The sequence below is a fragment of the Erythrobacter sp. YT30 genome, assembly GCF_001542875.1.
Lineage (GTDB): Bacteria > Pseudomonadota > Alphaproteobacteria > Sphingomonadales > Sphingomonadaceae > Erythrobacter.
In genome coordinates this window covers 572,844-630,043 of the sequence record NZ_LMAF01000002.1, presented here as the reverse complement: position 1 = coordinate 630,043, position 57,200 = coordinate 572,844, and the positions used below count along the sequence as shown (strand labels likewise).

Below are 57,200 nucleotides of genomic sequence, written 5' to 3'. Positions count from 1 at the left end.
GAAAGTAGTCTTCGCGGTCGATCCTTTCGGCCAGCGGCGCGATTTGCTCGTCGGCGAACCGGCTCACGCTGTCGCGGATCATCTCCGCGCTTTCACCAAGCTGAAAATCGAATTCGGGGGTCGCGCGCATGATCTCTCCTAGATGTCACGGCAATATTATGTCGTGAGTGAACATCATTGCAATAGACGCTCATTTCCGGATTTGCACGTGTTCTCTTGGCGCGCGTTAGCTTAGCGGCATCGTCTCTTGATCAGGTCGTCGAGCGCTTCTGCCGAGGCGACCTGGTTCTCTCTTCGCTCGATCGCGCTCAGAGACAATCGCAGCTGGGCACAGTCAAACTCGACACCTTTCTTGTCAGCTCCAATAATCGTCGCGACATAGGTTTTGCTTGGCAGTACAAGCAGCCCCCGGCGAAGGGACGGATGATCTCGCTACATGCGGTTGATCGGCTGCTCTACGATTTCAAGTTAAACTGGATCAGCGATCTAGGATTGAGCCTCGCGGTCTTATGCTGCGCAGTGCTGTACGTACGGAAGAGGCAGCTAATCGGCCCTAGAAACTAAGCCCTGGAAACTAGCAATGCGCGGCGCAAATGATCTTGGCAATCCGCTCGCTTGCCGTCCCGTCGCCATAGGGGTTGTGTGCTTTTGACATGCTTAAATAGGCCGCCTCGTCATCAAGTAATCGATTAGTTTCGCTTACGATCGCTTCTTTATTGGCGCCTACAAGCAAAGCAGTCCCCGCCGCGATACCCTCAGGCCGCTCTGTCGTGTCGCGCATGACGAGTATCGGTTTGCCGCAAGTCGGAGCTTCCTCTTGAATGCCCCCGGAATCGGTCAGAACCAGATCGCACGCTTCCATCATTGCAACAAAATCGACGTAATCGAGCGGTTTAACAAGTGCGATGTTGTCGCGCCCTTCTAATGCAGGCTCCATGACTTTTGTCACTTGAGGGTTGGGATGCATTGGATAGATGATCGCCACATCTTCGCGTGCGGAAAGCTGAAGTAAAGCTGCCGCAATTTGCTCCATTCCACGCCCAAAATTCTCGCGCCGATGCGCTGTGACGGCGATGATTCTTTTGCCAGCAAATCGCGCGGTCAATTCGGCGATCTGAAGGGCAAGGGCAGCGTTTGAAGCGATTTGCGAACGGGCATGCAGCAAGGCGTCAATGACTGTGTTGCCCGTCGTATGGATCAGCTTTGCCGGGATGTTTTCCGCCTCCAATGCATCTGCGGCGCTTTGTGTCGGGGCAAAGTGCATGTCGGCGATGACCCCCGTAACCTTGCGGTTTACTTCTTCAGGCCAAGGCGAATAGATGTTCCCGCTGCGAAGGCCGGCTTCGACGTGACCCACCGGAATGCGTCTGAAATAGCACGCAAGCGTCGCCATCATCGTAGTCAATGTATCGCCATGCACTAGAACTCGATCTGGCTTTTCAGTGTCCAAGACCTCGCCGAAGCGCGTGATGATGCGCGCTGATAATTCATCGAGGCTTTGATCCGGCTTCATCAGATCGAGATCGATATCGGGTTTGATGTCAGCGAGCTTGAGGACCTGGTCTAGCATATCCCGGTGCTGTGCTGTCACAGCCACGCGGACATCAAAACGTTCAGTTGCGTTCAAAGCCTTCACGACGGGGAACATCTTGATCGCTTCGGGCCTTGTCCCGAATGCGACCAAAATGCTCGGTCGCCCTGCCGGATGCGTCATCTTTTAAGCATTCCGCGCGTGTCGAATACGATCCTGCCAGCAAAATCATTGGACACCAGATGTTTGAAAGCGGTGTGATCGACCAAAATGACGATCACTTCAGCTTCACTAAGCGCGGCGTCGAGCCCCACAAGTTGCACGCCAGTGCCTTGCAATTCAGCAGGCAGTGTCTGAGCAAAGGGTTCCACCACCAGCATATTCTCACCCAGGTCAGGCGCAAGACTGGCAGCGATTTCCAGCGCGGGGCTTTCACGGAAATCATCAATGTCGGGTTTGAAGGCGAGGCCTAACAAGGCGACTCTCCCTCCTGGCGCAGCGTCCAAAAGCGCCCTTATCCGTTTTTGCGTGTGCTCAGCCTTGTAGTCGTTCACTTCACGAGCTGTACTAACCAGCTTCGCCGCTTTAGGAGCGCCGGCCACAAGGAACCACGGGTCTACGGCAATGCAATGCCCGCCCACGCCAGGACCAGGCTGAAGCACATTAACGCGGGGGTGGCGATTGGCCAGCCGGATCACGTCCCACACATCCACGCCGATTTCATCGGCGATCATCGATAGCTCATTGGCAAATGCGATGTTCACGTCACGAAAGCTGTTCTCAACCAGCTTAACCGTCTCAGCGATGCGGACATTCGTTTTGAGGCAATCGCCTTTCACAAAGCTGGTGTAGAGTGCAGCGGCTCTTTCGGCACAAGCTGGAGTTATCCCGCCGATCACGCGGTCATTGGACTCTAATTCGTGCACGATTTTGCCGGGCAAAACGCGTTCAGGGCAATATGCGAGCGCGATGTCAGCCTGCGCGTCGAGGGTCTGGTCAAATGCAGGCACGGCAAGATCGCTACGCATTTCTGCGATAATCCGCGCGACCTTTTCGGTCGTTCCCACCGGCGAGGTACTCTCGACGATGATGCAAGCGCCGGGTAAGATCTTGGGTGCAATCGCACGTGCTGCCGCCTCAACATAGCTCACATCAGGCGTATTTTTTTCACAGAGCGGGGTGGGCACCGCAATCAAGTAAAAATGCGCGGCTGGAACCGCGGTCGAAGCCGTCAACTTTTTCGAGGCAATCGCATTGTGAACGAGCTGATCGAGATCACGCTCTTCAATGTGAACCCCGCCGGCATTTACTGTTCTGACGACATCTTCGCTGACATCCACGCCACACACATTCCACCCATGGTTGGCGAGCACGGCTGCGGTGGGAAGGCCGATATAGCCAAGTCCGATCACCGCAATTTGGTGATCGGGCGCGGGTTGCAATAGTGCGTTAGGCCCAGTGGCTAGGGATGTATCAAACGGCGCGTTCATTCATCAAATACTCAGCTTCAAACCCGCGTGCGTTAACCTGACTAGCTTAATATGGCGTTAGGTTTGAATGAAATCTGCCCACAGGCGGCAATTCGAAGAATGATTTTACATATTGAACGGGGTCTACAATCGCCCGCTTTCGCCGAACTTGCGCACTGCATATTGAAGACCGGTCTCCCCCTTTGGCGGGGCATTTTGAACCAGCTCATTGCTCAGAGCAAATGTTATGGTTTTCCTCAATTCCGCTTCGTCGAAAGCCATGTGGATGCCGGGTCGACCTTGCAGTTGCCGACATGTCGCCAATTGATTGTCATTGCGGTGCTCCCCCATATCTGCCCGCCGCGGGAAAAGGACAATGGGGATGCCATGGCGCGCTGCTGTCAACACCGAGCCGATCCCTGCGTGACTGACGATGAGGTCTGCACTCGATATGAGCCCCTCAAATTCATGCGGCACAATTGATGAGTGCTGCTCCATGTTCTGCGCCACATATTTGCCGTTACCTGATTGCGCGATTACTTCGTGTTCCAGCGTGGAAGCGATGTGGTCCAGCGCTTCGATCAAGCGATCAAAACCGAGCTGCATCCCAACCGTGACAAGGATCACAAAATAGCCCCGCGAAATTTGGGTTGCGGCTCTTTGCTCAAATGCTCCCATTGAGTGAGGCATTCATGGGCAAGGCGCTTTGAGAGCTTACCGCACATCAACAAGTCTTCAGCGTTAGCGATGCTGTCGATCCACAGGGTTCGCGCGCCTGTAATTCGCCCCCAAAGAATGCAAAGGAAGCCGGGCGCGGCCCCTGTCGAGATCACGATATCGAGGCGGCTTCGAAAGACTAGAAACATGGCTACAAACGAGCATTTTGCGGCACTGACAGGTGTATTTTGATTGCAGTCGGGTAGGATCGCAGCACCCTCCTTGCCGTGCCGTACTGCCATGGCCGCATCCGTGGTCGCGAAACGCACATCGCATGCATCGAGAGCTGGGGCGAGAAGCATCAACTGCTCCCAATGGCCACCGCCAGAAGCAGCCGCCAAGACGCGTTTTGGACGCTTTCTCAAAGATCCCGATCCCATGTCTGACAATCCGATCGACAAGGCTCTAAGGGCCAAATTGTGGCCTAGTCAATTGCGCAGCGGGGTAAGGCTTGTCAGCCGCTATACATCGCGTCACAAGCGAATTTAAGTCACCAAATACATTCTGAAAAAGCCCAAGGCGCACCAAAAATGACCGATCCACAAAATTCAAAATCCGGACCTCTTGTAGGACTTCGCGTGTTGGAATTCAGCGGTATTGGACCCGGCCCGCATGTAGGAATGCTGCTTGCCGATCTTGGCGCCGAAGTTGTTCGCATCGAACGACCCGGAGCCCCGTCAAACAATCCTATTGTGGAACGCGCCCGCCACCGCGCTGGCATTGATCTCAAATCCGAAGAGGGCAAAACTTTCTGCCTCGATGCGGCGAGCAAAGCCGATGTCCTGCTCGAAGGGTTTCGCCCCGGCGTTATGGAGCGGCTGGGCCTAGGCCCTGATGAGCTGCTCAAACTCAACCCTCGGCTCATCTATGCTCGGATGACAGGCTGGGGACAGGATGGCCCGCTTGCCCATGCGGCTGGGCACGACATCAATTATATTGCGCTCACCGGAGCGCTCTCAGCCGTTGGCACAAAAGGCGAGTTGCCAATCCCGCCGCAAAACCTTGTCGGCGATTTCGGCGGCGGATCCATGTATTGCGCTTTCGGCATCATGGCCGCGCTTTATGAGCGTGAGCGCTCGGGCAAAGGCCAGATCGTTGATGCCGCGATTGTCGATGGCGCGACCAGCCTGATGAGCTTTTTCTTCGGCGTCCGCAATCGACCCTTCCTCACCACTGACCGGGGCGAGGGGATGCTGGGCGGGGCAGCGCATTTCTACCGCTGCTTTGAATGCGCAGACGGCAAAGAAATCTCGCTCGGCGCGATTGAGCCCCAATTCTACGCCGAATTTCTAGCCAAAGCCGGCGCGCCGGAAGAGCTTGCCGAGGGTCAAATGAACCCCGCCAGTTGGGACGATTACGCGGAGAAACTCACCGACCTGTTCAAGACAAAACCGCGCGATGAGTGGGTGGAATTGCTCGAAGGATCAGACGCATGCTTTGCCCCAGTCCTCGACTTGGAGGAAGCCCGCGACCACCCCCATATGAAAGCACGCGAGCTGTTCGTTGAACACGACGGCGAATGGCACACCGCCCCTGCACCAAGGTTTAGCCGAACACCGGGAACCGTCAGATCAAGCGACGAGGACGGCGCATCAGTGGTCGCGTCCTGGGCAAAGCAGGGGTAACGCACATGGCAGGAAAATATTTCAATGAGTGGACACTCGGTGACACGCTAGAGCACGACATCCGCCGCACGGTTACCGAGACGGATAATCTCCTGTTCTCCACCATGACGCACAATCCGCAGCCGCTGCATCTCGATGTTGAGGCAGCCAAGGAGAGCGGGTTTGGGCAGATCCTTGTGAATTCAACATTCACGTTTTCGCTGCTCGTCGGGTTATCCGTGGGCGACACGACGCTAGGCACGCTGGTGGCCAATCTGGGCTTTGATAGGGTTGTGACGCCCAAGCCCGTCTTTATCGGTGATACTTTGCGAGCGCGATCTGAAGTCACTGGACTTCGCGAAAGCAAATCTCGCCCGGAAGCGGGGATTGTGACCTTCACACACGAATTGCTCAATCAGCGTGATGAAGTGGTTTGCCGATGCGAGAGATCGGCGTTGCTCAAAAGGTCGAGTTAGGCCGTTTCCTCGGGACGCGCATCGCCGCCCAGCGCTTGCCACAACAGGATCCGGGCTCGCATCGCTCTGCCGAGAGCTGCGGCTGCGCGTTCTCCGCTGGCGTCAGCTGCGCGGCGAGCTTCCAGCACGTCGAGAAAGTTGGCTAGTCCAGCGCGATATCGCGTGTCGGCCAAAGCGGCAGCGCGTTGCAATTCATCGCGTTCCTTGACCGACAATTCAGCTTCGCGATCGCTCGCTGCGACAAGGCCATAGGCGGCCTCCGCATCGCCCAATGCCTGAAACACGGTCCCGCGATAGCTTGCGAAAGCGAGTTTCTTGTTGGCAGCTGCTCCATCGATTTCTGCCTCAATCCGTCCGAAATCGAGAATTGGCCCGGCAAGGCCGGCTGCAAGCGTACCAACTATGGAGTCTTCGCTGAAAAAGTCGCCGGCACTGAATGCCAGTAGCCCAACCACAGCAGAAAGGGTAAGCTGCGGAAAGCGCGAGCGTGCAGCAGCGGCGAGATCAGCGTCGGTTGCGGCTAACTCGCTTGCTGCGGAGACGACATCCGGACGATTGGCCAGCAATTCTGAAGGCAGCGAAGCGGGCGCTGGCATCGGATCAAGCGCCGGACCATTGGTGTTAAGAGCTTGGGTGATGACAGCAGCCGATTGCCCCGTCAGCGTCACGAGCCTCCCGACAATGCGCACGCGCTCGCTATCAAGCACGCTAAGCCGAACGCGCGATCCGCTGGCGGCAGCTTCGGCTCGCACGCGGTCAAATCCAGGCGCAAGTCCGGCATCTTCGCGCGTTTTGGCAAGTGCTGCGAGAGCCTCGGCGGCCTTGACGTCGTCTTCCAATGCGGCGGCTCTTTCGGAAAGAGTACGCCAGTCGACAACGCTTCCGGCTATTTCGGAAAGCAGCGCCAATCGCACAGCCTGCGCCGATGCTTCAGCCGCAGTGACGCGCGCCAGTGCCGCGCGTTCGCGAGCCTTCAGCCGCCCAAACAAGTCAGCGTCCCAGCTTGCAACTATGTTCGCTCCATACTGGACTTGCTCGGTATCGATCTGGCTCGCGAAGGGATTGTCGCTGCCGAATTGGTTGGGGTTGATCCGCGTACCTGTGACGGAGCCATCCGCAGTCACGTTGGGCAAACGCGCTGCGCCTGCTCCTTTTGCACCTGCCCTTGCAGCTTCGATCCGTGCGGCTGCTTCGGCAAGAGTGGGGGCCTCGGCGAGGGCGATCTGCGACAAGGCTGCGTAAGCAGGATCATTGTTCGGCATCAGGCTGGCAAGCGATGCGCTGGTTCGTACTTCGGGTTGGTATAGAAATTCAGGCCCAAGTTCGGGCGCAGGCGTCGCGATTTCCGGAGCAGGGCCTGCGACGCAGGCGCTGAGGCTGACGGTCAGCAAAAGAAGAGGGAGCGCGCGCATGGCCTATTCGCCTCCCTCTTGTGCATTCCCGTCTTGCGCGGTGGTTTCCGCTTCGCGAGCGGGGATGAAAGCATCGACCTGCTGGCCTACGCGGAACAGATCACTCTGCGGCAATTCATAGATAATCTGCAGAACGCGCACATCGACGCGCTCAGCTGCACTATTGGTCAGCTGGCGTTTGGGAACGACGAGCGGTTCGGCACGGACGAATTTCGCTTCGACCTGACGATCAGCGGCGCCGCGCGGGGAGACAATGGCGGGCGCTTCCATTTTTACGCGCACCGCCTCGTTTTCATCAATATCGACACGGATATGAAGCGGGTTCGTTTCGCCCATCTGGATAAAGGGACTGGAACCGCCACCACCTTGCGTGGCCACATATTCGCCTGGGCGGATATTCACGGCGAGGATCTCGCCCGTGATCGGCGCGCGTACGGTCAGCCTTCCCAGATCGGTTTGGGCGCTGCCCGCTCTTGCTTGCGCCGCCTTAAGCCGGGCGCGAGCTGTCGCAAGACGGCTTGTGGCGGCGTTTTCTTCGCCCTCTGCGCGGATCACCTCGGAACGGCTCACAGCGGCTGGATCATCAAGATCGCGATAGAGCGCCAGTTGTTCGCGTGCAGTGGTCCGGGCAGCTTGCGCTTCCTGAATGGCTGCGCGCGCTTCGGCGATAGCGGCGTTCGCTTCCGCCAATTGCGCTCTTACGGCGCGATCATCGACCTGAAACAGCGGCTGACCTTTTTCTACACGGTCACCGGGTCGGACGCGAAGATCAGTGACGAGGCCGGAAAGCGCGCTGCCGATATCGATGATTTCGCTCGCAGGCTCAACCAGGCCAACCCCTGCGACGCGTGCGGAATTGGCAAGCGCGCCGGTCGCCTTGGGTGGCTCTTGCGCGGGTTCAGTGGTCGAACGATCAGGCTTGATCGCAAAGATATAGATAACGGCGATCACCAGCCCGATAATGGCAATGATCGGCAGAACCTTGCGCGAAAAGCTGAAATTGGAAGGCAGAACAGCCATAGTTTCCTCTGTCGTTATGCGGGCCTAGTGGCCTTCGGGCATTTCTTTGCCGTCGTGGGTGACGCGTCCGTCCTCGAGCACGAGGATACGGTCGGCGAGATCAAAGATGCGGTTGTCGTGGGTAACGATGATGCAGGCGCGGTCTTCTGACACAGCGACATCGCGCAGCAGATCCATTACGCGGCGACCTGAGCTGGCATCAAGCGCAGCGGTCGGTTCGTCGCAAACGACAAGGCGCGGTTCGTGCACCAGAGCGCGGGCGATCGCGACGCGTTGTTGCTGTCCGCCGGAAAGCTGGCTCGGCAATTTTTCGGCCTGGTCGCCGATGTTGAGGGCGTCGAGCAATTGCTTCGATTTTTCGCGCGCAGGCTCGATATCCATTCCCTTTGCGATCAGCGGAACTGCTGCATTGGCCGCTGCATCTATCGAGGGGATGAGATTGTACTGCTGAAAGATGAAACCGATATTCTCGAGCCGGAAGTTTACGAGCTCGGTATCAGTGAGCGAGTAGATATCGGTGCCAAACACCTTAACCTCGCCCTCGGTCGGCCAAAGGATACCGCACATGATGGAAATGAGCGTCGTCTTGCCCGAACCGCTTTCGCCAACGACATATGTCATCTCACCAGACCGGATATCGGCGTCGATCCCATGAAGCACGCGAATGGTCGATTGGCCCGTCTCAAAATCGCGGATGATGCCGCGCGCGCTTATTGCGGCTTCAGCCTCGATCGAAGCGTCGATGTTCTCAGGCGTTTCCATTTCGGCTTGCTCGTTCATCTGAACACCGCCGCAGGTTCGGTTTTCATCACGCTGCGCAGCGAGACCCAGCCCGTAAGCGCGAGAATGACAATCACGGCGACGAGGCTGACCAGTGGGATCTGCCACGGAATGTAGAAGCCCTTGAATGTGGGATTTTCAGAGAAGCCAAGGATGAACAGAACTGTTCCAATGACGCCGAGCGCATAGCCGATGGAACCGACCATGGTTGCCTGAACCATGACCATGCCGGCGATTTTGCGATTGGTGACTCCAATCGCCTTCAAAGCGCCGAATTGCTTGATATTGTCGCGGATGAAGAGGCTGAAAGTTAGCCCGACAATCGCGACGCCTACCACGAAGCCGAGAAATACGGTGATCCCGAAATTCAATGGGATACCGGTATTCTCAATGATGAAGTTGATGCCTGCATCAGCAAGCTCTCCGCGGGTTTCGGCCTTGTAGCCTGTCTGATCTTCAATTCTCTGTGCAACAGCCTCAGCCGTTTCGCCCTCTGCTACGCCTGCGAGCACGAAGGAAAGCCGGTTCCGCGTATCGGGGACATAGTTGAGCGCGGACGAATACTTCGTGAAGAGGACCACCTGGCTGGTGAAGCTTGGGATGGAATCAGCCACACCGCGAATGACGGCGCGTTGATCGTTCAATTCCAGTTGCTGGCCAACAGGGTCCTCTCCATCGGCAAACATATTGGTGACGCCGACATCGTCGATGAACACCGTGTCGGGCCGGGAAAGGAGCTCTTTTGATCCTTCGATCAGGTTTTCAGGCAGTCCGATGAGAGTCGCATCATCGACGCCGATAATCTCAACAAATTCAAGATCGCCAGTCCGTGTTCTCACTGCAGCTGAGGCGCGCAGGTGAGGGACCGCCCATTCAACACCTTGTACTGAGCGCACTTCGTCGAGCGCGGTCGAAGGCATTTCATACTTCACATCTGTCGTCCGGCTCACTGGGTCCATCACCCAGATTTCTGCTTCGGGCGCGTTATAAACGCCGCTCGCACCGCGTTCGATCAGGTTGACGAAGATCGTCAATTGCTGGGTGATCAGCAGCGTTGAAAAGGCAATGCCGAACAGCAAACCGTAGAATTTCTGCCGGTCTCCTGTAAGCATTCGAATGGCAATCCAGAGCACGGGGGGAACCTTTGTGATGGCAGCGGGGTTGAAAGCGAGAGGGGAAAGCGATATTTTTGTACGGTAGCGTTCAATTGAACGGCACCGTTCACTTTGTCAACTGTCATGTCGAAAATGAGTTCCGAGACACAAACTAAAGAGCCCGAAAAAAAACTGGGGCGCCCAACAGATGATGCCAAACGCAAGGCCATCATCGATGCCGCCGCTCACCATTTTTTCGAGCATGGCTTTGCATCGACAGCAATCGAGCATGTCGCGGCTGACGCAGGCGTTTCGAAAGTCACTGTCTACAATCACTTCGGCAACAAACGCGCTTTGTTCGATGAAGCCGTCGAGGTCGAATGCGAGAAAATGCGGGGCTATTTCTCGTTGGAGGCCATGCCGAACGGCACAATAAGCGAACGTCTCAACACGATCGGGGAGGCAATGTTTGATTTCCTCATGCGGCCGGAAATGATGCGATTTGAACACCGGATCGCGGCAGAAACCCAGGATGACCCAGAAATCGGCCTTGCATTTTTAAAGGCTGGCCCATGGCGGATGAAAGCCGCATTCGCCGATTTCCTCGCTCACGCAGATGAGACAGGCGAGCTCAAAATCGCTGATCCCGCCCTTGCCGCGGAACAATTCGTCTCAATGTGCAAAGGCATGGGAGACCTCGAAAGGCGGTTCGGATCGCCCGTATCTGCAGAAATGCGAAAGCGCCGAATTTCGGGAGCGGTGGAGGTTTTCGTGGCGGCTTACGGGGTGCGTTGAACGATTTTTCGCATCACCCTGTTCGAAAATTAGCATGGATCGCCCCATCGCGCATTATCTTGCCATTCACGCGGGCAATCCTACATTGTTTCCTCGAGAAAGGAATCACCTCAGATGAGTGAACAAAACGATCCCAACCAGCAACCTCCCGAGGGACAGAACCCTTGGGTCAAACAGCTGATGATCTGGGGCGGCATTTTCCTCGCCCTGTTGCTGGCTGTGTCGCTGTTCAGCAATTCGGGCCAATCTTCCGGCACCGAAATCCGTTATTCGGAATTCCGCGATGCTGTCGCTGAAGGTCGGGTGAAGGATGTGCAGTTGGGCGAGGATCGCATCACGGGCACGCTCACCAATGACGAGCCGTTCCAGACGATCCCGGTTCCAACAGATACGGAACTGACGGGCCTGCTTGAGGAAAACAACGTCGAGTTCACGGGGCGTCCGCGTGAGCAGATGAGCATGCTCGCCTATATTCTCATCAATTCGCTGCCATTCATTCTGATCCTGGGCATCGCCTTCTTTGCGCTGCGCCAGGTTCAAAAAGGCGGTGGTGGCGGCGCCATGGGCTTTGGCAAGTCGAAAGCCAAGATGCTCACTGAGCGGCAGGGCCGCGTCACATTTGAAGATGTCGCCGGCATTGATGAAGCGCGCGAAGAGCTTCAGGAGATCGTTGAATTTCTGAAAGATCCGCAGCGTTTCTCCAAACTCGGTGGTCAGATTCCGAAAGGCGCGTTGCTTGTCGGTTCGCCCGGTACGGGTAAGACTCTTTTGGCTCGCGCCATCGCCGGTGAGGCGGGCGTTCCATTCTTTACCATCTCCGGTTCCGACTTCGTTGAAATGTTCGTGGGCGTCGGCGCAAGCCGCGTGCGCGACATGTTTGAGCAAGCCAAGAAAAACGCGCCGTGCATCGTCTTCATCGACGAGATTGACGCTGTAGGCCGCTCACGTGGTCACGGCCTTGGTAACTCGAACGATGAACGCGAGCAGACATTGAACCAGCTTCTGGTTGAGATGGACGGTTTTGAAGCCAACGAAGGCATCATCATCATCGCGGCGACCAACCGTCCTGACGTTCTTGATCCAGCGCTGCTTCGTCCAGGCCGGTTTGACCGTCAGGTTGTTGTTCCGATCCCAGATATCGATGGGCGCGAAAAGATTCTTGGCGTCCACATGAAGAAAGTGCCACTGGCACCCGATGTGAAACCGCGTACGATTGCGCGCGGCACGCCGGGCTTCTCTGGCGCCGATCTTGCTAACCTCGTCAACGAAGCGGCGCTCTTGGCCGCACGCCGTAACAAACGGCTTGTTGCCATGCAGGAATTCGAAGATGCCAAGGACAAGGTCATGATGGGCGCTGAGCGCAAATCAATGGTCATGACTGAGGACGAGAAGAAGATGACCGCCTATCATGAGGCTGGCCATGCAATTGTCTCCGTTCACGAAGAAGCATCCGATCCTATTCACAAGGCGACGATCATCCCGCGCGGCCGCGCTTTGGGTATGGTTATGCGTTTGCCTGAGCGGGACAGCTATTCTTACCATCGCGATAAAATGCATGCGAACCTTTCGGTCAGCATGGGTGGCCGCGTCGCTGAAGAGCTGATCTTCGGCCACGATAAAGTCAGCTCCGGCGCTTCGTCAGACATCCAGTACGCGACTGATCTTGCTCGCAATATGGTCACCAAATGGGGCATGTCGGACAAGCTTGGTCCGCTACAGTACGAGCAAAGCCAGGAAGGCTATCTTGGCATGGGCCAGACTGCGCGCACCATGGGTGGGGCGGAAACCAACAAGCTGATCGATGCCGAAATCAAGGGTCTTGTCGAAGGCGCGCATAAGCGTGCGACAGATCTTTTGAAGAAGTATGGTGACGAGCTGGAATTGCTTGCACAGGCGCTGCTCGAATATGAGACGCTGACGGGCGATGAGATCAAAACACTGCTCGAAACCGGCAAGCTTGATCGTCCCGATCAGCCTGTCGGCCCGATAGCAAGCCGTCCATCGCACGGTTCTGCCATTCCCAAGGCAGGCAAACGCTTTGGCGGAAAGGGCGATGAAGCACCGCAGGGCGCCTAATCCACTCTCTATGATTACCAAAAGGGCGTCGGAGTGATCCGGCGCCCTTTTTCTTTGGCGTCAGAAAGCGCCCAAAAGTAGCAGCGCCTGCATGAAGAGCAAGACCACGATCAGCACAAAGAAATTGAGCAGCACAAAGCGCCAAAGCGTCGACAAACGAGAGAGACCATATGAATGGCGCAAATGCTTATAGAGGTGGATCGGTGCGGCGATCGCGAGGATCGCAAAGGCCCATCCAATCCCCACGGGACTGACCCCGATCAACGACACCATAATGAACAACAGAGACATAAAGCTGAGCGAATAGGTGACGAAGACCGCGTGGTCATAGGCTTTGAATTCGCGTCTCCATGCAAACAGCAGCCAGACAAAGGGAATGGAAAGAGGGATCAAAAGCCAGCTAAATTTGTATCCGTTGGCCTGCAATTTGTAGAGCATGAGGCCAGGGTTTTCGCGCCATTTCTTCAAGAATCCCTGATCGAAGGTCTTATTGCCGGTAAGGCTGAAGCTTTCTTCCAAATCGCGCAGATCAAATTCTGCTTGTGCTGCCGCGCTCTCATCAAAGCCGGATTTATCTGCAGGCGTTTCCTCTTCACCGGATTGGAGAAAGCCTTCCAATAATTGCAGCTGCTGTTCTGCTTTCTGCCGCTCCGGATCGCCTTGCGGCATCGCTTCAATTCTGGCTCGTAGCTCTTCTGCCTCCCGAGCTCCTTGGGCACGAATTTCCTCTGACGCCGCATCGAAATTCACAGTTTCTCGCAGGTCCCAAGGCACTGAAAGGCCAACCATCTGGAACACGGCGAACATCGCAAAAACGCTAAACAGGAACATCGCCATAGGGGAGACGAACTTGGCACGCTCCCCTTCGATATAGCGCCGGGTCAGCTTGCCCGGTTTGAATGCAAGCAGCGGGAGCGTCTTGAACAGCTTGCCGTCGAGGTGAAGCACACCGTGCATAAGATCGTGCCCAATGGCGGATAGAGTGCGGTGAACATGGAGTTTTTGCCCGCAATTTGAGCAATAGGTGCCGCTGGCGATTGCTCCGCAGTTGGAGCAGGTTTCGCTTGGCGCCGCTGCATCCTCGCTATTGGCACCGCGGTTAGGTTCTACGGCGCGGCCGACAAGCGCGCCCTCGGCAATACCTCCAGCTCCTTCGACAATCTCGCTCATCGCGTGCCCCAATTCCGCGCTCATTCGTACTCATGGGGAGTGTAAAGGCGCGGCGACTGTTATTCCAGACCGTATGCGCTTCTGGCTGAGGGCGGTTTACCCGTTTGCGAGTTTGCGTTCGATCGCGGTCCACAATTGAGCAAAGCCGCGCGCGGCAACTGAGCCTGGATCGAAAGCGCCAACGGGTTTGCGCTCCACAGCGCACCGCTCAATCGCGCTTGCTGCTGGGATAACCGGCCATGTCGGATTGGCCTCACGCGCCTCACGATGGAGGCTGCGGCGCATGTCGATCATCGAGAGAACCGGCAGGATGGGCGGGTGTTTCTTGCCGCTGCCGCGTACTTCCGCAACGACGGTATCGAATACGCGGGTCGATAGCGGCGAGGGGGGAAGCGGCACGATCACAAGGTCCGCTGCGCGCATGACCTGCGTGCTGATTTCATTGAGCACTGGCGGGCAGTCAAAGATGATGCGGTCGTAGTCTTTCGAGAGGCTGGCGGTAAGTTTGGCGAGCCGCTTTTTCTTGCCCAGCCTATCCAATTGTCGATCAAGGGCCCTGATACTCTCATCAGCTGGAAGTAGTGACAGATTGTCGTAATCGGTTGCTTGCACCAATTTCGAAACGCTGCGATCGCCCGAAAATACCGACAGCGCTTGCCGCTTCTTCTTGGGATCAACTCCAAGCAAAAATCCAGCGCCATTGGTTGCGTCAAGATCCCAGAGCAGTGTCTTACGCCGAGAAATGGTTGCCGCGCACCAGGCGAGATTGACGGCAAAGGTCGTTTTGCCGACGCCCCCTTTGACACTGTAAATGGCAATTGCAGCCATGGCTAAACGGTCCAATACCTGTTTGATCGACTTTGGATGCAAATGCCATGTGTCACGCGATTTTGGCCAAGGCAAGCGGTGCGCGGTGATGCGGCGCGCCTGTCCCGTTGCGCGACACTTGGATGATGCCCAAACGCAAACAGGCTGCCCGATAAAGGCGGCCTGTCAAAGCGGATCATTCACCGCAATTGTCGAAAGACGTTTAGCCTTCGTAGTCGGCGCCGATAGATGTCGAACGAGTAGGCGCAGAGGCGGTGATCCGCAGCGCTTCTGCAGACTGGCTCAGCGAACCGATTTCATCTGCATCATCTTCATCATCGGGAAGGATTTTCTGAAGACCCGTAACAAGCGATTCCTGCAAATCCTTGGGACGAATGGTCTGATCCGCGATTTCGCGCAGAGCGACAACGGGGTTCTTGTCCCGGTCGCGTTCGATCGTAAGCTCGCTGCCGCCCGAGATTTCGCGTGCTCGCTGAGCGGCAAGCAGGACAAGGTCAAAACGGTTGGGAACCTTATCGACGCAATCTTCAACGGTAACGCGTGCCATGGGCGAGCCTTCTTAAATTGGTTTTTGGAAGAGTGGCGCCAATATGCATCGGCTTGCGCAGAGTCAAGATAAACCCCGGTCTTAAAGCCAACTGAGCGCGCCTATTCAAAGCCCCAATCGGAATAATCCTTGAGATTGGGCGAGGTGAACTTGGTGAATTCGCTTTGGAAGTGCAGCGGGACCTGCCCGGTGGAGCCGTGACGCTGTTTCGCGACATTGACTGATGCTCGGTTCTTGATCGCCTCGTATTTCTCTTCCCAGTCGCGGTATTTCTCAATCGCTTCGGGGGTGCTGTTCTCGGTAGGAAAATCAGGTTTGACGGATTCGAGGTAATAATCTTCACGATAAACGAACCAGACCATGTCGGCGTCCTGCTCAATCGAGCCGGATTCCCTCAGATCTGACAGCATTGGACGCTTATCTTCACGCTGCTCAACCGCACGACTAAGCTGAGACAGCGCGATCACCGGCACGCTCAGTTCCTTGGCGAGCGTCTTGAGTCCGCGACTGATTTCCGAGATTTCGTTGACGCGGTTGTCATTCGCGCGGCCAGACCCTTGCAGCAATTGAAGGTAGTCGACCACGATGAGGCCGATATCGTGTCGTCGCTTGAGCCTTCGCGCACGAGTGCGAAGCGCTGCAATCGTCAGGGCAGGGGTGTCATCAATGTAAAGCGGAAGTTCGGCCAGTTTTTGGCTTGCAAAGGACAGCCTTTGAAAATCATCCCGGCTCATCTTACCGCTGCGTAACGCTTCTGAACTGATCTCGGCCTGTTCCGCCAGAATACGAGTAGCGAGTTGGTCTGCGCTCATTTCCAGACTGAAGAAGGCCGCGGGCGCTCCATAATTGTGTTCGCCGCCATCCTGCTGCCACTGCAGATGCGCTTCCGCGCAATTGAAAGCGATGTTGGTAGCAAGCGATGTCTTGCCCATACCGGGACGACCAGCGAGGATGATCAAATCCGAATTGTGGAGCCCCGACGTTTTGCGATCCATCGAATCGAGCCCGGTCGTTTTGCCTGACAGCCCGCCGCCTGAATTCATAGCGGACTCGACCATTTTGATCGCTTCAAGCGCGGCTTCGCGGAAACTGGATGCCTCTTTGCCTGTTGCCGCACCTTCCGCGACCTTAAAAAGATCTGCCTCAGCAGCTGCAATCCGGTCCATCGGGTCGACCTCTTCCGAGGTGTCCAGCGCTCCTTCTACAAGACCACGACCCACGCTCACCAACTCTCGCAAAAGCGCCAGGTCGTAGATTTGCTGCGCCAGTTCGCGCGGTGCCAATAGGCCTGAGCCATTGGCCGTTAGCTTTGCCAGATAGCTTGGCCCACCAAGTTCCTTGAGTGCCTCGTCAGCTTCGAAATAAGGCCGCAGAGTAACTGGAGACGCCGTCGCATTGCGATCAAGTAGAGTGAGCGTGCGTTCGTAGATGCGTTGGTGCAGCGGCTCAAAGAAATGATCCGGCCGGATGGGCGTCTGCAATTCTTCCAGCACCCGGTTATCGATCAAGATCGCGCCGAGAAACGCAGCTTCCGCCTCGAGGTTGGCAGGAAGCTTGCGCGCCTCGTCGGTTCCGGATTGAACCAGAGAAAGAACTTCGGTTTCGGCCATGGAGCCCTGATGCGTACAGGCTCTGATTCACGCAAGGGTTCAGGACCAAAATAAATTTTTTAGCGTCAAGGCAGATTGTGGATTGCGGGGATGGTTTTGCGAAATGCTTGAAGTGTGGCCACTCGATCTGCGAAGGCGCGTCTCATGGCTGACATGTCGCCCGATTCCTCTGCGCCAAACGCAGCTTCGACGCACCGCATTTCGCACATCGCTCTCGATGAAGAGACGATCCTGTGGCGCAATGCCGATGTCGAACAGGAACGACGCGTGGCAATCTATGATCTGATCGAGGAAAACAAATTCAAACCCGTTCGTAGCGCAGAGCGTGGGGCCAATGGCCCCTATCGCCTTTTTTTGGGAGTGCGCGATGGCCGGCTGGCCATGGATGTGAGCAATGAAGCTGAAGAATTGCTCGAAACGCTGCTTATCGGCCTTGCCCGGTTCCGCCGTCCTATCCGCGAATACTTTGCAATCTGCGACAGCTATTATCAGGCCATCCGCAAGGCGACACCATCAGAGATTGAGACGATCGATATGGCCCGGCGCGGCATTCACAACAATGCTGCAGAGCTTCTGCTCGAGCGGTTGGAAGGCAAGGTTGTAACCGATTTTGCCACTTCGCGCCGTCTTTTCACGCTGATTTGTGTGCTGCATATCAAGGGATAGGGCGAGGAATGGCGGCTCGACCACGTGCGCGTTCGACGCGCAAATCCCAAACGGGCGGCATTGTGCGCTTTATGTGGCTGGCCTTTGCCGCTCTAGTGCTGGCCACCATCATTTTTTCGGCTTGGCTTTGGATAGATATGCGCGATTGGCGCCCGGATGCTGATCTCTATCCCGAACAAGGAGCTGTCATTCCCGCAGAGCCTGAGCAAATGCGTTACAAAGCGCTTCCCGCGATTGGCGCGCAGTTCGCTTATCTGCGGCTGGAGCAAAACCCGCGCGCGCTCGATGATGATTTCGCAAGCAGATTTGCGCTGGCATCGGAAACGGATCTGAAGATCGGTGTGCTTTTGCCTTTCAATCCGTGCATCCCCGCCGATCCGCAAAGCACCTATTTCACGCAGATGGTACCGCGCAATGACAGCCTTTTGCCACCTGCGATAGAAGTGCAGCAATTGGCCTTGCAATGCCCAACTCCGGTCAGCGATGCCAAGGTTGAAAGCGAGTTGATGACTTTGGTCAATCAGGTTGAGATGCACGCGGGTAAACCTGTCATTCTGAAAGTCGGCGAAGCATTTGAAATGCGTCACCGGATCGCGCGATCGCTGGAGAGGGACTTGTGGCTGGTGCGTGACCGCGCGCGGCCTGATTACGCGGGGCGGCCATGGCTGCTATGGAGCGCGAACAGTCAGTTCCACAGCGCGGCTGCAGAAGAACCGTTGGAATGGGTGGTGGTGCAAAAATGAGCGTGAGCGATGACAAGCGCGATGCCCTCATCGCAGCGGCGCGAGAGGCCTCGCAGAACGCTTATGCGCCCTATTCCGATTATCAGGTGGGCGCGGCCCTCTTGTTCGACGATGGAGCGGTCGTAACCGGGGCCAATGTCGAGAATGCAAGCTATGGCCTAGCTTTGTGTGCTGAAACCAATGCGGTTTCCAAAGCGATGACTGACGGCAGGCGGGGCGGTTTGATTGCAGTGGCCGTTGTCGGCCCCGATGACAAAGGGGATGGCGCACCGATCACACCGTGCGGGCGCTGTCGTCAGGTCTTGCATGAACTTGCAGCGCTTGGTGGAACCGACCCGGCCATATTCTGCGTCGGGGCGGACGAGGTGCGCAGAGTTACTTTGTCGCAGTTGCTTCCCCACGCCTTCGGGCCTGACAGCCTTGTCTGACTAGCTCCCCAGAATGCTTCCCAGGCCCCGCAATGGGTTCTTGCGAAACGCAATTTCCTCCTTGCCGATATAGCTGAAAATCCCGTCGAGACCTTGATCGGTGACGGTTTTGTTGACGCTTTGCCGATCAAGTCCGGCATCGCGCAAAAGGCTCGATTGTTCGGCAAGCTTGTCGATCTGGCCATGAATGCCAAGATCGCCCAGAGCGGTGTCGACTAGCGGGGTCAGCTTTTCATGCAGGCTGTCGTTGGATGAACGGCGAAGATATTGGGTGCCGCCATCGTTCTCTTTAATGATGCCCGGCGCATCGCTGAACGAAAGGCCGTCAATCGCTTCGCGGAAAATGGGCTTTGCCTCGCCAGCCGCCACTCCTGCCGCGTCATTGATCCCGCGAATGATATCATCAACGCTGGGAAGTCCTGCCATTTTCGAACCAGCGCCAAGGATGGTGCCCAGAACGCCGCTTTTCTTACCTCCGCCCAGAGTGCCCAGAACGGGAAGCCCGATCCGGATCGCGTCGTCGTTGAAGAACGCTCCCGGCTGCGCGAGTTCATCCAGCGCATTGTCGGTTGCCTTGCCAAGAATGGAGGAGAGGCCAAGACCGCCGCCGTCTTCGTCATCGCCACCAAGAATATCGCCGATACCCTGAGCGCGGGCAGCCGCGGGTAACAATAACGAAGCGCCTGATAGGCCAAGTCCTGTCAGTATTGCGCGGCGGCGTAGCATATTGGTTGGCATGGCGACTCTCCCCAGATCTCATGTCTCAAGAAAGTGTTACCACGAAAAAGGCCGTTCGACATGCACCGCACCTGCCAATCCTGAAAAATCGTGTTGCACGAGCCGTGAGGTGTCTATTCTACGCCTTCAAGCCACTCAACCAGAGCCGCCAAACAATCGCGCGCCAAAACCTTGCAGCGCTCCGGCGACCAGCCCTGCTCGGGCTCAGGGAAGTCAGCGAGATCCTTGTACGGCATCTCCAGTGTCATCGCGCATGCGCCATACCGCTCAGCCACCTGATTGGTGCTGATGCTGAGATTTGCTTTGCCCGGCTGTGACTTGGGATAGCCGAGCTTCGTCTGAAAATCGGGCGTGCGACGGTCGAGGATGCGCTGGTAGCGATAGAAGTGCTCGCCTTGGTCATCATTCCATGACGGGATGCCTTCAAATCCAGCCAAGAAGTTTGCAGGTATCGCTTCATCGCCGTGGACGTCCATCGCAAAATCCACTCCCGTCTCGTCCATGGCATTGCGGATCGCGAGCACTTCGGGCGATTTCTCAGCCGACGGGCTTGCCCATTCGCGATTGAGATTGGTGCCCACAGCATTGGTGCGCAAATGTCCGCGCGCTGACCCATCTGGATTGCAATTTGGCACGATATACAGCCGACATTTCTGCCGTAGCGTTCGCGCGACTGGGTCGGTCGGATCAGTGAGGCATTCCAGTGCCCCTTCCATCCACCATTCGGCCTGCGTTTCACCGGGATGCTGACGCGCATAAAGCCAGACCTTGGTATCGCCTTCGCCCATAGTCAGCATATCAAGCGGAAGGCCATCGATAGTTGTTGTCAGTCGGGTCAATTCGACACCTTCGCTGGCAGCAGCTTCGGCAACCAGATCGTGATGCCGCTCCATCGAATAGGGCGCGAAATAGGCGAAATAGGCGATGTTCGATGCGGGCGCATATCGGATAGTTAGCGTTCCATCCTCTTCGTCTTTGTCAAAAGAGCTCCCCGCGCGAGCCCAATACTCGCGGTCTTCCGACACGCAGGCATCGTATCCTGGCCAACCGCCAGTGTAGGCCGACTTATTGAGACCAGTGATTTTTAGTTCAAGCTCTTCACCCTGGCCGCCCGTCACCCGAAAGTGAAACCATTGCGCAAAGTCGGACATATGGTCCTTTTTGATCGCGAGCTTGGAGGTGTTTCCCTCGATCGAGAGCACCTCAATATTGCCGCTGTCGAAAGCGGCATCAATGGCGATTGCGGTCATTTGTGTCCTTTGGCCTGGCTCTTACAGATCGGTGACGTCAACGCTGACGGTTTCGCCATTGCCACCGGGAAAATCGCGAAACAAGGCCTTGGCCAAAGCCTGCGCGCTTGCGTTCACTTCGGCGTAGTCGGAATTGACCGAAATGGCCTGTTCCGCGCGGCCTTCCCATAGAGTTTCGCCAGCAGCCGAAGTGATCCGGACTGATAGCTCTGTCACGGCATTGGGGCCGCGCGGGCCGCCGCCCAGATTGATACCAACGCCCACCCCAACGCCGCTGCCAAAGCTGCCCGTGCCGCCACCAACACCTACGCTGACGGGGCCGCGGGAGTTGTCAGCCGATGCGACCGGGTTGCGCGCGGTGACAATGCTGGCGATCTGCACGGCGCCATCATTCTCAGGGCCAGAGACGATTTGAACTTCGTATCCCTGTTCAGACAATTCCTGCGCGATTGCAGCAGCAAAGGCTTGGCGTGTTTCTTGTTTCAGCTCTTCGTTGGGGAATTGCAGCCGAATGGGCCCTTGCCCCAATCCAGCGGGATTTTCAGCGACGAACCGGGTGACTTCAACGGGCCCAGTGTAAGCGCTGGTGCATCCTGTCAATGCGGTGGCCGCCAAAGCTGTGATGATCGTCGTCGATTTTTTGAAAGTGAAAGGCATCGCGCCCGCTCCCGAAATTATGTCTCAAATGGGTGATAGCACACAGGCGTGCCAAAAGCGTAAAGCGCTTCTAACTCCTCATATCTTTCTCAATGGCTTCACCAATTTGAAGTCGCACTCTATTAGGCGGGCTGGCATGACGACACATTCTGAAACTCAATCTGCAAAACCCTGCGTCCTTGTAACAGGCGGTGCGGGCTATATTGGCAGCCATGCCGTTCTTGCGCTGAGCGATGCCGATTGGCCGGTCGTCGTGATTGACAACTTGACAACGGGTTTTCGCTTCGCCGTGCCCGATCACGTCCCACTTTACGAAGGCGATATCGAAGACGGCGCGCTCGTAGCGGAGATTTTCGCCAAGCATGATTGTAAGGCCGTGATGCACTTTGCAGGCTCGATTATCGTGCCAGAAAGCGTCGAAAACCCGCTCAAATACTATCACAACAACACGGTGAAGAGCCGCGCTCTGATCGAGGCGGCGGTGAAAGCGGGCGTGCCGCATTTTATCTTCTCATCGACGGCGGCGACTTATGGTGAGCCAGAAAGCTCGCCGATCACCGAGGACAGTCACAAGGCCCCTATCAACCCATATGGCTGGTCAAAGCTGATGACCGAACAGATGTTGGGCGACACGGCGAAAGCGCACGCGATGAATTTCTGCGCGCTTCGCTATTTCAATGTCGCAGGTGCCGATCCGCGTGCTCGCAGTGGCCAATCTACCGCTGGCGCGACGCATCTTATAAAGGTCGCGGTCGAGGCGGCCCTGGGCAAAAGATCGCATGTCAGCGTTTTTGGCACCGACTACGACACGCCCGACGGCACAGGCGTCCGCGATTACATCCATGTCAGTGATCTTGCGGCTGCGCATGTCCTCGCATTGGAGGCGCTTATCGAACAGCCCGAACGCTCGCTCACCATGAATTGCGGCTATGGACGAGGCTTTTCAGTGCTCGAAGTGCTAGATGCTGTTGACCGTGTCACCAACATGCAGATCGATCGTCACATCGAAGGGCGCCGTGCAGGCGATCCCGATTCGCTTGTGTCTGACCCATCTCGCATTCGCGCTGCGCTTCCATGGGAGCCCAAACACGCCGATCTCGACACGATTATTGCGCATGCCCTCGCCTGGGAGCGCAAATTGACCGAGATTCGCGAGAATACTTGACCAATCCGGGCGTCATGCGTAAGGGCGGCGCTTGAAATTGAAGTGCGCCGAGCTGTGCCTTGGCGCTTTTTTATTTGAACGAGTTTAGAAGGGTAAGCCCCGTGAAAATCCGCAACAGCCTTAAGTCGCTGAAGAACCGCCACCGCGATTGCCGCGTAATCCGTCGTCGCGGTCGTACTTACGTCATCAACAAAACCAATCGTCGCTTCAAAGCCCGCCAGGGTTAAGCGATGCGATAGTCCTCGCGAGCAATTGAAGCGCGCGGGATTGGTTACAGCGGCCCGCCTCCGACAAGGAGAGCGGGCCGTAGCTGTTTATGGAAGTAGGGTATGCAGAAAGCGGTGGTCTTCGATGTTGGGCGAGTGCTGTTCCACTGGGAACTGCGCGCGCTTTTTGAACAGCTGATCAGCGATAAAGAGGAGCTAGACTGGTTCCTCGCCAACGTCGTCACCGAAGAATGGCATTTCGAGCATGACCGGGGCAGACCGCTCGATGACATGGTGCCAGAGCGTATTGCCAAGTTTCCAACGTACAAAGCGCACATCAATGCCTATGCGACGCGCTTCAACGAAACAGTCCCAGGCCCGGTGCAAGGCAGCCACGATATTGTGAGGCGTCTCGATAAAGCTAATGTTCCGCTCTTCTGCCTCACAAACTTCGGGCACGAATTCTGGCATCTGTTCCGTCCCACTCAGCCGATCTTTGACCTGTTCGAAGACATCATTGTTTCTGGCACCGAAGAGGTCGCAAAGCCAGATCCGCGTATCTATGCAATTGTCGAAGAACGCAGCCGGCGCAGCGGCGGCGATCTGTTTTTCACCGATGACAATCCGGCAAATATCGAAGCCGCCAAAAAACGCGGCTGGGATGCACATCTGTTCACCGATGCAACAGCGCTTGAATCTCAGCTGACACAGTCAGGCTTTCTCTGATTAAAGCACGAGGGGGCAGTCAGGTCACAAAAAACCCCGGCGCAGCTCTGGGGAAACGCTGCGCCGGGGGCTCAATGAACCGTCCGGAGTGGAGAGTGTCGGACGGTGGGGGTTAGGGGGCAGACTGGCTTACTTTCCGTTGCACTTTGCGAGTTTGCCAGCTTCGAGCTCTTTGCCTTTGGCTGTGAAGCTTGCCACTTCGCCAAGCTCTTTTGACAGCCCGCGGCACATGCGGATCGGGCGTGAAGTGCCCTTGTTCGCTACGCATGTAGTGCCTTTGCAGGCCCACGCAACGCCGCCAGCAACAGCGCGGTTTTCATCAGTCGGCTGCGCCAGAACGGCGGTGTAATAAGGGCCATCAGCGGCAATGGCTGGGGTTGAGCTGGTTGCGACTGCGAAAGTGGCCGCAGTGTAAACCAGTGCCGATGCAAAGATGGAGATGCGTTCTGCGCGGGGGAGGGAGAGGGTCATATGTCGTTCCTTTCGGATGCAGGGATCATTTGCATTTTGCGACAAAAGGTTTCATTCCGAAACCAGTTGCGAATCACTACCTATGCGATTAGGTTTTAAGTTGCAACTAGAAACTAAATATATTTTTTGCGGTTCCTGTAAATCAGGTTAAGCTGACGCCAGGGAAAGGATATCTATGGGCGAAATGAGAGAACCCTTGCGGGAGTTGCGCGATTGTGGATTGCCGCAAGCACTTGAAGTTATGGGCGAACGTTGGTCGTTCATGATCCTGAGGGCAAGCTTTAACGGGCTGAAGCACTTCGAAGAATTTCTCACTGAACTCGGCATTGCTCGCAATATCCTGTCCAACAGACTGGCAAAACTGGTCGATCACGGCATTCTCAAACGTGAGCCATGCGAGGATGATCGCCGTAAAGTCGAATACCGATTGACGCCAAAAGGGTTTGACTTGCTTCCTGCGATGATTGCTCTGCGACTTTGGGGTCAGAAACACGGCAGCGAGTTCGTCGCCGAAGATCCGGTGCTAGTGGATGAGCAGGATCGCTTGCCGATCTCCTCTGTTTCGGTGCTGTCGCATGATGGACGTATTCTCGATCACACCGATCTCAACCTGATTGCCAAGGCTGATTTGGGCAAGCGTACTGACGGCACAATCGCAACCCCGCACAAAAGCGGCGGCGATGCGGCGGTGGTTGATCTGGGCAAAGCAAAAAAAGCAGCGGGATAACTGCCATTTCATCGTGCCGCGCGGCTGTAAGCGTCGCGTGGATGCTCTATTGCAGTCGGCATGAGCGTCGCGGCCCTACCTGACATTCACGAAATCTTACGCGAGACTTTCGGATTTGCCGGGTTTCGCGGCCAGCAAGAGGCTGTGATCGAGCGGATCCTTCGCGGCAAGCCAACGCTTGCGCTGATGCCGACAGGCGCGGGAAAGTCGCTGTGCTATCAGATACCGGCGCTCGCACTGCCCGGAACCGCTGTGGTGGTATCTCCGCTCATTGCCTTGATGCATGATCAGATCCGCGCAGCGGAAGCAGTAGGCATCCGCGCTGCTTCGTTGACATCGGCAGATCAAAATCGCGCTGAAACGCTAGACCGCCTTCGCGCTGGCGATTTGGACTTGCTCTATGTCGCGCCGGAACGGGCGACGACATCCGGGTTTCGATCGCTGCTGGATGGGATTCCGATCTCGCTCTTCGCGATTGATGAAGCCCATTGCGTGTCGGAATGGGGCCATGATTTCCGCCCCGACTATCGCGAACTCCGCCCTTTTCTCGACGCTCACCCGAACGTTCCTCGCCTCGCACTCACCGCTACAGCGGACGAGGTAACGCGTGCCGACATTCTCAAACAATTGGGCATCCCGCAGAAAGGCATGTTGGTTGCTGGATTTGACCGGCCCAACATCCAATATCGCATTACGCCGCGGGAAAACACGGCACGCCAGATTGCCGACTTCATCACTCACACTCCCGGCGCGGGCATTGTCTATGCGCATAGCCGCAAGGCGACCGAGGACCTCTCTGAAAAACTCGCCTCTACGGGCCGTCCAACTGGCGCCTACCATGCAGGCCTCCCACCCGAAGAGCGCGCACGAGTGCAAGCCGAATTCGTGCGATCAGAAGATATGGTGATGGTCGCCACCATCGCCTTCGGCATGGGGATCGACAAACCCGACGTGCGCTTTGTTGTCCATGCGGGTCTGCCCAAATCGATCGAGGCTTATTACCAGGAAACAGGCCGTGCGGGACGCGATGGCGATCCTGCGATTGCGCAATTGTTCTGGGGCGCGAGCGATTTTTCCAAGGCGCGCCAGTGGCTAGGCGAAGTCAGTGAAGATCGCCTCCCCGGCGAACGCGCGCGGCTCAATGCCCTTGCGGGCCTAGTCGAGGCGGCCACCTGCCGACGGGCAATCCTATTGCGCCATTTCGGCGAGCAACCGACGGACGCCTGCGGGAATTGCGACATCTGCCTCGATCCACCCAATGTCCTCGATGTGACCGAGATCGCGCAAAAGTTACTCTCCGCCGTATATCGCACCGGGCAAAGTTTTGGCATTGGGCATGTCGAAAAAGTGCTGCTGGGCCGCGAAGATGATCGGGTTGTGCAACGCGGCCATCATGCGCTTTCCGTGTTCGGCATTCTCGATGCCGATGAAGCACCCCTACTGCGTCCGGTGATGCGCGCGTTGATGGCGCATGAAATGCTGGTGCCAACCGATCATGGCGGCATGGCCCTGGGCGATGAAGCGCGCGCCATCCTCAAAGGCGAACGGGCTGTCACAATCGCTGAGCCACCGAAACGCAAACGCAGGCGGCGAGGGGAAAGCGATACGAACGGGTCTAATCCCGTGGGCGACCCGCTCTTCGATGCCTTGCGCGAACGCCGCAAGGCGCTCGCCGAGGAACACAACGTGCCCGCTTACGTGATCTTCCATGATAGTGTCTTGCGCGCGATGGCATCTGACAAACCCGAAACCTTACGGGAAATGGGTCAGATATCAGGCGTCGGAGCGAAAAAGCTCGACAATTGGGGCGGCGCTTTCGTCGAAGTGGTGCGCGAACACGTCGCCTAGCGCTCTATTCGGCTGCTTCGAGCAATTCCACGCTTTCGGGCGTTGCTGGCATAGCGTCTTCCGGGCGGTAACTGGTCTTCAATTTCTTCGCCAAATCGCGTGTGAGCATCGCATTCAAGGCATTGCCGAGATTGGGATACTTGTCGCTTAGGCTGCGAAGGGCTGAGGCGTCCCATTCGATATAGCGCACACCTTGAGGCGCAACCGAAGTTGTTGTTGTCGGCCGATTTAGGACATAGCCAACTTCTCCCACGAAATTGTCCGCTGGCAGTCGAAATTGACGACCATGCTTTTCAACCGAGATAATGCCATCGAAGATATAGAAAAGCGCTGTCGAAGGCTCATCTTCGCGTGTCAGTACAGTACCATCCGGATCATCGGCGCGGCGCCATTGGGCGAGCTTTAGTACGCGTCGGAATTGGCCAGGCGAAAGCGTCTCAAACGCGTCGAACAGCGTTTTCTCGTCTTCGCTGAGGCGCAATGTGGTTCGCTCAAACATGATCTGGCCCAGCACCCAGAAATTGACACCCACCATCAGCAGGCTGGTGATGATCGCGTCCCACAGTGGGGGCGAAGGCACGATGAAATAGTAGACGATGTAAATGAAAGTCGAGATGACGATGAGCAGGCGCAGTTTCAGCTCGTCTCGCACCGCGTAGGCGACGAGAAGCAAGGCAGCGCCGACATAGATGAGCCACCAAAGATCCATGATTTGGCGCGTGGCGATAATTTGCGGGGAAGACAAGCCTGCCTTGATCCGCGATTGACAGGTTACCGCTGCGTGCGCGTGTAATCGATCCGGATGCGCACCCACGATCCCACTTGCGATCGGCCTCCGACAATCGCGGGGCGTACACGGAATTGCCAGGCTGCGGCGAGCACGGCCCGGCCCATTTGTGAGCCGCGCGGGCTTTCTCCAAGCAGCTCGCAATCCTCGACATAGAAATCGGGCACTGTCCTGCACACAATCAACGCGCTGCCCGGCCCAGTAGCGGTAGATAGATAGCCGGCAAGTTCCTGCCGCGTGGGTTCACGATACCAGCGCGCCGCATACATGGGTTCGCCATTGGGAGCGGTGCCCACACGCTGGCTATCGAATGACCCACCCGGTGGACCGGTGTCGGGCGGTCCATAAACGCGCGCAGGCGGATCAGCTGGTTGCCGAGGCGCTGGTGAGGGTGTTGGACGTGGCGGGCTGGGCGGAGAATCTTGCCTTGGCTGGATGATCACTGGTGGGTCGAGCGGCGTGGGAACCGGTTCCTCTGGCGGCTCAAAAGGTTGGAGGTCAGGCGGTCGAGGTGAAGGGGCTGACTGCGGCTGAGGCGGTGTTTCAGGTTGCGTTGGCTCTTCGGCAGCGGGCTCGCTTTCCGCGAAATTCTGCGCATCGAGCGTTGTCACAATTGGTGTTTCGGTCCGGTCCTCCGCAAGGTTCCAGCCCAGCGTGAGCAAAAGCGCGATGATCGCGATTTCGACAAGGATTGTCGCTCCGACACCAAGCAATCGCCGCCTAAGCGCGCCTTCTTCTTCGCCGCCCTTGGCATAGCCGGTGGCGGTCTCTTCAGCAGAGAGGGCGGCGGTATCGGACACGAGAGAGCTTTATTCGAGGCGAGGGGTCTGCCTGCTAACAGGTTCCAGCCTTGCTGCAAAATGAACTGCGCCGACTAGCGCACCATTGATTGCTGGCGATAACTGAGAGCCTCGGCAATATGGGCGCGACCTATTTGCTGAGCGCCTGAAAGATCGGCAATTGTTCGTGCTACCCGAAGCATTCGCGTGTAGCCGCGCGCTGAGAGGCGCAACTTCTCTGCGGCTCTCATGAGAAGAGCTCTACCCTCATCATCGGGCACGGCATGCTCCTCCAAAACGTCGCCTTCCAGTTCAGCATTTGATCGCACACCGCGTTTTGTCGCTCGCGATCGCGCAGCTGCAACGCGCTGCGCCACTTCATCACTCCCCTCGGCAGGCGGCGGCATTGATAGGTCTATTGCGCTGACGGCTGCGACTTCGACATGGCAGTCGATCCGGTCGAGCAATGGCCCGGAAAGCCGCCCTTGATACTCGCCGACACAGCGCGGATGGCGCGAGCATATGCGCTCAGCTTCGCCCGCATGGCCACAGCGGCATGGGTTCATCGCTGCGATCAGTTGGACCCGTGCGGGGAACGTCACATGCGCATTGGCTCGCGCAACATCGACTTGGCCGGTTTCGAGCGGCTGGCGAAGCGAGTCCAGCACAGGACGTTGAAATTCCGGCAATTCATCAAGGAACAATACACCAAGATGCGCGAGGCTTACTTCGCCGGGTCGGACTTTGAGACCGCCACCCGTAAGCGCTGCCATACTTGCAGAATGATGCGGTGCACGAAACGGGCGCGCGCGGCTGATCGTGCCTGCCTCCAATGTACCTGCAACCGATTGGACCATCGACACTTCCAATGCTTCGGTCGGAGTAAGCTCTGGCAAAATGCCCGGGAGGCAGGACGCCAGCAGGCTTTTTCCCGATCCCGGCGGTCCGGTCATCAATAGGTTGTGCCCGCCAGCAGCCGCAATTTCCAAGGCGCGCTTGGCTGTTTCCTGACCCTTCACCTGTTTAAGGTCTGCTGTCACAGCCGCATTGGCGACCTTCCCGCGTTGAGGATCGGGCAAGAATGTATCGCCTTTGAGATGCGCGAGGAGGCTGGACAGATCACGCGGCGCGAGCAACGGAACTCCGCTCGCCCATTTCGCCTCCGATCCCTGATCAAACGGGCAGATTAGCCCGCGTTCCGCTTCGCTCGCATGAAGCGCCGCGATCAAAACGCCGGGCGATGCAACCACGCGGCCATCCAAAGCCAGTTCTCCAACCGCGAGCCAATCGCCCAATTGCTCTGCATCAGTGACGCCCATCGCTCCAAGTAGCGCCAACGCAATCGGCAGATCGTAATGCGATCCATCTTTGGGCAAGTCAGCGGGAGACAGATTCACCGTGATACGCTTTGGAGGGAGTGCGAGACCCATGGCTGACAGTGCCGCCTGCACTCGCTCACGGCTTTCGCTTACCGCTTTATCCGGCAGGCCTACGATAGAGAAACGTGGCATCCCGGGCGCAACCTGGCATTGGACCTCAACCCGGCGCGCTTCCAGGCCCAGATACGCCACCGTCTCGACCAGTGCGACCACTTGCGATTAACCCCCTTTGACAGCCCCTCCGGCTCCTTAGGCGTTTGTGCCGGCAATCAGCGGTTAAGATCATGTTATCAGACGTGGCTAGGCGATCCTTGAAGGCCGCCTACGCACGATATCTCAATACAATCGCAAGCATAAAAATTCGCTCTTCCTAAAAGGGCCATTGGGCATTGGGGCCCAATGAAACGTCTTACGACTCTGCTCTTGATGATGCTGGCGCTTGCAGTGCCAAGTCTCGCATCAGCCGGATCTGGTCTAGCGGGAAGCCGCACGGTCAGCACCGAACGCTGGGTCGAGGAATGGGATCATGCCACGCAAAGCTGGGTGAGGGTCACTGATGATGATGCGGCTGCGTGGCTCGATCAGGTCGCGATGCATACCGCGCATACAACCAAGACGACACACAGCGTCAACGGGATCGTGACGACGCTTACCACCACTCTGGTGCGCGAGCCCGCGCGATATCAGACACCACTGGCAAGCCGGGACGTGTCAAAGGCGCTTGCAAGTTATGGTCCGTTCTTGGTGCTTGATGATCGGCGCGCGGCAATCGTTGGTGCCACCGATGCCGCAGCCCCTTTGCACTTTGATGCAATGCTGCGCGATTTTCCCGAACTCGGCCGGCTCGACATGATCGAAGCACCGGGAACAAGCCATGACATTGCCAATCTGGAGCTTGGCCGCCGCATTCGTGATGCCGGGCTTGCCACTCACGTCCCTGCTGGCGGATCCGTGCGTTCTGGCGCGGTAGAGTTATTCCTCGCGGGCGCAAAACGTACAATGGATGACCGCGCGGAATTTGCTGTCCATTCCTGGCGCGATATCTATGGCCGCGAGCCCCACGATTTTCCCGAGGATGCTCCGGAAAACCGCCTTTACCTCGACTACTATGAAGAGATGGGCATGAGCGAGGGCCGTGCCCGCGACTTTTACGCGATGACCAATTCGGTGCCGCATCATGGCGCGCTATGGCTTAATGGCGGTCAGATGCGAGAATGGGTTCGCGACAACAAGGAACAGCGAAAGTTGGATCGACTTGCTGGCGAGCCTATAGACATTGTCGTGCCCGACATGACAATTGAGAGGGTTGATGTGCAGTTGAGCGCGAGCCAGATTGCGGAGTTTGCTTTGCTGTGAGGCCAAGTGTCTGCTTGACTCATACGTCGCCATCCCATAACTGCGCGCGCCTGATTGAATCGTTTGGCGGCTCTGCGCCGCGCGATTATTTTTCCCGATGTTGAGACCCGGCAAGTGTTTTGGCGGCCACGACATCAGCTAGATTATTCGAGGTCGAAATGAAGCGGACTTTCCAGCCCAGCAATCTTGTGCGCAAGCGTCGCCATGGTTTCTTCGCACGCAAAGCCACTGTCGGTGGTCGTAAACTGCTGCGCGCACGTCGCCGCCGCGGTCGCAAGAAACTGACGGCTTAATTTTTTGAGCACCCTGTCAGGGGTGCGAAATTCTCGCTCTTGCTGCCTAAAGGCCGCATCGGTGTGAGCGCCCGGTAGGGCTTGCAGGCTCCCTTAGGGAGCCTGTTTGTTGTAGTGCGACTATTGATGACCCTTTCCGTTCTTACCAAGCGCTCCGATTTTCTTGCTGCCAATAAAGGCTTGCGCAACGCGCGGCCTGGCTTTGTGCTGCTGACACGGCCCAATGGTGATGAGGGCATGCGGTATGGCATCACTGTAACGAAGAAGATCGGTAATGCTATCGTGCGCAATCGCATGAAGCGGCGCTTTCGTGAGCTCTTGCGCGCAGCTCTGCCGGACAGGGGGCTCGACAATCACGATCATGTTTTGATCGGCCGGGCAGGCGGTGTGGAACGTGATTTTTCGCGCATGGCCGAGGAATTGGACGCAGCACTCACCCGAGCAGCTGAAGGGAAAGGCGATAGCGCTCGCAGACCCCGCAGAGGCAACAGAGCCGCTCGAAAATGAAGCAAGTCCTGATCTGGATCGCTCGCGGATGGCAGCTTGGGCCCTCCCGCATTCTACCACCGACTTGCCGCTTTGCTCCCTCTTGTAGCGAATATGCAATCCAAGCATTGCAAAAGCACGGTGCGATCAAGGGTGGATGGCTGGCGGCAAAGCGTATAGGGCGCTGTCACCCATGGGGGGGCAGTGGCCATGATCCGGTTCCTTGAGAGGACTGGAAATGGCAACTGTCATACTTACATAACACACTTAATCGTCACCAGATAACGAGCTTACGTCTTGGACAATCAACGCAATCTTATTCTCGCCGTCGTGCTTTCCGGCCTGCTTATTCTCGGCTGGGATCTGGGCATGCGGTTCCTTTATCCAGAGGCATCGGTGACGGCGTCTGTTACCGGCACTGGCGAAGAAGAAGCGCCTGCCACCGCGACTGCCAGCGGCGCGCCAGTAGATCTTGGCGCGGATGTCGCGCCGCACGGTCCATTGGAGCTTGGCGCAGCGCTTGGCACCGCAGATCGCGTGCGTATTGATGCACCGCGCGTCCGAGGTTCGATCAACCTTATTGGCGCGCGTATCGATGATGTGGTACTGAATGACTACAACCAGACAGTCGATAAAACGTCCGGAAACGTGCAGCTGTTCGCCCCGGCGCGCACGGGTGACCAGTACTTTGCCGAGTTCGGATTTATCGTGGAGGGCAAGCGCCTGCCGAGCAGCACCAAATGGGTCGCTGATGGCGATATCCTGTCGCCTGAAACTCCGGTGACGCTGACGCATTCCGCCGAAAACGGCATCACGTATTCGATCACCTATACAATCGATGATCAGTTCATGATCAATGCGGTGCAGAAGGTTGAGAATACCGGCGAAGGCGCGGCGATTGTTCAACCATTTGCTCTTCTTGATCGCTCAATTACCAATGCCTCGCCTGATGAATGGCTTGTCCATGCTGGGCCAATCGGCTCGTTCGACGGGACGATTGATGAAGATTATGGCTATGATGATCTGCCTACCGATGCCAGAAATCCTTATCGGCCCGAAGGCGCGGTGGATTGGATCGGCTTTACTGATCGGTATTGGCTTTCCGCTCTTATTCCAGAAACGGGCGCTGCAGAGCCTGCTTTCCGCCGCCTAAGCAATGGCCTTTACCGCGCCGATATCAGCTATGCACCGGTTACCGTTGCCGCAGGCGATACGCTGACCCAATCGACCAAGCTGTTTGCCGGTGCGAAGGAAAGCGCTGTTCTTGATGCCTATGCTGAAACAGATGGCATCGCGCAGTTTGATCTGGCGATTTCGTGGGGTTGGTTCTGGTTCCTTGAAAAGCCGATGCTCTGGCTTTTGAAAACGATATTCGGGCTGATCGGCAATTTCGGCGTCGCGATTATCGCGCTCACATTTGTTATCCGCGGCCTGCTCTTCCCCATCGCGCAAAAACAGTTTGCATCAATGGCGCAGATGAAAGCCGTCCAGCCGAAAATGAAGCAAATTCAAGAGCGATTTAAGGACGACAAACAGCAGCAACAGCAAGAGATCATGAAGCTGTATAAGGATGAAGGCGTCAATCCGCTCGCCGGATGTCTGCCGCTTCTCATTCAGATCCCGATCTTCTTTGCCCTCTATAAAGTTCTGATCCTCGCGATTGAGATGCGGCATGAAGAATTCATCCCCTTCTGGATCAAAGATCTTTCCGCGCCCGATCCGTGGACGATCCTGAACCTGTTCGGTCTGCTGCCGTTTGAGGTTCCTGGCTTCCTCGGTATCGGCGTTCTGGCGGTCTTGCTTGGTGTGACCATGTGGCTAACGTTCAAACTGAATCCATCGACGATGGATCCGATGCAGCAGCAGATTTTCAACATCATGCCGTGGGTTTTGATGTTTGTGATGGCGCCATTCGCGGCCGGTCTCCTGCTTTACTGGGTAACGTCCAACGTGCTCACCCTTGCTCAACAAACCTACCTTTATTCGCGCCATCCGCAGCTGAAAGCGGCGGCGGAAAAGGAGAAAGCGGAAAAGGCTAAGGAAAAAGCAGCCGAAGCGGACAGCAAGGCTTGAACGCGAGCTTACCCTCTATTGAAGAGCGCGAACAACAGCTGCGTGAAAAAGCTGCATCCCGACTGTTCTCAGGCCGGGTAGACTTCCTGCTGTCTGCCCCACAGCTAAAATTCCTTCCCGACCCAACGGTGCCCGAGATTGCATTCTGCGGTCGGTCGAATGTCGGTAAATCCTCGCTCCTTAATGCGCTCACTGGTCGCAAGGCAATTGCACGCGCATCTGTGACACCGGGCCGAACCCAGGAGCTAAATTTCTTCGAAGTGGGCGAACCGACACAATTCAGACTTGTCGACATGCCGGGATATGGCTTTGCCAAAGCGCCTGTCAAAATCGTTGAACGGTGGAAGAGCCTTGTCAAAAGTTACCTCCGCGGCCGGCAGGTTCTCGCGCGTAATCTGGTGCTGGTCGATAGCAGGCATGGACTGAAGGATGTCGACCGCGACATGATGAAAATGCTCGACGAGGCAGCTGTCGGATATCGCGTCGTGCTGACAAAGACCGACAAGATCAAAGCATCAGATCTTACGAAAACCGCGCAAAAAGTAGCCGATGAAATCCGCAAACGGCCCGCCGCCTATCCCGAATTACATCTCACAAGCGCAGAAAAAGGAATGGGTATCGAAGCGCTAAGAGCAGCTGTTGTCGCTGATGCTTTGGGTGAGGGTTGGTTCGCTGCGAGCTAATCGCGGCCATCCAGCCAGGTCGCCGCGCGCACCCCGAAGGTAATGAGAAATGGCACCAGTATGACACTCAGTGTCACCTTCGCCAAAACTTGCCCAATGAGCAGGTTGGTGATGTCAAATTCGCCGTAAAAAGCGAGTGTGATGAAGATGACGGAATCGAGCGCCTGGCTAAGAGCAGATGCGATGGCGCCTCGCGCCATCAGTCCAAATGTGGTTGCTTCACCGCTTCCGCGCAGCCGGTTGAAGATCCAGATGTTGAGCAGCAGCGACGTAATATAGGCTGCAGGGCCAGCCATCAAAATGCGCGGTGTCTGGCCGAGAACGCGTTCGAACGCAGATAAGTCCTCCCCTCGAAACTCAGTCATTTCCGGAGAGGGCGGGAGGCTCAGCACGAGATAGATCAGCGCGGCTGAAAGTAGCAGCGGAACAAATCCCCACCACACCAGCTTTTGCGCCATGGCCTTGCCGTAAAGCTGCGAGATGGTGCTTGAGATCACAACGAGCAGCAGGAACGGGAAAATTCCCGCTTCAACCGCCAGTTGGCTGGGCCACAATTGCACCTGTTTGAATGCGACGACGCCCGCCAGCACTGTCATCCCGCCATACAGGATCAAAAAGGCAAATAGTCCGGTTGGCATTGTGGTCCCCGCCGAATTGGCAGCGGGCGCGGTTGTAGGCTTGGCAGCAGCTTCGTTCATACCGCCATGGTTAGGCAGGGCGGTATAAAAAGAAAAGCCAGCCCGATTTGAGCTGTGGACTGACTAGGGCGCAAACCCATTGCGCTCGCGTTCGCAAAATGCCAACCGTATCGGTCACGGGATCAACTTTCGGGGGCGCCGCCGGACGAGCGGCGAAACACAACCATCTCACCCTATATCTATAGTATTGCCGGGATCATCGCGATCCTTGCCATCGCCTTTCTCTTGTCATCAGGAAAGCGCAACATCAATTTGCGTGTTGTTGGGGCGGCCTTCGCCCTTCAGGCAGTTATGGCAGTACTCGTGCTCAGGACCGATTTCGGCGTGACGGTTATCAAATTCCTGTCTGACGGGGTCATCGCTTTGCTCAGCTATTCGGTGCAGGGGATTGAGACCTTGTTTGGGCCGATGGGTCAAAACCCTTTTGCCAACACGTTCCTTATTGCGGCGCTGCCGGTGATCGTATTTTTCGCGGCGCTGGTGTCTATCCTCTACTATCTCGGCATCATGCAGCGACTGGTTCGCTGGCTGGGGGGTGCGATTGGATGGGTAACTGGCATCAGCAAGGTTGAGGCATTGGGTAGTGCAGCCAACATCTTTGTCGGCCAATCAGAAAGTCCTCTCGTAGTTCGGCCCTACCTCGCCGCCCTGCCGCCGTCGCGTTTATTTACATTGATGTGCGTCGGAATGGCGGGCGTGGCAGGGACGATCCTTGCCGCCTATGCCTCGTTCCTTGGGGATGACGCGGTGCCATACCTGCTCGCCGCTGCCTTTATGTCGGCACCGGGCGGTATCTTGATGGCCAAGATCATCATGCCGGATGACCCCGAAGAAGCCGCGGCTCACGACAAAGAGCTCTCGAATGTTACCGTCTCAGAAACATTCGAAGAGGGCGAAAAGCCCGCCAATATCATTGAAGCTGCCGCGCAAGGAACAACTACCGGCGTCAAGCTGGCCGTTGCCGTTGGCGCTATGGTGATGGTGTTTGTCGCGCTCGTCGCGTTGGCGAACGGTATGCTGAGCGGGATCGGTGGCTGGTTTGGCTATCCCGATATCTCGTTCCAGCAATTACTCGGATACGTCTTTGCCCCAGTCATGTTTCTTATCGGAATTTCGGACTGGGACCAGGCGCAGATTGCAGGTGGATTGTTCGGTACCAAGATTGTGCTCAACGAATTTGTGGCCTTCATTGAATTGGGTGCAGTTGAGGGGCTGACCGAACGTAGCCGCTCGATTGTAACCTTTGCGCTCTGCGGATTTGCGAATTTCTCATCCATCGCAATCCAGATGGCGGTGACTGGTGGCCTTGCACCCAATCAAAGGCCCGTGATCGCTCGGCTTGGGCTTAAGGCGCTAGCTGCAGGAAGTCTCGCCAATTTGATGAGCGCGGCGCTAGCGAGCCTGTTCCTGCCCCTTTGATCGCCCTTCGCGATACCGATGGAAAATCCCCGATCGACGGATTAGATAGACATCATGACACAGACCGCAGATATCAATATCGCCAGCGTATCGCTGGCGCAGCCGCTCGAAGAGATCGCCGACGAGCTGGGCCGCAGCTTTGCCGAATTCGGTTTTGCAGTGGTTCGCGATCATGGCATTTCGCAAGAGCTGATTGACCGGGCAGAGGCCAACTCGAAGAAGTTCTTTGCGCTGCCGCCGGAAGTTAAGCAATCGTACAAATTGGACGGTGGCGGCGGTGCGCGCGGGTACACTCCGTTTGGAACGGAAAAGGCGAAGGACGCGTCGGTTTTCGACCTAAAAGAATTTTGGCATGTCGGGCGCGATTTGCCGAAGGGTCACGCCCTAAGCGAGTTTATGGCGCCCAATGTGTGGCCTGACGAGATCGACACATTCGAACCAGTATTCCGCGAGCTGTACGCGGCATTTGAAAATGCAGGCCTGCGTGTTCTCGAAGCGATTGCGCTTCACCTTGATCTCCCGCGCGATTTCTTCGCGGCAACGGTAGAAGACGGCAATTCGGTCATGCGCCTCCTTCATTATCCACCGCTTGGCCCAGATGCGCCTGAAGGTGCCATCAGAGCTGCTGCGCACGGCGATATCAACACGATTACTCTATTGCTGGGTGCGGAGGAGGCAGGTCTCGAACTGCTCACCAAGGCCGGTGAATGGCATGCGGTCGACGTCCCTGAGGGCGCCCTCGTCATCAATGTCGGCGACATGTTGGAGCGGCTCACCAATGGTAGGCTTGTTTCCACCACGCATCGCGTCGTCAATCCGAAAGGACCAGCAGCGCAAAGATCGCGTTATTCAATGCCGTTTTTTCTGCATTTCAGGCCCGATTATGTAATTGAACCGCTTGCAAACTGCACTGGCGGGGATTGCTGGGAAACGCCGCCCGAGGCGATTAGTTCGCACGATTTCCTCATGCAAAGACTGCGCGAGATTAATCTCGCCTAACGACATCGAATCGCGTGAGCATTAACGGGCCGACCCTAAGAACAACTGCGCTAGAAAAGCGTCAATTTTTCGGGCAAAATCGGCCTGCCCACGATTTAGAACGCTCTATCGAGACAGGCTAAGAAATCGGGCAAAAATCGTCAGTTCGTGGCGCACTTGCAACACAAGCCCATTTCCCCACGGGAATCCTAGGCTTAGCCTGTGGATGGATTGATTTCGCTTGGCTTTGTGCCTCCGGCCCAGGCTTCATGTCACACGATTGTCACAAAACAGTCGCTTTTCCGAAGCGGAGCGCTCCTAGGGGGAGCCGCGTCAAACACACAAATTCCTTCTCCAATGTGTTCAGGGGCTAAACCATGAAACTCAAATATCTTTTGGCAGCGAGCGTCGTTTCTCTCTCTGCCGCAACCATCGTCGCGGCACCAGCTGCTGCTCAGCAGATTACATCGGGCGTCGAAGGCGAGGTTACCGACGCATCTGGTGCGCCGATCGCCAACGCGACCGCGACCGTTACCGACACGCGTACTGGCGCCACTCGCACGCAAACAACCGGCGCAGACGGCAACTTCCGTATCCAGTCTCTGCAACCTGGCGGCCCCTACACCGTCACCGTGACGGCGCCCGGATTTGAAGGTCAGACCATCGAAGAGGTCTACACCAACATCTCGGGCAACATTGGTTTCAACTTCTTGCTCGAAGAGAGCACGACTGGCAACACCATTATCGTGACCGGCGCCCGCGCTCGCGCAACACAGGTTGCAGTCGGCCCTGGTAGCGCATTCGATACGCAAACGCTTGAAGCGTTCCCGTCGATCACGCGCGACGTTCGCGACATCATCCGCATCGACCCACGCGTCAGCCTTGAGCAGAACAACGACGTTGATCGTATTTCCTGCCTCGGCGGAAACGACCGGACAAACACCTTCACGGTTGACGGCATCGTTCAGTCGGACACGTTTGGCCTTAACGGCACGCCATTCGCAGCGCGTAACTCGCTCCCGCTTCCGTTCGATGTCATTGATCAAATCTCGGTTGAGTTTGCACCGTTCGACGTTGAGTATTCGGAATTCACTGGCTGTCTCGTCAATACCGTCACCAAAGCCGGGTCGAATGAATTCCATGGCTCGGCCTTCTTCACCTATTTTGACAGCGGCCTGTTTGCCAACAATCTCGATGGGCAAGAGCTCTCGGCCAACGAAGAAAAGCGCTGGGGTGTTACCCTGAACGGTCCGATCATCCCAGATCGTCTTTTCTTCTCGTTCGGTTATGAAGAAGCTGACTTGACTCAAGGCAACAATTTCGGCCCTGCAGGCGGTGGTTTTACAAATGAATCCAACGCAATCAGCCAGGCACAGTTCGATCGGTTCGCGCAGATTGCAAATGATGTCTACGGTCAAGATGTTGGGGGATACCCAACATCGCTTCCTGAAGGAAACGTGCGTTACTTCGGCCGTCTCGACGCAGTTATCAACGAAGATCATCGTATCGAGGCAACTTATCAGCGCCTTGAAGAGACCAACGTTGAATCTGACGGTGGTGGTCTGGGACCTCTCATCACTGGCCTCAATTCATTTGAAGACGAAGGCACTGCGTCCGATTATTACTCTGTACGTCTCTATTCACAGTGGAGCGACAGCATTTCGACGGAGCTTCGTGTAAGCCGCTCCGAAGTCGGTGATATTCAAGGCCCGGTCGGTTTCGGGGAAGCACAGTCAGACAATCCGACACCGCGCCTTGTAGTTGGTGTCGCACCAGACGGCACTCCAACGTCTGACGGTGGTGTGACGAACCAAAACGGCGCTTTGTCGACCGGCCCACAAATCTTCCGTTCAGCAAACCAACTCGATCAGAAGATCGATCAGGCTCGTTTCCAGCTAAACTATGATGCGGGCGGTGGTCACTTCCTGAAGTTTGGCGCAGAGATCAATGATCTCGAAGTCTTTAACCTGTTTGCGATCAACGCAACCGGCACGATCTACTTCGATGGCCTTGATAATTTTGCAGCTGGTATCGTTGCCCCTGGTACTGAATCAGGTGTCTTCCAAGACGTAGATGATCTCGTAGGCGGAGGTGATGTCGGTGGCGCGACCATTCGATCCAGTATCGACGGTGATATTAATAACGCGGCTGCTCGTTTCAGCCGTCGCATCTACTCAGTGTACGCACAGGACGAATGGCAAGCTACCGATCAACTCGCGATCAACGCAGGTGTCCGTGTGCAGCTATATGATGGTGGTGCACCACGCGCCAACCCGAACTTTTTCGACCGATATGGTTTCACTAACAGGGTTTCATTCGGTCAGCTTGGCCCGGTTGTTTTGCCACGCCTGTCGGCTACCTATGAGTTCGACAATGATGGCTTCTTCTCGAACAGTCGTTTGACAGGCGGTGTCGGCATCTTCTCTGGTGGTGATCCGGTTGTCTATTTTTCTAACGCCTTCTCAAATGACGGATTTGCTAGCGCAGATGGCGATACCTTCGATGCGGAATGCGCTGGATTTGCCAATCCTGATGGCACTTTCGATGTCCTGCAAGGCGGTCAGTTTGCAGGCTTCCCGCAGTGTGCCGTCGAAGCAGCGGCCAATGTTGCAGGCAGCGGTGGCTTTGACGTCCAATCGACCGATCCGGATTTCGATGTCCCAACCGTGACCCGCGCAAGTCTCGCATTCCAGACCACTTTCGGTACCGAAAGTGGGTTTTTCAGTGATTGGCAGTTGCAGCTCGACTACATTTACTCGCGCTTCAACAACAACATTAACTTTGTCGATCTTAGCCAAGCTCCGGATGTTCGTACGAATGGCGGCTTCACGGTCGACGGACGTCCGATCTATCAGGCTGTCGATGCAACCGCTACTGGCTGCAACGCTGTGCTTCAGGGCACTGGCGGAACGCCTCCAGTCTACACGGGGCTTACGGCGGAATGCTTTAACACTCGCAGGGATGACAACATTCAGCTCACCAATGGTCGTAGCTCAGATTCGCATTCTGCTTCGATCATTCTGAGTAAGGATTTCCAAAGCGGACTGTTAACTAGCGGTGGTTCGACGAGGGTACAGTTTGGCTATGCCTTCACCGACTCGAACAATGCGCGCAACAATCAATCGTCTACGGCGACGTCCTCCTTCGACGTGACCGCAGCGTTTGACCGTCAAGATCCCGTTGTGTCGACAGCGACCACTGAGACCCGCCATAACTTTACCGCTGCGGTGAACTTCCGCGAGCAGTTCTTTGACGGATACGATACCAACCTTGGTATTTTCTTCCGAGCCCGTGAAGGTCGCCCTTACAGCCTCACCTTCGACGGTGGTGGTGTATTTGCCGATTCCGCATCGGGCAGTGATAACGCGCTGTTCTATATCCCGACGGGCGTCAATGATGCGAACTTGTCCGACTTTAGCGGACTAGGCTTCAGCGCGACGCAGGTTGCTGCACTGCAAGCTGCACAGGACGAGGCGGTCCAAGCGACAGTCGATTACCTGGCAAATAGTGCGGTTGGAGATGAATGTAGCTTCAATCCTGGTGAAACTATTCGTCGCAACACTTGTCGTAACGATTGGCATGTCGATATGGACTTGCGCATCAGTCAGGAAATCCCATTCATCGGCAGTTTGACTGGGATTGCTGACGATCGGATTGAAGTGTTTGCTGACTTTGCAAACTTCCTCAATCTACTTGATAGCGGAGCCAACCTCCTGCGTTCGCGTGGTGGTTTTAATGGTTTGGTCGATATCGCCGATGCGGGGATTGAAATCCTCAATCCGGATGACCTTGTCCCTGGTGACGACATTGATGACACCATTGAAGTTAACGGCGTTGATCCGCAGGGGCGCTATGTAATCGGCGGTTTTAATCCTGATGACCAAACTACCATCGCGATCAATCCGTCTGCATGGCGTATTCAGGTAGGCGTTCGCTACGAGTTCTAACTCGTCGGTTAGCTTCTGATGGAACGAGCGGCGGGGCCTTTGTGGCTCCGCCGTTTGTTTTTGTGCTGGGTATCTAGGTCGCCGGCGGCAAATCTAGAGAGGTTCAGCAAGCTAGAGTTATGGCTCGCCACCTTCCGCGCGCTGTTGGGCGGTCGACCCTTCTTCACTGCCCGCGATCGCTAAAAGCTCGGATGCCAGTGCTTGTTGGATTTTGGGATCAAGGTTCAATCTGAGCGAATTTTCAAACGACGAAGCATGGTCGCCCAGTTCGGGCTCACCGAACATCGCTGCAGTCCCGGCAAGTTTGTGGACCAGCCGTGCCAGTTCCTCGCGTGCCTCGGCAGCGGCCATGTCACCTTGCAGGAGGCCTTCGTCTATTGCACCGCGTACGGCTTCCACCGCTTCCTTGCGCCGCGTCTGCCAGCGTTTGAGTAGCGCTGGAGAATGTGTCTGCGGCTCACCTGACGATGCGCGATCTGCTTTGTTCTCAGGACGCGAGGCATGAAGCAAATCGATCACTTCTGAGTGATCGGGGCCAGACGCTTCGACTTCGACACCTCCGCCCGGTTCCACAATCTTGGTTGGCAACCAGCGCTGGAGGACGCGCGCCAGATCGGCGAAAACCATCGGCTTTGCCAAATGCGCCTGCATACCCGCCTGCTTTGCAGCGGCGACGTCTTCGGGAAACGCGTTCGCGGTCAGCGCGACGATCGGCAATTGTTCAGCGGTGATTCCCTCGGCTCGAATGGCGCGCGTTGCTTCATAGCCATCACAGCCTGGCATTTGCATGTCCATCAGGACCAAGTCATAGGGCGATCCGCGCATAATGCTGTCCATCACCATCGAGATCGCTTCATTGCCATCGTGCGCAACAGCAACGCTTTGTCCGCAACGCTCCAGCATTTCACGCGCTAGCATTCGATTCACGTCGTGATCTTCTGCAAGAAGGATGCGCGCTTCTTCAGGCATTTCGTGGAAGATATCGGGCTCTCGCGCAGGCTCAGGTTCGCCAGACGGGGCGACGGTGATGGCTGGCAGAGTAAGTGTGAACTGAGAGCCTTCGCCCTCTTTGCTCGAAACTTCAATATCTCCGCCCAGTAGCTCTGCTAGCTGGCGGCTTATCGTCAAGCCAAGGCCTGTACCGCCATATCGTCTGGCGGTATCTCCTTCGGCCTGGGTGAAGGGGTTGAAAATCGTCGCGAGACGGTCTTTCGGGATGCCAATGCCCGTATCTGCAACCATGATGGCGAATTCATTTTCGTTTTGGCTAAAGCTGACGGTGATACGCCCTGTTTCGGTGAACTTCACCGCATTTCCGATTAGGTTGAGGATGATTTGCCGCAGCCGCAAGGCATCTGTCACCACCCAAGGTGTCTTGTTTGAAGCGTGTGTAGTGCCAGCTTCGGCGGTTTGACCCGCGTGCAGATTTTCCGGTGCCTCGTATACGAGTTCGAGCCCTTTCTTCTCGGCATTGGGTTGATGCAGCATGGCGCATTCGGCGAGCGTCGCATCGAGATCTACCGGCGTGTTGTCGATTGCAATCTGGCCCGCCTCAATCCGCGATAGATCAAGGACGTCGTTCAAGAGCATCATCATGGAACGGCCCGATTGGACGATCATCTGCGCCTGACGTTTCTGATCTTCGTCCAATTCGGATTGGAGCAGCAATTCGGCAAATCCTAAAACGCCGTTCATCGGCGTGCGGATCTCGTGGCTCATATTGGCTAGAAACTCGGACTTGGCCCGCGCTCCGTTTTCGGCATGGCGCCTTGCACGGGTCAACAGCAGCTCGAGTTCAACTCGCTCCGTGACATCGCGAGCGGCGACGACAATGCCTTTCTCCGCACCACCTTCGTTGTCGACGACACTGCAACTGGCCTCGATAAAAACTGGAGTATCATCTTCGCTATCAAGGAAACGACGATATGTGATCCGCTCCCTTTCCGAAGCACCAGAGGTCAGTTGGTCGTACACCCAGAGGATTTGCTCGCGCGCGTCTTCATGAACGCCGACGGTGAAATGCGCGCCAACCACATTGGCAGGGTCCTTGCCCATCACCGACTGTACTGAAGGAGAGGCATAGATGCACACGCCGTTGAGGTCATAATGAAGAACGGCATCGGAGATGTTGTTCGCAAGAATTGCGAGCTGTTGCCTTCCATTTTTAACGACATCCATAATCCGCTTGCGACCGGCTAATGCTGCCGCAACGGGCAAACCTATAAGGAAATTGGCCGCGATAAAGGCTTGGAGCAGGTGGTTGCGAACCGCCTGCGAAGAGCTTGCTTCGAATAGCGGGCCAATACCGCTTGACGTTATCAGCGCGGCCATTGCTGAAAGGCCGGCAAGGAAGAGAGCGGTACCAAGCGATCCAAGCCGAAATGCATGCAACAAAGTTATCGGTGGGATTAAAAACAGCAATGCTGCGCTCGCTTGGGCAAAAACCAGATAGCTGGCGATTAATCCCAGCGACAGTAGAGCAAGCCACTCAGCAAAGCTCCACGCTTCGAGATTCCCTCTATCCCGACACAAATCGGCGAGCAGCAAGAGAGCGGGAACCAGCAGAGTTATCCCAAGGCCGTGCGCGAGATACCAATTGCTCACCTGTTCAACGAGCGAAGTACCCGCCAACCCCAAATCCAGCGCCATTGCATTTAGAGCAATCGCGCCGGAGACGAGCGGCGCGACAAGTGCTCCAAACAAGACGACGAATCCAAGGTGATTTATGTTCGTCATAGAGGGCTGCGGTCCGCAGTAACGGCGCACAAGCGCGACCATGACTGCAACTTCGGCCATGTTTGCAAGGCCAAAAAGCGCAGAGGTGAAGTGACTTAAGCCCGAGGCCAGATCAGCGCAATAAATCCCGAACGCCAAAGCGCCAAAAAAAGGTAACTCATTCTTGAGCGGTATTCTCAATAGGAAGGCGGCAGCGCAGGCTGGCGGCAACCACACGGTTGCGAGCGAACCGTCGCCAAATCGCGAAAGGCCTAAAGAGAGGGAAGCGAGCACGAAGCTCGCCATCGCGCAGACGAGCGAAATTAGTACGCTGCGCAGGTCAATCGGCTCGAGCCCGATAAAAAGCCGGGAAGCAATCGAGCGTGGTCCGGAGGCCGGTAATCCAACCGCTCCAGTTTCCACACCACCTCCAGTATTGCTGCCGCTCAATTCGGGCCCAGCATGCATCGCACCCGGATAGCGGCCACGAAGTTCTTGACCTTGCAGAATTTTACGCTCCTTCGATAGAGATTGGCGCTAATGATATAGAAAGACGGTCAATTCTTCGGGTGCAACAGCCCCCAAAATGGTCCGATCTGGAGAGGTGGATGTGAGTGGCTAGGAAAAACACGCGCTATGGCAGCCGGAAAAGGCGTATTCGCTGGCCGCTCGTGCTCGCCATGGTGGCTCTACATCTTGCAGCGCTATACGGTCTCGCGCGTGTTTTCGCACCGGAGATGACGGCATCGGTTCAGCAGCAGGTCGTGTCGGCGATCACTGTCACTGTTTCAGTCGCTGAGCCTGATCCTCCTCCTGCTGAAGAGCCGGAACCGGACGAGGGTGCACAAGGCGATCCGGGTAAGGAGGCGGTGCCGCAGCCTGTGACAGCGCCTCCAGCTAAGCTTCCTCCCCCCGATCCCAAACCGGCGCCCAAAGCTTCATCCACGGGAACGGCCAACCAGTCCGGCGCGCGTGAGAGCGGCGATGGAACAGGCGCAGACGGCAGCGGGCTTGGCACGGGAAGTGGGCGCAGCGGTGGTGGCCAAGGCAATGGTATTGCCTCCAAACCGGTCCATATATCGGGCGCCATCAACAATGCCCGCGACTATCCGATCCCCGAAGGTGGACGAAGCGCAAGGCGGGGCACAGAAGTGATTGTGCGCGTCATCGTTGGCGTGAATGGTCGTGCGAGCCAATGCTCCATCTATCGCGCGAGCCCCGATCCAGAAGCCGATGCAATTACCTGCCAACTTGTTGTAGAGCGGCTGCGTTTTCGCCCGGCAACCAATCGGGCTGGCATTCCTGTCCCAGCCCCCTATTACTGGCGTCAAAGATGGTTCTGATCAGAGAATACTGCAGCGAATATCAGTTCAAGCATCTGATTATAATGATGAATTGTTGGAGTCTTGCGTGAACAGTCAGGCAGATAGTGCCTTGATCCACCCGGTCATTTTATGCGGGGGAAGCGGCACGCGACTGTGGCCGGTTAGCAGCCGAGCGCATCCCAAGCCCTTCCTGCCGCTTATCGGTGAAACCACTCTGTTTGAGCAGGCGGTGGCTCGCGTGGCAGCAAGTGCTGGGTTCGCCGACCCAATTATCGTGGCAGGCGCGCAGCATTGTGATGCAATTATCGCGCAAATGCATGGTGCAGCCCACCAGATCATTGTCGAACCTGCCGCGCGAAACACCGCCCCGGCGATCGCTCTTGCGGCTGCGAGGCTACCCGAGGATGCTGTGATGTTGGTATGCCCTAGCGACCATCACGTTGCCGATACCGCCGCATTTCAAGCAGCTGCTCTGGCCGCTGCGAATTTGGCGCGGGAAGGGCGTTTGGTTTCTTTTGGGATCACACCTGAGCATCCTGAGACGGGCTACGGATATCTAAGGCGCGGTGCGGCGCTCAAGCATGGATATGAGATCGCGAAATTTGTCGAGAAGCCTGATCTGGAAACCGCAAAGACGTATGTCGCAAGCGGCGACTACAGCTGGAATGGCGGCATTTTTACGTTCCAGGCTGGCACGCTTTTGAAGGAGCTGGCGAGACATCGACCGGAGATGGCCGAACAGGTTAAAGCAGCTGTTGCAAAGGGTCGCAATGACGGTGCGCAATTTCACCCCGATCCGGAGCGTTTTTCTGCGATCGCAGGCGACTCAATTGACTATGCCGTTATGGAAAAGACGGACTGCGCGGCAATGGTGCCTGCCGATATGGGTTGGTCGGACATAGGCAATTGGGCGGCCCTGCAGGATGCTCTGCGCGCAGGTGATGAGGGCAAAACCGATGATGACGGAAATACCGCCCGAGGTGAGGCGGATTTTGACCAATGTCGTAATGTTCTCGCGTTCAGCGATGGTCCGCGTGTATCCGCAGTGGGACTTGAAGACGTTTGCATCGTTGTGTCGGGCGATGAAGTGATGGTGACGAGCCGCGACCATGCGCAGCGAGTTGGGAAACTGCCTGGCGTTACGAACTTGAGGTCCTTCACAAAATGAATGCAAGGCCAACACCGTCTGAAGCCCAAAGGCTCGACACTATTGAGGTTGAGAAGGTCTGGGGCCGTGACTTACTCCCCCATCCTTTTGTCGCGCCTAAGGGAAAACGAATTGGAGAGATCTGGTTCGATCCGGTGCCCGCGTGTGACGAGCTTTTGGTCAAATACCTATTCACCAGCGAAAAGCTGTCAGTTCAGGTCCACCCAAGCAATGAGAACGCCGTCGTTGGTGAGGATGGAAAAGAGGAATGCTGGCTAGTCATCGATGCGGAGCCAAATGCAAAACTCGCCATTGGTTTCAAGCAAGACTACGCAGCCGAAGATGTCGCAGCAGCCGCGTTTGATGGTTCGATAGAGGATTTGCTCGAATGGCATGACGCGCGTGAAGGTGATGTGTTCTTTCTGCCCGCAGGTACTGTGCATGCAATCGGGCCCGGCCTGTCATTGGTGGAAATTCAGCAGAATAGCGACACTACGTTTCGCCTCTACGATTATGGTCGCCCGCGCGAGCTGCATCTGGAACGCGCCATGGCGGTTGCCAATTTTGGACCTTACTCCGCGAAGAATCGCGCCAAGGTCACGCAAAGCGAGCAGTGCCTTATCGACGAGCGGCATTTCCGGTTGGACCGTGTGGTGGGTACGCCTAGAGAAGGTCTGCGCGCAGAGTATTCCGAAGGCGCGCTGGTCCTTCCCTTGCAAGGTCAAGTTTCAGCAGTCGGATCTGGTGCCACTGCGGTATCTGGCCAGTGCCTCTACGCACCTGACATAGATGCGGTGGATTTTGGATCGGCTGAAGTCACCCTGCTGACTTGGTCGCAGTAGATTCATTTTCGCTGGCAGGAATTGCTGTGGTCTCAGAGGTCGGACCGGAGTTCCAGTCGTTCATGAGTTCCTCGATCTCGGTAAGACCATAAGGTTTGCGCAACAGGCCGTCCGCGCCGAATTGATCGATCTGGTCCGCCATCTCCGCATAACCTGTTGCCAGCACAAACCGCACTCCGCGATCTTTCAAGGAACGAGCTACCGGTTCACTGGACTCAATCCCGAGATTGAAATCCACGATTGCGAAATCGGGTACACGCCGTTCGATAGCAGAGATCGCTCCCTCAACGCTTGAAGCAACATCGATGTTTTTGACGCCCACGCGCTTCAGATTCTCTTCTGTATCGAGAGCGATAATCATGCTGTCTTCGACCACAAGCACATGCTGGGGAAGTGCTTCAACGGGCGTCGAGGACCCGCCGTCCTCTCTCATTCCCTCATCAGCGGCATCATTCTCATTGGCAGTCTCCATCTTCTCGGAAACTGGGACAATGTAACGCTTCGGGATGAGGAAATCAGCTTCTAGACCAGACAGTTTGAAACGCAATTCTGCCTCGCCCTTCAGTTCGTAGGGTATCGATCGTTCGATGATGGTCGATCCGAAACCGCGCCGCGTTGGAGATTTCACAGGAGGACCACCGCGCTCGCGCCACAAAATCTTGAGATCGCCGAATGTGTCGCGTTCAAATGTGACATCGAGCTGGCCCGAACGATCACAAAGACTACCGTACTTGGCAGAATTGGTGACCAACTCATGGATAACCAGAGCGAGTACGGTGTAAGCCTCTGGCCCGATAAGCACCTCATCGCCAAGAATATTGAAACGCTCACGCTTATCATTGAGGTAGGCGGCAAGCTCGGTTTCGAATAGTTTTGACAGCGGGGCAGGCGCCCAATTTTCACGCGTGATGTTATCGTGTGCAGATGCAAGCGCTGAGATGCGCCCGCCGATGATGTTTGCAAAGCTGGCGACGCTATGTGCGTCGTGCTGTGATTGTGCGACCAGGCTCCGAATTAGATTAAGGATGTTGCGCACGCGGTGATTGAGCTCGGATATTAGCAATTCCTGCTGTTCCTGCGCCCGCGCGCGCTCTCTTGAGGCTTCGTCGCTCATCCGCAGGATCACTTCGAGCAGAGTTGTGCGCAGGCTTTCTGCGACTTGCACTTCATCAGCCGTCCAGTCTTCGCTGCACCCCTCAACCGTTTCGACCCAGGCGGCGAAGCTGCCGCGCGGTTGCAAGCGTTCTCCTTCGGGCGCGATGGCTTTTGCAGGATCGCCCGCCCATGTGATCGTCTGGCTGAGCGGTCTGCGCCAAAGGACTAGGTAATCGCGCGGTGATCTAGATATTGGTAGGATCAATGCGCCGGTTACCGTCGACTGAAACTTGCGTGCATCAGGGATGAATTCAGCGAGGCAATTCATGGACACAACTTTACTGATTGGCATCGTTGCCAATGTCGGCGTTAGAGCGTGAAAGCCCACCTGATCAGGTGCAACACCGATGGTTTTATACTGCCCGTCAAAGAACGCCGACAGCCCATCATGCTGGATTAGCCCAGATAGCTGATCCCCGATCAGCTCAAGGTTGTCAAAAAGCGATTCCCCGTTGGCCAAACGCACCATCAGCCGTTCGTGAAGCAATTGCGCTTTTGCGCGCATCGTGTTGGCCTTGCCCGAAGCAATACGGTCTACCATTAGCGAGAACATCTGGCTGAACATCTCAGCCACCGTGCGTAGAGAATAGGCCGGAACCCGAGGTTTGTAATTGTGGCAGGAAACCATGCCCCACAATTTGTCTTGGGTAACGATGGCAATCGCGAGCGATGCGGAAACGCCCATGTTCCGCATGTATTCGACATGCATTTTCGAATGCGAACGCAGCATGCTCATGGAAAGATCAAGCGGCCGTTTATTCACTCCGATTGCAGGTTCAATCGGAACAGGATCGGCATCCATATCGGCAATCACCCGCATCCGGTTGCGTTTGAAAAGATCGCGCGCTTGTTGCGGAATATCTTCGCGAGGATAACGCAGTCCCAAGTACGGTTCGAGGTCGTCTCGCCTGTCTTCGGCGACAACTTCACCGCTTTGATCTGGGTGAAACTTATAAACCATCACCCGATCATACCCAAGCATGTCGCGCGCCAGTTTAGCTGCCTTTGTGCAGAGTTCGTCCAGATTGTCGATTGGATCAAGTTGCGAGAGAACCGGGCCGATTATGCCCAGATGATCGGCGTATTCGTGCGCAGCGTGCCGCTCAAACTCGATGATGATTGTGCTGTCCGACACGTGCACTGCCACATCCATGAGCGGTCCGTTATTAGTCAAGGCAACGCCAAAGAGGCGTTCCACCGCATCGTCGCTCGACAGTTTGCCGACTGAGCGCTTGAGCAGTTCAATCGCACGCGGAGAAAAGCATTCGGCCAATCGGGATCCGGGTGCGGGCAGCTCGCTGAGCTTTAGCATGCTTTCGCAATTCACCGATCGATGCGCGATCATCCAATCGCTGTTGACAGCGATAAGACCACCAAAATCCTGGACGGCCGCGATGTGATGAATGGGTTCGCGATCGCATTCGGTAAGCTCAGGGGATGATTGCATTAAGTTCATTGATGGACCGCAGGGCAAGAGTGGGGAGAGTGTGCGAGTGTCGGGCGCTCATTAATGGCGCCAACGCGATGCTGACTAGCCGCGGCCAAGTGTGCCTCGGCGATCGCAATAAAATGATTGAAGACAGCTAGCGATGCCTGAACTGCCGCGCAGGTTTCCGAAGACGAAGCGGGACGCTCAATCTGGCGCCTCAGGACACCCCAGAACGCCAGCATATCAGGATCGCCGAGGAAGGAATGAGGCCAGGCATCACTGCCTTGCTGTGCTGCCGCGCGGCGCATGTCTTTTAGAATAGCGCGGTTGCCGAGAGCCGAGCCGGCCAGCGTCCACGCTGCACCTAGGGCAGAAGCGTCTTTGTCATCGTCCAAAGCTGATGGGATTGTGAAGCCTGTCTGCAGTGTCTTGCATTCAGACGGCGTCTTAGCGTCTATGGACGTGAGATCGCTTACGATATGCGCGCATTGCGCGGGCGGATGCAGGTGCCGAGGCGCGTTTGCTTTCAGCCACATTTCGATCGGCGCGCGAGCTGCGAGTTGGAGCTGCAGGAACTGCACGTATTCGTCACGCGTTGTCCATCCAGCAGCATCCCTCATCAGATTGTCGAGCCTGTCATGCGCGGCCGAAGTAGCCTCACGAAGTTTTTTCCGCAGGATTTCAGCATGCTCGCGGTCTTTGATTTCCAGAAATGAGCTTGCCAATGTGAGTGCCTCTTGCATGACCCGGGGCCGTCCTTTGTCCCAATAATGTCAATAGCATATGACGCCAATGATGTCAGCTAAAGATGACAACCTTCGGAAAGGATGGCAGGAATCGCGCCCCTGAGCCAACCTCGTATTGGCACCTAGTTCGGATCAATTCTTGAGTTTTTTGTTTGTATTCGAGGCTACTCTTTTTCGAGCAGCTTGCCGCCGTTTTGCTTGACCGCGCGTTCAAGAGTGCCGCGTAAGAAGCCCAGCAAGGGAGGCAATTGCATTTCGATTGCCACTTCGGTGTCGGCCACTTCGATGGTGCCGGGAATGCGTTGCCCTGCCGCAGTAATGACAAGGCCCATCACATCCTCGCTTGGCCAGCTGGTTTCAACTGTTGCCATGCCGCGAGGGAAATAGTCTGCGATCTCGGGTGCGTGAACGTGAAGGCGGCGGCGCACTTCTTCGCGGCCGAGCGAATGTGGAAGAGTTACGCGCATGAAGTCTAGCGCGTTTGCTTGCTGGGCGTTGCGGAAAAGTCAGGCAGGGGTACGCCCGTATCAGGCGAATTTGTCAGGTCCTCAAGCATTTCATCCCCCCCGTATCGATATTCCAAATAGCGCGACTTGACCGCCAGATCATCTAGCGCCCCCTCAGCCAGACGCCTTGTGACCCGATCAATTTCTCCAGACAGTTTCGTAAGACTGGTGACCAGCCTATCATCCGCCGTACCGCCAGCATGCTCTTCGCGGCGAAGATGTTCCGGAATCTTTCGGTAATTGTCGATGGTTTCGGGAATATATTCGCCAACGAGCTCGCGCACTTCAGCCACGGCTGGGTGCCTTTCTTCCATTGTTTCAAGCTGGACACCGAGGGCATCCAATTGCGCGCCCATCTTCTCGATGATTGCAGCCGCCGCAGGGGGAAGGGCGCTGCGCTGCGCTTCCAGCCAAAGCTCGACGCGGGCGACCATCTGCTTGGGGTTGCCTTTCTTGAGCTCAGATCGCTTGGGCGGTTTTGGTGTTGGAGCGAGGAAGAAAACGCCCAAAGCGGCAACTACCGCCAAGGCCAGCAACATTAGCCCCCAGAATTGGATGCCTCCCGCAATCCAACCCAAGACTCCCGTCCCAACAAAAATCGCCATGAGTGCCGCGGCGAGATATGCGCCTCGCTTTATCCAATGTTTGATTTTGGCTTGTGCGGAACCTTTGCCGATACTCCTTCCAGCGCCCGGACGGTGCGTGCCGCCCTCGCGTTGCGTGGCAAGCGACTTACCCGCTGCGCTGAGAATTTGATCGGATTGGCTGGTGCTATCGGGCATTCGCGCAGATGTTCCTTAGCTATCCAGCGCTAGCAGCGAAGGCTCGCTTGCGACTTTTGCCTGTGCCTGCGCTTGGCCCTCAGCACGGGCGATATAGCCTTTCGACTTCTCGACTTCATCGGTCAGCACATTCACAGTCTGCTTCATGCTGTCGAGTGCGCGAACCTTAAACTCGTCCACTTCATCCATCGTGTCATAGATGTTCTGGAAAGCGCGTTGCAGTGTTTCGAGCGGGATCGTGGAAGAGGCGGCCTGCTCGTGAATCTGGCCGGTTTGTTCGCGTAGCAGAGTGCTGGTGCTGTCGATGATGTCGCTGGTCGTCTGGTTGAGAGACGTGATCTGCTGCAACACCAGTTTCTGGTTCGTCATTGCCTGAGCGACAGTCACTGCGGTGCGCAGCGCGCCAACGGTCGTGGTGCTAGCGCGATCAACGCCTTTCACGAGCTCAACATTGTTCTTCTTGACGAGATCGAGCGCGAGATAGCCCTGAACCGAAACCGCCATTTGCGTCAGCAAATCCTGCGTCCGCTGGCGGACATAGAAAAGCGCGCTTTCACGCAGGGCCTTTGCCTTCTCTGGATCGGAGCTGTCGAGCTCCAAAGCCTTTGCTTCAAGCTTACCGTCCAGCGCCTTGGCGATGTGGATCATTTGTTCAAGTTCGCCCATCGCTTCCCAGAGCTTCTGCCGCTCAGTGTCGATAGCCGCATTGTCGAGGTGCAGTTCTTTCTTGCCACCTTCAAGGCGCTCCAGGATCGCCTGAATGTGACCCTGCGCTGAAGTGTAGCTGTCGAAGTAATTCTTCAGCTTGCTGCCAAACGGTATAATGCCAAACAGCTTGCGTGGCGAAAGCAGCTTGCCTTTGCGGCCAGGATCAAGGTCTTCAACTGTGCGGCGCAATTCAGCAAGGTCACTGCCAACAGAGCTGTCGCTGTCCATCGCGCGCACTGGACGATCGAGAAAGCGGTTGGAATGTGCTGCCGCAGCGCGGATCTGTTCCTGGCCCATCCGCGTGATCTGATCGACCTTTTCACCAAAAGCAGGCGAATTGGCATCCTGCGAAATTAAATCCGCGACAAAGGCATCGACTTTCGTATCCAGCTTTGATTTCTGCTCATCGGAAACCGGAACAAGTCCTGCAGCCTTCTCCGGGGCAACAACCGGCACCGGATCGGGCGGGGTCAGCTCAAAATCGGTGGCAGTCTTGGTCGTGGTGGCGATGTTCAATTCTGGCGAAGTTTCCGTGCTCATGCGCTTTGTTGCTCCCTCAGCGGCGCTGGATCGCAGCGCGCTCCTTTGATAACTGTATTAGGTATCTAAAACACACCTTTCAAGTCAGACTAGCCCGGAACAAGGCCATGCGTCCATTGCCGTTTACATGAGAATGTTGGCGTTTGGTCGGAAGCGCGGGTAGATGCACGTTTTCCGCGACTCATCGAAAGAGTTTTAAGGCATCCATACGAAGTGAACGACGACAGCAATTCCGCGCCACGCGTGCCATCTTCATCAGGTTACCGACCTATCACGTCGTCGACTTCATCGACAATCAGTGATGAACAGACGTCCCCTTATCACCAGGTCGTCAAATCCCTGAAGAGCTGGTGGCGTGAGGAGATCACAGGGGCCATCGATCAGGCTGAAGTGATTGAAAAACGTCGTGCAGAGTGTTCGCTTTCGGAACGCTATCTGTTCATGACGGCAATGAGCGCAGGGATTGCCGTGCTTGGCCTTCTGCTGTCATCGCCCGCGGTTGTCATTGGCGCGATGCTCTTATCGCCTTTGATGGATCCGATCATGGGATTGGGCTTTGCGCTTGCGATTGGTGATTTCCAATGGCTGAAGCAGTCTGCGCGCAGCCTGTTTTGGGGAAGCTTTATGGCGATAGCGCTGACGGCGGGACTGGTATTTTTGTCGCCTATTCAGACAATCACGCCCGAAATCGCCGCACGCACGCAGCCCAACCTTTTCGACCTGTTTGTCGCTCTATTCTCAGCGCTCGCAGGCGCCTATGCAATGATCAGAGGACGTGAAGGTACGATTGTGGGCGTCGCTATTGCTACCGCATTGATGCCGCCTCTTGCGGTTGTGGGATTTGGCCTTGCGACGCTGAATTGGACAGTCTTTTCAGGCGCTCTGCTGCTGTATGTCACCAACCTTATCACGATCGCGCTCACTGCACTGGCCATGGCCCGGCTTTATGGCTTCCGCACCTCTCTGAGTGAGCGCAACACGTTTTTCCAAAACATTGCCGTAGCAGTGGTCTTTATCGCGCTTGCCATCCCGCTGGCCTTTTCGCTGCAGCAGATCGCCTGGCAAACCAATGCGCAGCGCATTGTCCGGGCGGAAATTCGAGAGAAGTTTCCATCCGACTCAATTCTAGACGAGCTAGAGATCGAGTTCGGCACAGAGCCCGTAGCCGTCGTCGCGAAAATGCTGACGCCGACGGTCGATACATCGGCCGAAGCCCAGATCGAGCGCGCGCTTTCAGCCCGCCTTGATCAGCCTGTTGAACTCACACTCACTCAGTTTCAGGTGCCCACCGGCGCCTCTGCTGCAGAGCAGGCGCAACTTTCTACGGCACGCGCACGCGAAGAGGCTGCAGCTCTCGAACGAGCTGCAACACTCGCGACCCGCCTCGCTCTTGTTGCGGGTGTGAGTGAGGACGACGTTCTGGTAGATCGAACACGGCGCAAGGCGATGGTCCGTGCTGAGAGACTAGAAGGAGCGACGCTTGCCGCCTACCGTGCGCTCGAACGGCGCATTGCTGCTACCGAGCCTGATTGGACCATCGAGCTTCTCCCCCCGCTCGCTGCTCTCCCAAATGCGATCCCTTTCGGCGAAGACGGCCCGACAATGGACGGCATACGCGCACTGGGCGTCATTGAATGGGCTGCTGGGCGCGTGGATGTGCCGATTGTGCTTTCCGGAAATGCGGAAGAAGGCGAAGAAGCGGCTGCAATCCTGAATGAGCGGGGCGTAGAAGTGCAGCTCAATCCAGACTTTGGCCCATTGCGCGCTGAGTGGGGCGAATTAAGCGAATAGATCTGCTAGGATTGGAGCACTCTTCTTCGCGAGCGCACCGCCTGCATTAAGCCGCCAAGTCGAGCGGCACGATCTCGCCCGCAAGATAAAGCTTCTTCGCTTTCGCCCGGCTCAGCTTGCCTGACGATGTGCGCGGCAGTGTGCGTGGTGGCACCAGCTCGACAACGCAGCTCATTCCAGTGACTGAACGGACTTTGTCGGCGATTTGTTCGCGAAGTTTGACCCGTTCTACGGGATCGGAAACGCGGCAATGAACCAGTACAGCGGGCGCTTCTTCCCCATTGTCTGTCTCGACTGAGAAAGCAGCAATATCGCCGTGATTGAAGCCGGGAAGCTGTTCCACGGCCCACTCAATGTCCTGCGGCCAATGGTTTTTCCCGTTGATGATGATCATGTCTTTGGCGCGGCCAACGATGAACAGATAACCATCGGCGAGATAGCCCATGTCGCCTGTGTCGAGCCAAGTCTTGCCCGCATCATCGGGCACGAGGCAGTCCTCGGTGGCATCTTGGTTGCGGAAATAGGAATGCATGACGCTGGGGCCGCTGCACCACACTTTACCGATCTGACGATCGCCACGCTTATGCCCATCTTCGCCCCGGATTTCGACCACCATGTCTGGCATCGGCTTGCCGCAATTGACGATCGCGCGGTAGCGGGCAGGACGAGAGAGATCGCGCGGAGTTCCTGACAGTCGCTCTTCTTCGACCAGTTCCACTCTAATGCCTTCTCCGGGCGGCATCACGGTGACACCAAGAACTGCTTCTGCAAGACCATAAGAGGGGGTGAAACTAGAAGCCTTAAATCCAGCATCCGCGAACGCGTTGACGAAGCTTTGCATCACATCCGGCCGGATCATGTCCGCACCATTGCCAGCGAGCCGCCAGCGCGAAAGATCAAATCGTTCTGCCACGTGGCTTTGGCTGGAAATGCGGCGTGCGCAAATGTCGTAACCAAAAGTCGGAGAATACGATATCGTCGTGCCTTCATTGGCGCTGATCATATCCAGCCACGCAAGCGGGCGACGCGCGAAAGCATCTGGCTTCAAATAATCGCCTGAAACCTGATTAGCGATCAACGACAGGAAACATCCAACCAAACCCATATCGTGATACCACGGCAACCAGCTCACGCAGCGTTCGTTATCCTGCAGGTTCATGCTTGTCGAATGACCATAAAGGTTGTGCAGTAAAGCTTCGTGCGTCACCGCTACGCCTTGCGGGAAGCGGGTCGATCCGCTCGAATATTGCAGGTAACAAATGTCCTGAGAGGAAACTTCAGGGAAGTCGCATTCTGGCGCATCGCGGGTAGCAAACTCTTCCCACGTTTCACCAGGGCAACCTTGGCGCTCTGCAGCAGCCCCAGCCATTTCGGCAATCTCTTCAGGATAGAGAAGTATTGCGGGATCGCAGCTTGAAAGCTGGACGCTCAATTGATCGATGTAACTGTCCTTGCCCCCAAACGTGGTCGGCAAAGGAAGAGGCACAGGCCACGCGCCTGCATAAACACAAGCGCAGAAAAGAGCAGCAAACTCAGGGCCTGTTTCTGCGACCAAGGCCACGCGATCTTCAGGCCTTATTCCTGCAGCGATCAGGCGCCGCGTCATGACGAGTGCATCGTCTCTAAGCTCGGAGAAGGGATAAACCCGTTCGAGTTTTCCCCGCATATCGTGGAAATTAAGCCCCTTTTGCGAGCGCGCAGCGTAATCTACGGCTTCATTAAAGGTTGCGAATTGCGCGCGAATTCGTGGCAAATCGCAGTCATTCGGCGTCGGCTGTAATGCGGCGTCGGTCATTTTCTTTAGCGATACCCGTAGCTTACGACGCTTCGCAAAGCGCCCTATCATATCCCTTGTCCCCGCGTCATAAAGATGCGGTGCGAT

General features: G+C 56.3%; 53 protein-coding genes (1 of these 53 only partly in view). 25 read left to right on the top strand and 28 right to left on the bottom strand.

The genetic code is table 11. From position 1 onward, the window contains the following. The 5 genes from AUC45_RS07610 to AUC45_RS07585 form a co-directional block, all read right to left on the bottom strand. Window positions 1-130, bottom strand: partial view of an isovaleryl-CoA dehydrogenase gene (locus AUC45_RS07610; RefSeq protein ID WP_067600620.1) — the beginning only. The gene continues 1,040 nt to the left of window position 1, outside the view; the window shows 130 of its 1,170 coding nt (coding positions 1-130); it begins with the start codon at window positions 128-130; its stop codon lies beyond the left edge, outside the window. Window positions 131-574: 444 nt separating this feature from the next. After that, window positions 575-1,714: a non-hydrolyzing UDP-N-acetylglucosamine 2-epimerase gene (gene wecB, locus AUC45_RS07600; protein WP_067600614.1), complete on the bottom strand. Its 1,140-nt coding sequence runs from the start codon at window positions 1,712-1,714 to the stop codon at window positions 575-577. After that, on the bottom strand, window positions 1,711-3,021 hold the full coding sequence (gene wecC / locus AUC45_RS07595) for a UDP-N-acetyl-D-mannosamine dehydrogenase (protein ID WP_082701031.1): 1,311 nt from the start codon (window positions 3,019-3,021) through the stop codon (window positions 1,711-1,713). The genes wecB and wecC overlap by 4 nt, the downstream gene beginning before the upstream one ends. A gap of 123 nt (window positions 3,022-3,144) precedes the next feature. Next, window positions 3,145-3,627: a glycosyltransferase gene (locus AUC45_RS07590; RefSeq protein ID WP_082701030.1), complete on the bottom strand. Its 483-nt coding sequence runs from the start codon at window positions 3,625-3,627 to the stop codon at window positions 3,145-3,147. Next, window positions 3,624-4,019 (bottom strand): glucuronosyltransferase, encoded by a 396-nt coding sequence (locus AUC45_RS07585; RefSeq protein ID WP_156423791.1) that lies wholly within the window; start codon window positions 4,017-4,019, stop codon window positions 3,624-3,626. Before AUC45_RS07585 ends, AUC45_RS07590 begins: the two co-directional genes overlap by 4 nt. A 228-nt stretch (window positions 4,020-4,247) precedes the next feature. On the opposite strand from AUC45_RS07585, the gene AUC45_RS07580 reads away from it, so the two are divergent. Then, window positions 4,248-5,342 (top strand): CaiB/BaiF CoA-transferase family protein, encoded by a 1,095-nt coding sequence (locus AUC45_RS07580; RefSeq protein WP_067600605.1) that lies wholly within the window; start codon window positions 4,248-4,250, stop codon window positions 5,340-5,342. A gap of 5 nt (window positions 5,343-5,347) precedes the next feature. Continuing rightward, complete coding sequence (locus AUC45_RS07575; RefSeq protein WP_067600602.1) at window positions 5,348-5,797, top strand: MaoC family dehydratase; 450 nt, start codon at window positions 5,348-5,350, stop codon at window positions 5,795-5,797. Here the strand turns inward: AUC45_RS07575 and AUC45_RS07570 are convergent. The 4 genes from AUC45_RS07570 to AUC45_RS07555 are packed head-to-tail and all read right to left on the bottom strand — an operon-like array spanning window position 5,794 to window position 10,142. Beyond that, the gene (locus tag AUC45_RS07570) at window positions 5,794-7,209 is read right to left on the bottom strand and encodes an efflux transporter outer membrane subunit (RefSeq protein WP_067600599.1); all 1,416 of its coding nucleotides are present in this window, start codon (window positions 7,207-7,209) and stop codon (window positions 5,794-5,796) included. The genes AUC45_RS07575 and AUC45_RS07570 overlap by 4 nt on opposite strands. 3 nt (window positions 7,210-7,212) lie before the next feature. Further along, the gene (locus AUC45_RS07565) at window positions 7,213-8,229 is read right to left on the bottom strand and encodes an efflux RND transporter periplasmic adaptor subunit (RefSeq protein WP_067600595.1); all 1,017 of its coding nucleotides are present in this window, start codon (window positions 8,227-8,229) and stop codon (window positions 7,213-7,215) included. Between the two features lie 24 nt (window positions 8,230-8,253). Further along, the gene (locus tag AUC45_RS07560; RefSeq protein WP_082701029.1) at window positions 8,254-9,009 is read right to left on the bottom strand and encodes an ABC transporter ATP-binding protein; all 756 of its coding nucleotides are present in this window, start codon (window positions 9,007-9,009) and stop codon (window positions 8,254-8,256) included. Then, window positions 9,006-10,142 carry an ABC transporter permease gene (locus tag AUC45_RS07555; RefSeq protein ID WP_067600591.1) on the bottom strand — a complete coding sequence of 379 codons (1,137 nt, stop codon included), beginning with the start codon at window positions 10,140-10,142 and terminating at the stop codon, window positions 9,006-9,008. The genes AUC45_RS07560 and AUC45_RS07555 overlap by 4 nt, the downstream gene beginning before the upstream one ends. 114 nt (window positions 10,143-10,256) lie before the next feature. On the opposite strand from AUC45_RS07555, the gene AUC45_RS07550 reads away from it, so the two are divergent. Both AUC45_RS07550 and ftsH read left to right on the top strand, forming a co-directional pair. After that, window positions 10,257-10,898 (top strand): TetR/AcrR family transcriptional regulator, encoded by a 642-nt coding sequence (locus tag AUC45_RS07550; protein ID WP_067603638.1) that lies wholly within the window; start codon window positions 10,257-10,259, stop codon window positions 10,896-10,898. A 114-nt stretch (window positions 10,899-11,012) separates the two neighbouring features. Continuing rightward, window positions 11,013-12,974 carry an ATP-dependent zinc metalloprotease FtsH gene (gene ftsH, locus AUC45_RS07545; RefSeq protein ID WP_067600588.1) on the top strand — a complete coding sequence of 654 codons (1,962 nt, stop codon included), beginning with the start codon at window positions 11,013-11,015 and terminating at the stop codon, window positions 12,972-12,974. A gap of 60 nt (window positions 12,975-13,034) precedes the next feature. Here the strand turns inward: ftsH and AUC45_RS07540 are convergent, their stop codons facing one another. The 4 genes from AUC45_RS07540 to AUC45_RS07525 all read right to left on the bottom strand — a co-directional run bounded on the left by AUC45_RS07540 (window position 13,035) and on the right by AUC45_RS07525 (window position 17,129). Continuing rightward, window positions 13,035-14,168 carry a DUF3667 domain-containing protein gene (locus tag AUC45_RS07540; RefSeq protein WP_233998583.1) on the bottom strand — a complete coding sequence of 378 codons (1,134 nt, stop codon included), beginning with the start codon at window positions 14,166-14,168 and terminating at the stop codon, window positions 13,035-13,037. A 72-nt stretch (window positions 14,169-14,240) separates the two neighbouring features. Next, window positions 14,241-14,972, bottom strand: a complete 732-nt coding sequence (locus AUC45_RS07535; protein WP_067600585.1) for a ParA family protein — start codon at window positions 14,970-14,972, stop codon at window positions 14,241-14,243. Window positions 14,973-15,174: 202 nt separating this feature from the next. Continuing rightward, complete coding sequence (rpoZ, locus tag AUC45_RS07530) at window positions 15,175-15,519, bottom strand: DNA-directed RNA polymerase subunit omega (protein WP_067600582.1); 345 nt, start codon at window positions 15,517-15,519, stop codon at window positions 15,175-15,177. Window positions 15,520-15,620: 101 nt separating this feature from the next. Further along, the gene (locus AUC45_RS07525; protein WP_067600580.1) at window positions 15,621-17,129 is read right to left on the bottom strand and encodes a replicative DNA helicase; all 1,509 of its coding nucleotides are present in this window, start codon (window positions 17,127-17,129) and stop codon (window positions 15,621-15,623) included. Window positions 17,130-17,273: 144 nt separating this feature from the next. On the opposite strand from AUC45_RS07525, the gene AUC45_RS07520 reads away from it, so the two are divergent. From AUC45_RS07520 to AUC45_RS07510, 3 genes are read left to right on the top strand one after another with little or no spacing between them, the layout of a single operon-like run. Beyond that, entirely contained in the window at window positions 17,274-17,795 is a 522-nt protein-coding gene (locus AUC45_RS07520) for a UPF0262 family protein (RefSeq protein ID WP_082701028.1), read from the top strand. An 8-nt stretch (window positions 17,796-17,803) separates the two neighbouring features. Next, a complete protein-coding gene (locus AUC45_RS07515) occupies window positions 17,804-18,538 on the top strand; it encodes a glycoside hydrolase family 25 protein (RefSeq protein ID WP_067600577.1) in 735 nt (244 codons plus the stop codon). Then, on the top strand, window positions 18,535-18,966 hold the full coding sequence (locus tag AUC45_RS07510; RefSeq protein WP_067600575.1) for a cytidine deaminase: 432 nt from the start codon (window positions 18,535-18,537) through the stop codon (window positions 18,964-18,966). Before AUC45_RS07515 ends, AUC45_RS07510 begins: the two co-directional genes overlap by 4 nt. On the opposite strand, the gene AUC45_RS07505 is transcribed toward AUC45_RS07510, so the two are convergent. The 3 genes from AUC45_RS07505 to AUC45_RS07495 all read right to left on the bottom strand — a co-directional run bounded on the left by AUC45_RS07505 (window position 18,967) and on the right by AUC45_RS07495 (window position 21,611). Next, a complete protein-coding gene (locus AUC45_RS07505; RefSeq protein ID WP_067600572.1) occupies window positions 18,967-19,704 on the bottom strand; it encodes a DUF4197 domain-containing protein in 738 nt (245 codons plus the stop codon). It lies immediately after the preceding gene. A 113-nt stretch (window positions 19,705-19,817) separates the two neighbouring features. Further along, on the bottom strand, window positions 19,818-20,954 hold the full coding sequence (locus tag AUC45_RS07500; protein WP_067600569.1) for a M14-type cytosolic carboxypeptidase: 1,137 nt from the start codon (window positions 20,952-20,954) through the stop codon (window positions 19,818-19,820). A gap of 21 nt (window positions 20,955-20,975) precedes the next feature. Beyond that, entirely contained in the window at window positions 20,976-21,611 is a 636-nt protein-coding gene (locus AUC45_RS07495; RefSeq protein ID WP_067600567.1) for a DUF4136 domain-containing protein, read from the bottom strand. Window positions 21,612-21,747: 136 nt separating this feature from the next. Between AUC45_RS07495 and galE the strand changes: the two genes are divergently transcribed. From galE to AUC45_RS07485, 3 genes are all read left to right on the top strand, one after another. Beyond that, on the top strand, window positions 21,748-22,776 hold the full coding sequence (galE, locus tag AUC45_RS07490) for a UDP-glucose 4-epimerase GalE (protein WP_067600564.1): 1,029 nt from the start codon (window positions 21,748-21,750) through the stop codon (window positions 22,774-22,776). A gap of 101 nt (window positions 22,777-22,877) precedes the next feature. Beyond that, on the top strand, window positions 22,878-23,003 hold the full coding sequence (gene ykgO, locus AUC45_RS15535) for a type B 50S ribosomal protein L36 (protein WP_007165381.1): 126 nt from the start codon (window positions 22,878-22,880) through the stop codon (window positions 23,001-23,003). A 102-nt stretch (window positions 23,004-23,105) separates the two neighbouring features. Then, complete coding sequence (locus AUC45_RS07485) at window positions 23,106-23,708, top strand: HAD-IA family hydrolase (RefSeq protein WP_067600561.1); 603 nt, start codon at window positions 23,106-23,108, stop codon at window positions 23,706-23,708. Window positions 23,709-23,837: 129 nt separating this feature from the next. On the opposite strand, the gene AUC45_RS07480 is transcribed toward AUC45_RS07485, so the two are convergent. Next, window positions 23,838-24,179, bottom strand: a complete 342-nt coding sequence (locus AUC45_RS07480; protein WP_067600558.1) for a hypothetical protein — start codon at window positions 24,177-24,179, stop codon at window positions 23,838-23,840. A 175-nt stretch (window positions 24,180-24,354) separates the two neighbouring features. On the opposite strand from AUC45_RS07480, the gene AUC45_RS07475 reads away from it, so the two are divergent. Together AUC45_RS07475 and recQ are read left to right on the top strand one after the other, a co-directional pair. Continuing rightward, a complete protein-coding gene (locus tag AUC45_RS07475; RefSeq protein ID WP_067600555.1) occupies window positions 24,355-24,906 on the top strand; it encodes a helix-turn-helix domain-containing protein in 552 nt (183 codons plus the stop codon). 60 nt (window positions 24,907-24,966) lie between these two features. Next, on the top strand, window positions 24,967-26,754 hold the full coding sequence (gene recQ / locus AUC45_RS07470; RefSeq protein WP_067600552.1) for a DNA helicase RecQ: 1,788 nt from the start codon (window positions 24,967-24,969) through the stop codon (window positions 26,752-26,754). Between the two features lie 4 nt (window positions 26,755-26,758). Here recQ and AUC45_RS07465 read toward each other — a convergent pair whose 3' ends face one another. The 3 genes from AUC45_RS07465 to AUC45_RS07455 all read right to left on the bottom strand — a co-directional run bounded on the left by AUC45_RS07465 (window position 26,759) and on the right by AUC45_RS07455 (window position 29,912). Next, window positions 26,759-27,463 carry a Crp/Fnr family transcriptional regulator gene (locus tag AUC45_RS07465; protein WP_067600549.1) on the bottom strand — a complete coding sequence of 235 codons (705 nt, stop codon included), beginning with the start codon at window positions 27,461-27,463 and terminating at the stop codon, window positions 26,759-26,761. 62 nt (window positions 27,464-27,525) lie between these two features. Then, window positions 27,526-28,341, bottom strand: a complete 816-nt coding sequence (locus AUC45_RS16140; RefSeq protein WP_156423790.1) for a hypothetical protein — start codon at window positions 28,339-28,341, stop codon at window positions 27,526-27,528. Window positions 28,342-28,415: 74 nt separating this feature from the next. After that, complete coding sequence (locus tag AUC45_RS07455) at window positions 28,416-29,912, bottom strand: YifB family Mg chelatase-like AAA ATPase (RefSeq protein WP_067600546.1); 1,497 nt, start codon at window positions 29,910-29,912, stop codon at window positions 28,416-28,418. A 186-nt stretch (window positions 29,913-30,098) separates the two neighbouring features. On the opposite strand from AUC45_RS07455, the gene AUC45_RS07450 reads away from it, so the two are divergent. The 6 genes from AUC45_RS07450 to yihA all read left to right on the top strand — a co-directional run bounded on the left by AUC45_RS07450 (window position 30,099) and on the right by yihA (window position 34,590). Then, entirely contained in the window at window positions 30,099-31,055 is a 957-nt protein-coding gene (locus tag AUC45_RS07450) for a hypothetical protein (RefSeq protein WP_067600544.1), read from the top strand. A 158-nt stretch (window positions 31,056-31,213) separates the two neighbouring features. Then, window positions 31,214-31,348 carry a 50S ribosomal protein L34 gene (gene rpmH, locus AUC45_RS15530; protein ID WP_082701027.1) on the top strand — a complete coding sequence of 45 codons (135 nt, stop codon included), beginning with the start codon at window positions 31,214-31,216 and terminating at the stop codon, window positions 31,346-31,348. Between the two features lie 126 nt (window positions 31,349-31,474). Further along, window positions 31,475-31,855: a ribonuclease P protein component gene (gene rnpA, locus AUC45_RS07445; RefSeq protein ID WP_067600541.1), complete on the top strand. Its 381-nt coding sequence runs from the start codon at window positions 31,475-31,477 to the stop codon at window positions 31,853-31,855. Then, window positions 31,852-32,061, top strand: coding sequence for a membrane protein insertion efficiency factor YidD (gene yidD / locus AUC45_RS15525; protein ID WP_082701026.1), 210 nt, complete (start codon window positions 31,852-31,854; stop codon window positions 32,059-32,061). The genes rnpA and yidD overlap by 4 nt, the downstream gene beginning before the upstream one ends. A gap of 70 nt (window positions 32,062-32,131) precedes the next feature. Further along, entirely contained in the window at window positions 32,132-33,907 is a 1,776-nt protein-coding gene (gene yidC, locus AUC45_RS07440; RefSeq protein ID WP_067600538.1) for a membrane protein insertase YidC, read from the top strand. Then, the gene (gene yihA, locus AUC45_RS07435; RefSeq protein ID WP_369815225.1) at window positions 33,904-34,590 is read left to right on the top strand and encodes a ribosome biogenesis GTP-binding protein YihA/YsxC; all 687 of its coding nucleotides are present in this window, start codon (window positions 33,904-33,906) and stop codon (window positions 34,588-34,590) included. Before yidC ends, yihA begins: the two co-directional genes overlap by 4 nt. On the opposite strand, the gene AUC45_RS07430 is transcribed toward yihA, so the two are convergent. Beyond that, on the bottom strand, window positions 34,587-35,288 hold the full coding sequence (locus AUC45_RS07430; RefSeq protein WP_067600535.1) for a queuosine precursor transporter: 702 nt from the start codon (window positions 35,286-35,288) through the stop codon (window positions 34,587-34,589). The genes yihA and AUC45_RS07430 overlap by 4 nt on opposite strands. A gap of 165 nt (window positions 35,289-35,453) precedes the next feature. Between AUC45_RS07430 and AUC45_RS07425 the strand changes: the two genes are divergently transcribed. From AUC45_RS07425 to AUC45_RS07415, 3 genes are all read left to right on the top strand, one after another. Then, window positions 35,454-36,707, top strand: a complete 1,254-nt coding sequence (locus tag AUC45_RS07425; RefSeq protein ID WP_067600532.1) for a NupC/NupG family nucleoside CNT transporter — start codon at window positions 35,454-35,456, stop codon at window positions 36,705-36,707. A 54-nt stretch (window positions 36,708-36,761) separates the two neighbouring features. Next, complete coding sequence (locus AUC45_RS07420; RefSeq protein ID WP_067600529.1) at window positions 36,762-37,706, top strand: isopenicillin N synthase family oxygenase; 945 nt, start codon at window positions 36,762-36,764, stop codon at window positions 37,704-37,706. A 356-nt stretch (window positions 37,707-38,062) separates the two neighbouring features. After that, a complete protein-coding gene (locus AUC45_RS07415) occupies window positions 38,063-41,632 on the top strand; it encodes a TonB-dependent receptor (protein ID WP_067600526.1) in 3,570 nt (1,189 codons plus the stop codon). A gap of 117 nt (window positions 41,633-41,749) precedes the next feature. Here the strand turns inward: AUC45_RS07415 and AUC45_RS07410 are convergent, their stop codons facing one another. After that, window positions 41,750-44,653 carry an ATP-binding protein gene (locus AUC45_RS07410; protein ID WP_233998813.1) on the bottom strand — a complete coding sequence of 968 codons (2,904 nt, stop codon included), beginning with the start codon at window positions 44,651-44,653 and terminating at the stop codon, window positions 41,750-41,752. A gap of 308 nt (window positions 44,654-44,961) precedes the next feature. On the opposite strand from AUC45_RS07410, the gene AUC45_RS07405 reads away from it, so the two are divergent. The 3 genes from AUC45_RS07405 to AUC45_RS07395 all read left to right on the top strand — a co-directional run bounded on the left by AUC45_RS07405 (window position 44,962) and on the right by AUC45_RS07395 (window position 47,661). Next, complete coding sequence (locus tag AUC45_RS07405; protein WP_067600520.1) at window positions 44,962-45,690, top strand: hypothetical protein; 729 nt, start codon at window positions 44,962-44,964, stop codon at window positions 45,688-45,690. A 67-nt stretch (window positions 45,691-45,757) separates the two neighbouring features. Beyond that, window positions 45,758-46,840 (top strand): mannose-1-phosphate guanylyltransferase, encoded by a 1,083-nt coding sequence (locus AUC45_RS07400; RefSeq protein WP_233998581.1) that lies wholly within the window; start codon window positions 45,758-45,760, stop codon window positions 46,838-46,840. After that, window positions 46,837-47,661 (top strand): class I mannose-6-phosphate isomerase, encoded by an 825-nt coding sequence (locus AUC45_RS07395; RefSeq protein WP_067600514.1) that lies wholly within the window; start codon window positions 46,837-46,839, stop codon window positions 47,659-47,661. Before AUC45_RS07400 ends, AUC45_RS07395 begins: the two co-directional genes overlap by 4 nt. Here AUC45_RS07395 and AUC45_RS07390 read toward each other — a convergent pair. The 5 genes from AUC45_RS07390 to AUC45_RS07370 all read right to left on the bottom strand — a co-directional run bounded on the left by AUC45_RS07390 (window position 47,636) and on the right by AUC45_RS07370 (window position 53,527). After that, complete coding sequence (locus tag AUC45_RS07390; RefSeq protein WP_233998579.1) at window positions 47,636-50,263, bottom strand: HWE histidine kinase domain-containing protein; 2,628 nt, start codon at window positions 50,261-50,263, stop codon at window positions 47,636-47,638. The genes AUC45_RS07395 and AUC45_RS07390 overlap by 26 nt on opposite strands. A 5-nt stretch (window positions 50,264-50,268) precedes the next feature. After that, complete coding sequence (locus tag AUC45_RS07385; RefSeq protein WP_067600508.1) at window positions 50,269-50,988, bottom strand: biliverdin-producing heme oxygenase; 720 nt, start codon at window positions 50,986-50,988, stop codon at window positions 50,269-50,271. Between the two features lie 167 nt (window positions 50,989-51,155). After that, entirely contained in the window at window positions 51,156-51,458 is a 303-nt protein-coding gene (locus AUC45_RS07380; RefSeq protein WP_067600504.1) for a polyhydroxyalkanoic acid system family protein, read from the bottom strand. Between the two features lie 5 nt (window positions 51,459-51,463). Beyond that, window positions 51,464-52,279, bottom strand: coding sequence for a hypothetical protein (locus tag AUC45_RS07375; protein WP_067600501.1), 816 nt, complete (start codon window positions 52,277-52,279; stop codon window positions 51,464-51,466). A gap of 15 nt (window positions 52,280-52,294) precedes the next feature. Further along, window positions 52,295-53,527, bottom strand: coding sequence for a toxic anion resistance protein (locus AUC45_RS07370; RefSeq protein WP_233998577.1), 1,233 nt, complete (start codon window positions 53,525-53,527; stop codon window positions 52,295-52,297). Between the two features lie 213 nt (window positions 53,528-53,740). On the opposite strand from AUC45_RS07370, the gene AUC45_RS07365 reads away from it, so the two are divergent. Continuing rightward, window positions 53,741-55,318 (top strand): TIGR00341 family protein, encoded by a 1,578-nt coding sequence (locus AUC45_RS07365; RefSeq protein ID WP_082701025.1) that lies wholly within the window; start codon window positions 53,741-53,743, stop codon window positions 55,316-55,318. 46 nt (window positions 55,319-55,364) lie between these two features. Here AUC45_RS07365 and AUC45_RS07360 read toward each other — a convergent pair whose 3' ends face one another. Next, a complete protein-coding gene (locus tag AUC45_RS07360; protein WP_082701156.1) occupies window positions 55,365-57,113 on the bottom strand; it encodes a fatty acyl-AMP ligase in 1,749 nt (582 codons plus the stop codon). Between the last annotated feature and the right edge of the window lie 87 nt (window positions 57,114-57,200).

Bases quoted from the DNA above. Each gene is read 5' to 3' on its own strand.
- wecB (WP_067600614.1), bottom strand. From the start codon at position 1,714: ATGACGCATCCGGCAGGGCGACCGAGCATTTTGGTCGCATTCGGGACA.
- wecC (WP_082701031.1), bottom strand. From the start codon at position 3,021: ATGAACGCGCCGTTTGATACATCCCTAGCCACTGGGCCTAACGCACTA.
- AUC45_RS07585 (WP_156423791.1), bottom strand. From the start codon at position 4,019: ATGCTTCTCGCCCCAGCTCTCGATGCATGCGATGTGCGTTTCGCGACC.
- AUC45_RS07580 (WP_067600605.1), top strand. From the start codon at position 4,248: ATGACCGATCCACAAAATTCAAAATCCGGACCTCTTGTAGGACTTCGC.
- AUC45_RS07575 (WP_067600602.1), top strand. From the start codon at position 5,348: ATGGCAGGAAAATATTTCAATGAGTGGACACTCGGTGACACGCTAGAG.
- AUC45_RS07570 (WP_067600599.1), bottom strand. From the start codon at position 7,209: ATGCGCGCGCTCCCTCTTCTTTTGCTGACCGTCAGCCTCAGCGCCTGC.
- AUC45_RS07565 (WP_067600595.1), bottom strand. From the start codon at position 8,229: ATGGCTGTTCTGCCTTCCAATTTCAGCTTTTCGCGCAAGGTTCTGCCG.
- AUC45_RS07560 (WP_082701029.1), bottom strand. From the start codon at position 9,009: ATGAACGAGCAAGCCGAAATGGAAACGCCTGAGAACATCGACGCTTCG.
- AUC45_RS07550 (WP_067603638.1), top strand. From the start codon at position 10,257: ATGAGTTCCGAGACACAAACTAAAGAGCCCGAAAAAAAACTGGGGCGC.
- ftsH (WP_067600588.1), top strand. From the start codon at position 11,013: ATGAGTGAACAAAACGATCCCAACCAGCAACCTCCCGAGGGACAGAAC.
- AUC45_RS07540 (WP_233998583.1), bottom strand. From the start codon at position 14,168: ATGAGCGCGGAATTGGGGCACGCGATGAGCGAGATTGTCGAAGGAGCT.
- AUC45_RS07535 (WP_067600585.1), bottom strand. From the start codon at position 14,972: ATGGCTGCAATTGCCATTTACAGTGTCAAAGGGGGCGTCGGCAAAACG.
- rpoZ (WP_067600582.1), bottom strand. From the start codon at position 15,519: ATGGCACGCGTTACCGTTGAAGATTGCGTCGATAAGGTTCCCAACCGT.
- AUC45_RS07525 (WP_067600580.1), bottom strand. From the start codon at position 17,129: ATGGCCGAAACCGAAGTTCTTTCTCTGGTTCAATCCGGAACCGACGAG.
- AUC45_RS07520 (WP_082701028.1), top strand. From the start codon at position 17,274: ATGGCTGACATGTCGCCCGATTCCTCTGCGCCAAACGCAGCTTCGACG.
- AUC45_RS07515 (WP_067600577.1), top strand. From the start codon at position 17,804: ATGGCGGCTCGACCACGTGCGCGTTCGACGCGCAAATCCCAAACGGGC.
- AUC45_RS07510 (WP_067600575.1), top strand. From the start codon at position 18,535: ATGAGCGTGAGCGATGACAAGCGCGATGCCCTCATCGCAGCGGCGCGA.
- AUC45_RS07505 (WP_067600572.1), bottom strand. From the start codon at position 19,704: ATGCCAACCAATATGCTACGCCGCCGCGCAATACTGACAGGACTTGGC.
- AUC45_RS07500 (WP_067600569.1), bottom strand. From the start codon at position 20,954: ATGACCGCAATCGCCATTGATGCCGCTTTCGACAGCGGCAATATTGAG.
- AUC45_RS07495 (WP_067600567.1), bottom strand. From the start codon at position 21,611: ATGCCTTTCACTTTCAAAAAATCGACGACGATCATCACAGCTTTGGCG.
- galE (WP_067600564.1), top strand. From the start codon at position 21,748: ATGACGACACATTCTGAAACTCAATCTGCAAAACCCTGCGTCCTTGTA.
- AUC45_RS07485 (WP_067600561.1), top strand. From the start codon at position 23,106: ATGCAGAAAGCGGTGGTCTTCGATGTTGGGCGAGTGCTGTTCCACTGG.
- AUC45_RS07480 (WP_067600558.1), bottom strand. From the start codon at position 24,179: ATGACCCTCTCCCTCCCCCGCGCAGAACGCATCTCCATCTTTGCATCG.
- AUC45_RS07475 (WP_067600555.1), top strand. From the start codon at position 24,355: ATGGGCGAAATGAGAGAACCCTTGCGGGAGTTGCGCGATTGTGGATTG.
- recQ (WP_067600552.1), top strand. From the start codon at position 24,967: ATGAGCGTCGCGGCCCTACCTGACATTCACGAAATCTTACGCGAGACT.
- AUC45_RS07465 (WP_067600549.1), bottom strand. From the start codon at position 27,463: ATGGATCTTTGGTGGCTCATCTATGTCGGCGCTGCCTTGCTTCTCGTC.
- AUC45_RS07450 (WP_067600544.1), top strand. From the start codon at position 30,099: ATGAAACGTCTTACGACTCTGCTCTTGATGATGCTGGCGCTTGCAGTG.
- rpmH (WP_082701027.1), top strand. From the start codon at position 31,214: ATGAAGCGGACTTTCCAGCCCAGCAATCTTGTGCGCAAGCGTCGCCAT.
- rnpA (WP_067600541.1), top strand. From the start codon at position 31,475: ATGACCCTTTCCGTTCTTACCAAGCGCTCCGATTTTCTTGCTGCCAAT.
- yidD (WP_082701026.1), top strand. From the start codon at position 31,852: ATGAAGCAAGTCCTGATCTGGATCGCTCGCGGATGGCAGCTTGGGCCC.
- AUC45_RS07430 (WP_067600535.1), bottom strand. From the start codon at position 35,288: ATGAACGAAGCTGCTGCCAAGCCTACAACCGCGCCCGCTGCCAATTCG.
- AUC45_RS07420 (WP_067600529.1), top strand. From the start codon at position 36,762: ATGACACAGACCGCAGATATCAATATCGCCAGCGTATCGCTGGCGCAG.
- AUC45_RS07415 (WP_067600526.1), top strand. From the start codon at position 38,063: ATGAAACTCAAATATCTTTTGGCAGCGAGCGTCGTTTCTCTCTCTGCC.
- AUC45_RS07410 (WP_233998813.1), bottom strand. From the start codon at position 44,653: ATGGCGAGCTTCGTGCTCGCTTCCCTCTCTTTAGGCCTTTCGCGATTT.
- AUC45_RS07395 (WP_067600514.1), top strand. From the start codon at position 46,837: ATGAATGCAAGGCCAACACCGTCTGAAGCCCAAAGGCTCGACACTATT.
- AUC45_RS07390 (WP_233998579.1), bottom strand. From the start codon at position 50,263: ATGCAATCATCCCCTGAGCTTACCGAATGCGATCGCGAACCCATTCAT.
- AUC45_RS07385 (WP_067600508.1), bottom strand. From the start codon at position 50,988: ATGCAAGAGGCACTCACATTGGCAAGCTCATTTCTGGAAATCAAAGAC.
- AUC45_RS07380 (WP_067600504.1), bottom strand. From the start codon at position 51,458: ATGCGCGTAACTCTTCCACATTCGCTCGGCCGCGAAGAAGTGCGCCGC.
- AUC45_RS07375 (WP_067600501.1), bottom strand. From the start codon at position 52,279: ATGCCCGATAGCACCAGCCAATCCGATCAAATTCTCAGCGCAGCGGGT.
- AUC45_RS07370 (WP_233998577.1), bottom strand. From the start codon at position 53,527: ATGAGCACGGAAACTTCGCCAGAATTGAACATCGCCACCACGACCAAG.
- AUC45_RS07360 (WP_082701156.1), bottom strand. From the start codon at position 57,113: ATGACCGACGCCGCATTACAGCCGACGCCGAATGACTGCGATTTGCCA.